Below are 55,116 nucleotides of genomic sequence, written 5' to 3'. Positions count from 1 at the left end.
CGCGATGCTGCTGGCCACGTTGTTGGTCGGTTGCGCTACGTCCGTGCCCAAGCAGGTGGAGTCCATCGTCGCCACGCAACACGACGCCGATGATGCCTATGCGCACGGCGACATGCCGCTGGCGTTGCAACGCTACCAGGCACTCACCAAGGCGATGCCGAAGGAGGCTTCCTACTGGTTTCGCCTGGGCAACGTGCAGTTCAAGCTGATGCAGCCGGACGCCGCCATCGTGTCCTACCAGCAAGCCATTGCACTCAAGCCCGGCTATACCGAAGCCTTGTACAACCTTGGCATCGTGCGTCTTCGCCTGGCACAGGCAGCATTTGCGCAAGCGTCGCAGCAAAACCGCGATCCGCTTGCGCAGCGAAGCGCGCATTTTGCCTATGGCATTGCCACCTTGACGAACCCGACGTCGGCCACCTCGCACATCGACGCACCGGCACCTGCCGCTTCCTCGGCGCGGGTACCCATTGCATCGGTTGTATCGACACCGCCGGCGCCGCAGCAGGCGGGTGCCACGCCATGAGACGCTCCGAGTTCGCGCCGATCGCCAGCGGGCGCCTGATGCGCGGGCAGAGCCTGATCGAATTCGTAGTGTGCATCGTCGTGCTGGGGCCGCTGTTGCTGGGCCTGTTCCAGGCCATTCTGCTGTATCGCGCCAAGACGGTACTGGATTACGCCGCACTGCAAGCCGCACGCAAAGGTGCCACGAATTTCGCGCAGATCAGTGCGATGTGCGATGGTTTGGCGGGAGGGCTGACGCCGCTCTACACGCATCAGGCTTCGGGCAGCGCAGTGCTTACGTCCTTTTACACGGCAAAGGCCGACGTATGCACCGGCAACGCGGCGACGATCACTATCGTCAGCCCGACCCAGGTCGCCTTCCGCGACTGGAAGGAAACCCAGTACGACGGGGTGTCGGCCATTCCCAACGACAGCCTGCCTTTTCGCGGCAGCAAGGTAGGCGCCAACAGTGGCATGACAGTGCAGGATGCCAATATCCTGAAAATCGCCGTCACCTATAAATATCCGCTGATCGTACCGGTGATCGACCGCATGATCGGCACCTTCGACGTGGTGCGTTCGGCCGCCGAAGGCCATACGGTCTACAGTCTGAGTCTGGCTTCGCAGGCGATCGTGCGCATGCAGACGCCTATTCGCGATCCCAGCCAGTTGCCGGGTGGCTGAGATGGTCAAGCTGAAGCGCTGCGCCTGGCTTTGGATGATTGTGATGGCTTGGCCGTGGGCGACCCTGGCCGCGGACTCGCCGGTGCCGGATGTGACTTTAAAAGCGATCCTGTCCGGCGCGGGTATCCAGGCGCACGGCAGCGATGCCACGGCTGCCGGCGTCATGGCTGAAACGATTCGATTGAAAGGTTCGAACGCGCGCATCGACTACGACGGTGGCCCGCAACAGCGCGGCAGTGTGTTCCGCGTGGGTAACCGCACCTGGCTGTTGCCATCGGGAAGCACGCGGCCTCTGCCGGTGAAGCACCTGCCAATCGCCTCGGTGACGCGGCTGGATACCGACAAACCCTGCTCGGAATTGGGCCTTTCCTGTTTGCAGGTAGACGACCGCTTGATCGCCGGACGCCGCGCCACCGGTTGGCGCTACGACCACGCGGGCAGGGCGGGTCCCGACGGCACCGATAGCGGCGTGCTGTGGATCGATCAGGAGACCGGTGTGTTGCTTGCCATAAAGGCGAAAGACACCAGCGAGCGTGCGTACAACATGGAGACGGTGGCGATCGACTATGCCGCGCTACCGGACAGCGCCTTCACGGTGCCTTAGGCGACGGCGCGAGTCCCGTTTCGCTGCAAGGATGGATCGAGCTTGCAGTGCATCGTGCGGGCCGGCTGAGGTTTCGATCGGCGCAAAAAAAGCAGGGCCGGCTCTTTGCGGAGCCGGCCCTGGATGCTTTCGATAACTCGATGGATCAGGACTGCGAATCGTCGCTCTGCGCTTCGGCGTCGTTCGACTCCGCTTCGCCTTCACTCTGGGCCTTCTTCTTTGCGGCCATCGATTCGAGTGCGCCCGCGCCTTCGAAGCCGGCGACGGCAGCGGCGGCTTCAGTGAGCAGGCCAGCGTTTGGATCGAGCTTCTTGGCTCCTTCGACAGCAGCCACGGCGCCTGCAACTTCGCCCAATGTATCCAGAATTCCCATGACGACCTCCGGTGGTGGTTTGATAAAGACGTGGTGCACGCTATCAACAACGGATCGAACTGAGATTAGGAAAATTCCTAAAGCGCCAACGTATCACGTGCGTGCAATCCGGGGCGGGGCAGTCAAACCGCCAATTCAGCCAACAGTGATTTGACCCGCGCGGCAATGTCATCCCGCACCGCCCGGTAGCCGTCATCGTCGAGGTGCTTAGGATCTTGCAGCGCCCAATCCAGCCGAAGGCGGGCTGGCACCCACGGACAGCTGTCGCCGCAGCCCATGGTCACCACGGCATCGAATTCGCCGGTAACCTCATCCAGGGATTTGGACGCGTGCGTGGTCAGGTCGTAACCCAGTTCCTGCATGAATTGCACCGCCCTGGGGTTGATGACACCGGAAGGACGCGAGCCTGCACTGAGCGCTTCGACCGCATCGCCGCCGTACAGGTGCGCAAAGGCCTCAGCCATTTGACTGCGGTTGGCGTTTTCGACGCAGACGAACAGGATGCGCTTTTCGGTGGGCATGGGCTTGGGTTGACGGTGGGAGCAAAGAATCATGCCTCACCAAGGGTTCGGTTGACGTTTCTTTTCCAGCCGATGCCAATAAAAAGCCCGCGAGGGGAGCTCGCGGGCTTCGGGGTCGTCCATCTGTACATTGCTTAGCCGGGAGGGGAGGCCTAGGTAAGCGGTGGGACGGGTGTCTCACGACATGGAATAACTATACCGTACGGTTTGTTAATAGAATGTAACCGGACCAGCACCAATGTGGGCTTACCCTGGTCGCGCAGCCGGCCCATCGACCCGTGATGCGGATCGTCGGTTAAGTGCCAACGCGGTCAGTTCGTAACGGTTTGGAATGGGACCGAGCAGGTAGACACCTGCGGGTAATAGCCGACGCCGGGGCAGTAGTAATAGACGTTACCGGTCGGCGGAGGCGGCGGGGCAGGCGCAACGGAGGGTTCTACCTCTTCGCCCTGATCGTCTTCGACGGGTTCCGCATACACCACCTCGGACACATAAGCGGGGTAGGGATAGACCGGTTGGTCATAGAAATACCAGGCACCGCCCGCAAACCACCACCAGCCCATGCGTCCGTCGTGAAACTCGTGGCGCCAGCCGCCGCCGCGCCACGCGACCTGATCTTCGGCCGAGAAGTGTGCGAAGTCGCGGCCTGCGAAATGGTGGAAATTTCCGGGACCGCGATACGGGCCCGGGCCCATGGGGCCATGGCCATAAGCGCCTGGACCCACGGGACCACGCGGATAAGGTGCAGCCGGCATCGGCACGTGGCCGTATTGACCAGGGGTGTACGCGGGGCGACCGGGCTGCCAGTGGCCGGGTGCCTGGCCGGGCGCTGGCGCCTGCTGCCGTTGACCGTCCTCCCGGTGCTGGGGCGGTTGATCCTGGGCCACGACCGCCGTCAACGGCAGAGCGGCCAGCACGGCCATGCAAAATAGTTTCCGCACAAAGATCCCCTGATGAATGAAAAACGGTTTGGGAGATCATTGCTTGCCAATGGCTAGCGCTGCCTGAATGCTTGATTGCCATCCGGGTGTACTTGTCCTGCGCTCTGGAAGGTTGGCGTTTGGCTGAGAGGATGCCCGCGGCATTTCTTCAACTCCCCACGAGGAACGCTATGGGATTCAGATCGTACTGCTCAGTGAATGCGCCACTGTCAGGTGGTTATTGCGATCCGGCGTCTGCGAGGGTGGCCAAAATTGAACCAAGGTCAATCAAAGTCTCATTTAAGTCATGAACATTGGCAAAGGGCGAGAAGATCATGAGAGCCGCCATTAAAGCGTGGAGTTTTCTATTTCTTATTCTGCTGGGGGTCTCAGCTCCACGTGTTCATGCCGCTGAAAAGAGTCAATGCTCGGATCTGGTTAAGTTCGAGCCAATTACGACATTGCCGCTTAATTACTTAGGATGGCTCGCGGATCCGATCTCCAGTTCGAATGCAAACGGCGGCGTTGTTTTTTGGCCATTCGATGAGGAAAGTTACCCCACAAGAGGGGAGTGGGCCTCACTTGGCATAGTGTTGGGTAATTCTGGTGACATAGGTGCCCAATCTATTGGCGGCATCATATGGGTGAAAAAGAGCATGAGGCCACATATTGACTATAAGGCGGCAGACAAGAGCTCACGTGTCACTTTTACGGTTCGGGATGAACAAGAGGAGTGCAGCCAGGAAATTACTTTTGAACTGGACAGCAATCGGAACGTAAATTTCGGAGGGAAAGTGATCGGAAAGGCTAAATCCATTGCGGAATAGGCATCCGAGCCAATTAAGCTAAATGCCGTCGATTCGCCATTCAGTGCGGTAAGCCTGCGCGGCACAATCTCTTTGTGTCTCAGATGTGGAGCGTCGTTGAACAAACACGCACGGCTCGTGCCGAAGTCACTGTCCAAGCCAGTCAAATTTGTTGAGCGACGTTGAGGGACTAACCGCCCGGTTCTCTGGGTCGGCCTCTCTACCGAGCGCGATCTCGTACGCAGCCCTAGCTACAGAGCATGATGTGCTTCCATGGCTGCCGTGCAGATGCCGGTGCAAACCTTTCGGATAGTTAAAGCCGGGACCCCAGTAGTAGAAGTTCCGAGCGCGACAGAGTGGACATATCGCTCGCTCTTCGCCGAAGTTCTCGTCTGCGCGAATTGCTGTGGCTAGATATGCGGGTACTTCAAACGCAAAACGAAAAAAAGCCAAGGTCTGTCAAGACCTTGGCTTTTTAGTTTGGTGCCGGAAATAGGAATCGAACCTACGACCTACGCATTACGAATGCGCCGCTCTACCAACTGAGCTATTCCGGCTGAGCCGCTTAGTGTACGGAGCCGGCCCCCCGACCGCAAGCCGTGTGGCTCGGTCGGGACCGGAGTGTCGGAATGCGCTGATGGCCGGCCGGAACATCCGGGCGGGGCGGCCGTCCGGCCCCGTACTCGCTGGCGAGACAGTGGCCGACTGACGTGCCGAGTTTCCCTGGGCGACATTGTTCGCCAGGATTATCGGGACAGTTGGACATGCCGCATTTGCCGTTACAACGGGGCGTCACCTTGATCGAAGTGCTGGTGGCGGTGCTGATTTTCAGCGTCGGCATCGCGGGGGCGTCGAGCTTGCTGGTGCTGGCTGCGCGCTCCAGTCATGCGGCCTATGTGCGCACCCAGGTGGTCTTCCTCGCGCAGAATATGGCGGAGCGCATGCAGGCCAATCTCATGGGGGTGTGGCAGGGGAGTTACGACGGCAGTTATCCCGACGCATCCAGGCAGGACTGCGCTGCCGGATGCACGCCCGCGCAGCTGGCCAGGCACGACCGTGGGCTCTGGAGCAGCCAATTGGTGACCTTCCTGCCGCCGCCCGTGCACGCAAGCATCGCGTGCAGCCACGCCGGCCTTGCCTATGTGCCGACATCGGGCCAGGTGGCGTTACGGCCTCCCTATGGCGGCGATTGCAAAATGGAGGTGAGCTGGAGCGAGCGAGGCAGCACGGCAACGGCTTCCGATGAACAGGCCGGTGCGCAGCAGACGTTTGCCTGGGAGTTTCAGCCATGAGCGGTTGCCTGCGGGCTCAGCGCGGCGTGTCGCTGGTCGAGTTGATGATCGCCATGGTCTTGGGTCTGCTGGTGAGTGCGGGCGTGATGGCGGCGTTTGTTTCCTCTTCCCGCGGCAACCAGGTGCGGATTCAGCTGGAGCGATTGCAGGAAGAAGGACGTTTCGCCGTCACCCAGATCCGCAACGATCTGATCATGACCGGAATGAACTACTGCGCAGGCACGGGTGGCAATGCGCACGCCACGGCAGCGGGGCCTTATCTGGATGAGCTGCGTGCGCCGACGGTGTATGCCAGCGATCCGGGTGCGCTGATCGCCGCATTGAATGACCTGACCACGCCATGGGGTGATCCTTATCCTCCGGCGCCGGCGGAGCCGTATTCCCTGCCGTCGTTTTTTGCCATGCGCGGCTACGATTGCTCGCCGAGCGATTGCAAGCCGGTCGATCCCAGCAACAAGCGAAACGCCAAAGGCATCGGCATTCCGGCGATGGGTACTGCCAAGGATGCCCGCGTGATCGGTGCATCGGTGCTCACCGTGCGCTATCTGGATACCTCCGCGGCGTGGATGTTCGCCCCTGATGGCGACGGTATCGCTGTTGGAGCCGATGGCGCGTTGTCCATCGATCTCGGCGCCGCGACCGAAAAGAGCAATACCAAGACCTTTCCTGGCGGCCATCCACTGGCGATGCTGTCCGATTGCTCCAGTGCGCAGATATTTGCCGTGTCGGGGCAGGGCACCAGCCGGCTCGTTTCATCCGGAAACAACTTCGCGCAGCCCGGCGCTTTTCGAAGTGCTCTTGCGCCTGCGCTGTTCGACCTGAGCCGCGACTGGCGCACCGTCACCTATTACCTGAAAGTGGTGGATAGCGACGATGACAGTGGGCATACGACCGGTGCGCTGGTTCGTCGCATCAATGGCGGCTCGACGACCGGTGACCGTGACGGCTCCGCCGAGGAAATCGTACGCGGCGTCGAGCGGCTCGATTTCAAATACGGCGTGCAGAAGGCGGACGGCAGCGTGCGTTACTACAGCGCCGAGCAGGTGGACAACAGCACGCGTGCCGATTGTCCCGCACCACTCTTGTCCATTCGCGGCAGCGACGATCGGGGTTGCCTGTGGCGCGCGGTCAGCCTGATCGAAATCGATCTGTTGATGGACGGCCAGCAGCCCTTGTACACCCTCACCGAGGATGAACTGACTTATCCCTACGCGACGGACGGTTTGTTCGAGCCGGCGCCTCCCACGGCCGAAGGACGCAAGGTGACGCCCGTGCAGCAAGGTTTTCCCCTGCCGATGTTGCGGCGTGAATTTACCGCCGTAGCGGCATTGCGCAACTTCAACCCCTAGCCGGATTTCTGTCGCAAGGATGCTGATGTGTCAAACCATTACCTACTTCTTTCAACGCGTCTTCGTTCACGCCCGCAGCGCGGTTTTGCGTTGCTGGTAGCGCTGATCTTTCTTTTGCTCATCACGTTCCTGGCCGTCGGTGCGGCACAGCGTTCGCTGTTGCAGCAACGCATGGCGGGAAGCTTGCGCAATGCGCAGCAGGCCAGGATGAGTGCCGAAACCGCCTTGCGCGGCGCGGAGTACCAGATATGGCTCAAGGCAGCCGGTGCGGGGTTGCATTGCCAGGAGGGGAATATTTCGAGCGACGACGGCTGTATCGTCTACCGCCCGCAAAGCAGGCCTTATGCAGCAGGCGGCAAAGTGCGTATCTTCCGCACCGCAACGGGCTGGGTAACGGGCATCGGCAAGCGCTACAGCGGTCCGCAGCGTCGTGGTTATACGCGTGACTTGGGCCAGCCTACCTCGGTGCTTGCGTACGATCCGGTTTATCTCATCGAGGATCTTGGCCGCGAGCGGCCGCCGGGAACGGGCGGCTTGCACGAATCGGGTAACACCGGCCCCAACAATGGCGATGCGGATGAGCTCGATCTGCACATTTATCGCATTACCGCACGCGGTGCAGGCGGCAATCCGAACGTGGTGAGCGTGGTGCAGAGCACCTTCGATGCGCCTTCCGGACGGTGAGCGGCACAGCATGCATACGCGTAGGCAAATAAGTGCATGGATGATTGGCGCGTGCCTGTGCGCGTTGAGCACGTCCTCGTTGCAGGCCGCGGAAAATCCGCCGGCCAACACCGTGGAATTGAGCCCATTACCCCTGGATAACACGCAAGCCGCTCCATCGCTTGCGGTGCTGGGCCTGAACGGCAGTGTGACCGGAGCGGGATTGCTTGCGTTCCAAGGCGGCTACAACCCGATGGATTGGTCCGGCGTATTGCGGGCTGCCACGGTGGATGACGATGGTGCGCCGGCCAGCGTGGTATGGGACGCGGGTGTGTTGCTCACGAACGCATCCGTCACGCCACCCGACCGCCGCACCCTGCTTACCGCCGGGATGACCGCCAACGGCATTGCCGGCATGGCATTCGAACCGGCTGCGGCTTTTGACGAAGCGGAAGTGCAAGGCCTGATGACGCCTGCACCGGAAGACGCACTGCGAGACACCTTGGCGGCACGCGTGGATTACCTGCGCGGCGTGCGCGGCAAAGAACAGGATGGCACCTTGCGTCCGCGCAGCAGCCTGCTCGGCGCCATCATCCACGCGCAAGCGGTTTATGTCGGCTATCCCGCCGGCCGGTATCGCGACCACTGGCCGACCCGCATTCACGACAAATCCGTGCGCGCGCCCGAGATGGAAGCCGGTGCGCAGACGTACGCAACGTTCGTCGCCGATCAGGCCGATCGCACGCCCACGCTCTATATCGCGGCCAATGACGGCATGCTGCACGCTTTTCTATCTCCGCAACCCGATTGCGAGCGCATTCCATGCAAGCTGCCTAGCGACGCAGGCAAAGAGCGCTGGGCTTATCTGCCGCGAGCGGCTTATGCCAATCTCGGCAACCTTACCCAGGCACTGCATTTCCAATTCCAGCCCACGGTCGATGCCACGCCTGCTACTCGCGATGTGTTCTTTGGCGAGCGAGGACGGCACGAGTGGCACACCTTGCTGACCGGAGGGCTGGGCTTGGGAGGGCGAGGCGTGTATGCGCTGGATGTCGCGCGCGCCTCCCTGGGAAGCAGTGTTTTCCCTTCCCGTACCGTGTTGTGGGAGTTCGATGCCGATGCTGCGCCGGGGTTATCCATGGCAGGCGACGCATATCGACCTGCCGATCTCGGCTACACCTATGGTCAGCCGGCCGTCGCCAGGCTCGCCAGCGGCCAATGGGCAGTGCTGGTTCCGGGCGGTTACTTTCCGGATTGCAGCAAGTCCGATCGGCCCGCGCGTTGTGAATCCGCCGCCGAGGACGCACCCGCCGATTACGCCGCGTTGTTCGTGCTGGATGCACAGACTGGCGAAGTGATCCGCGAATTGAAGACACCGACCTCGATACCGGGCGTATCGGGCTATGGTCTCGCTACACCGGTGCTAGGCGACTATGACGACGATCAGATCGACGATATCGCCTTCGCCGGCGACCTCGCCGGCAATCTTTGGCGCTTCGACCTGTCTTCGCCGCGTGCGTCGGATTGGACGGTGACGCTGGCATTCCGTCCTGCGGTGCAGGGCGACCAGCCGATCACTACCTCGCCACGCTTGTTCCCCGGTCCTGCCACCGGCCGTTTCATGGTGGTGTTCGGCACCGGCAAGTATCTCGGTGCCGGCGATCGCAGTGCGGACATCCCCGTGCAATCGTTATACGGCATACGCGACCGGCTTGACGGCCGCGGCCGTCCGCTCACGGCAACACGCACCAATCTGCGGGCCCAGGCCTTGAGCCAGACCGTCGTCGACGGTGCAACATTGCGCAATCTCAGTTCCGTCCCCTTGTCCGCCAAGGACGATGGCTGGTACGTCGATTTGAACGTGGTTCCCGGCGAGCGTGTCGTCATCACCCCCACGGCGTTGTTCAATACCGGCTCGGTACTGGTCACCACCCTCATTCCGGATGGTCCCGCGCATGCCGGGCCGCAAAGCGCCGTGATGGCTGTCGATGCAGCCACGGGTGGCGCCGGCAACGCCGTGTCGTTTCAAGGCGGATCGTATGTGGGCGGCCTGACCGACAAACCGCGCAGCAGCGGTTCCTTGCCGGTGGCTACGGCAATCGGTGGCGGCAAGCTCATTCTCCCGGGTATCAGCTTGCAGGGCGGTCGCAACAAACTGCCCGTGCCTTTGTCGTTCGACAGCCCCATCTGGCGTCGTCGATCCTGGACCCTTTTGACACCCGATGACTGAAAGGAGGCAGCGATGCATCGCGCACGGGGTTTTACTTTGCTGGAGCTGATCATCGTAACGGGCATCTTCGCCATACTCGCGGCGCTCGCTACGGCCGCCTATACGCGTTACGCGCTTCGCTCGCATCGTTCGGATGCGCATCAGGTCTTGCTAGGCATCGCCAACGACGAAGAACGCTGGTATGCCACTTACAATCGCTACACGGCGGATCTTGGCAAGTTCGGCTTCGACGATATCGCGATGTCGCCCAATGGCTACTACCAAGTGAGCCTGTCGGTCGAAGCCGATTCGGCGCAAACCTTTGTGGTCTTGGCCACGCCGGTCCGCGCCCAGGCCGGCGATGCCTGCGGAAGTCTTTCCATCGACAGCCGGGGGCGCAAGTTCCCCGCGCGCAACGACGCACAGGCCAACGCAGACGGCTTTTGCTGGTGAAGCGGCGTGTTCAAGGGGGCAGGTCCAGCCGTTCCGCCAGGCCCGAATAACGCCGGGTGCGTTGCGCGAGCGCCTGCTCGAGACTCGCCGGCGTGCCGATCAGGCTCAGCCAGCGGCGGGCACGGGTGATGCCGGTATAAAGCAGCTCGCGGGTAAGGATGGGCGAGGCTTCTTCGGGCAATACCAGGGCGGTGTGTTCGAATTCCGAGCCCTGCGACTTGTGTACCGTCATCGCATAGACGGTTTCCACCTCGCCGAGCCGCGATGGAAGCACGCAGCGCACGACGTCTTCGCTCGCTTCATCCGCCCTGGACGATGCGCCGCGGGTCAATGGGAAAGCCGCATAAAGGCGAAGCGTGCCGTCGGTCGCTGGCATGCGCAGCGTGATGCCCACGTCGCCGTTCATCAGGCCAAGGCTGTAATCGTTGTGCGTCATCATCACCGGCCGGCCTTCGTACCAGCCGCGGTCGGTTTCGATCAGGCCGGATGCGTACAGCTTGGCGGCGATCTCCCGATTCAGCTGCTCCGTGCCGGCCGGCCCTTGGCGCACGGCGCAAAGCAACTGGAAGTGATTGAAGGCGTCGAGCACCTGATGTGCCCAGTGCTGGTAAATCGCGTGGTCGGCCTGCGCCAAGGGGCGTAGCTGTTGCAGGCGATCGAGATAGAAGCGAAATCCGCGCGGCGCATCGCCGGACGGTGCCGAAGCGAAGCGATCGGCATCGCCCTCTGTGGCGATGACGGCAAGCGGCGTATCGGCAGCGCCGTCAGGCAGCCATGCAATATCGGTAGAGCGAGACGCGAGCAGGGCGTGCACGCCACGTGCGTCGCCTGCGTTTACCGCAGCGGCGAGCCGGCCGATACCGCTGGCCGCGTCGAAGCGGTGACTGTCGCGAAGCATGGCTACGTGCTGGTCCAGGGGCGTGGCATCGTCGCGCACAAAAGCGCTGACATCATCGCCGCTGGTGTCGCGTAGCCAGGCGGCGGTCGATGCGCCGTAGTGGGCTTGCTCCGCACGGCGGCCGAGATCGCCGAGTACCGCGCCGGCTTCCACCGATGACAGCTGGTCCTTGTCGCCGAGCAGAATCAGGCGTGCTCGCGGCGGCAGTGCATCCAATACGGCGGCCATCATTTCAAGGTCGATCATCGAGGCTTCATCGACCACCAGTACATCCAGGTGCAGCGGGTGTCGCTGGTTGTACGCGTAGTGGCGACTGTCGGGACGGGCGCCGAGCAGTCGATGCAGCGTTTCCACTTCCATCGGAATGGCGGCGCGCACGGATTCGTCGACATCCAATTGCGCAATCTGCCGCGCGATGGACGTGTTGAGCCGCGCGGCCGCCTTGCCGGTGGGGGCAGCTAAACGGATGCGCAAGGGCTTGGATTGCTCGCGCAGATGCAGTGTTTGCAGCAGGCCGAGCAGGCGGACTACGGTGGTGGTCTTGCCGGTGCCCGGGCCGCCGGTGATGACACTGAACGCACCGCGCGCGGCCAGCGCGCAGGCGACGCGCGGCCAGTCCACGGCATCGTCCGGTGTCGCCGCAAACAGGCGCTGCAGTTCGCCGCGCAAACCTTCGACCGGCGTTTCATCAGTGTGCAAGCGCGTGAGAATGCCCCGCGCCACGTTGCACTCGTAGCGCCAGTAGCGGCGCAGATACAGGCGGTGTCGATCCAGCACCAGTGGTGCAGGCGCGGGCAGTCCGTCGGGTCCTGCCAGCAACGGCGATGGCGTTGGCGTACCTCTCGCCAGTTCGATCCATGCCGTTGGCCAATCGTATTCGGCCCCGAGCACGTCGAGCGCTTGCAGATCCAGGCAGGGATGGCCGTCGCCCAGCAATCGGCTGGCCAGTGCCGCCATCACCAGCAAGCGCGGCTCGACCTGCGCATCGCGCTCGGCAAGGAAGCGTGCGAACGCGGCATCCAGCGGACGCAACCGATGTTGCTCGACGCCATCGTCAAGCAGGGCAAGCGTAGCCTCAAGCGACATCGTTGCGCGCTCCTCGTGCAAACAGGCGGTCCATCGCGTCGATCAAGGCAAACGGCAAGCGCTCCACGTGCACGCCGTGGCCGGATGGATCCACGCCGCGCAGGTAAAGATAGATCGCACCGCCAATGTGGCGCTCATAGTCGTAGCCGGGCAGGCGCGCGCGAAGCTGGCGGTGCAGGGCGAGCGTGTAGATGGCATACTGCAAATCGTAGCGGGCGTGCAACGTAGCCTCGCGCATCGCTGCCGGCGTATAGGCGGCCGTCGTCTCGCCCAGCCAGTTGGATTTGTAGTCGATCACGTAATAGCGGCCATCCTGCTCGACGATCAGATCGATAAAACCTTTCAGCATGCCGTTGATGCGGCCATGCGGCAGCGCGGGACGCGGGGCGCCCTGCAGCGTGTGTTGGCTGACCAGTTGATCGAGACGATGCGTGTCGACGTGGTTGGCCTCGAACCAGAACTCCAGTTCGGCCTGATAGCGCCACCGGTTGTCGATATCGGCCAGTGCCAAGGTGCCGCCATCGGGCAGGGGCAGCGGCGTGCTCAGCAGCGTAGGCAGCCACTGAGCCAACGGTTCGCTCCACGTACTCCATCCGCGGCGCTGGCAGCGGCGAGTCACCTCTTGGCCCAGCAGGGGAAGATCGTCGACAGCCGTCGAGAAGCCGACCTCGGCGGTCCATTCCAGCAAGTCATGTAGGAAGGTGCCCGGCTCGGCACCGCGCGGGAAGGCGTGGATACCCGTGTCCTGCTCGATGGCCGTCCATTCCACTGCTTCGCGCGCCGTTTCGGTCAGCACGTCCTGGGTGGCGGTCTCTGGCGCCGACGGGCGCAAGGTCTCGCCGGCACCATGTGTGAGCGAGCTGTAGCTGGCGATCCACCAGGGTTCCGGCTGCGGTTGCTGATAGCTGCGCGCAGCGCGTTGCATCGGTGCGCGCTCCTGCGGATGGTAGCGATGGATGCCGGCAGGCTCGGTGGCGACGTGGATGTGGATGCCGTCTTCCTCGCCGCGGAGGGCGTGCAGCCGCGCAAGCAAGCTCGACGGCTCAATCGCCTCGCCGCCCGCCAGCACATAGCCGAATGCAGAGCGCGACAACGTGGACGCTTTGCTGCGGCCATCGACGGTGCAGGCCACGCCAAGCCAGCAGGCGTGCTCGGCGCGGGTCAATGCGACATAGAGCAGGCGCAGGTCTTCTTGCAAACGTTCTCGCTCGATGCGAGCCAGGGCGTCGTCGCCCGGTTGCAGGTCGATCCAGGCCTGGCCCTGGTCGTCGTGCCACGGTTGCGGGCTGTTTCTGGGCGAATCCTGGAATCGGCATACGAACGGCAACATCACCACCGGATATTGCAGGCCCTTGGACTTGTGGATGGTGATGATCTTCACCAGGTCGGCTTCGCTTTCCAGCCGCACGATCTGGTCTTCGGTAGTTTCCGTATCGCGCTCGCCGGCACGTGCAATCTGCACGGCGAGGTAGCGGATCAATGCGTGTTCGCCGTCCAGCCGGGTGGCCGCGTGTTGCAGCAGCTCCGCCAGGTGTTGCAGGTTAGTGAGCGCGCGTTCGCCGTTCGGCTTGGCCAGCAGGCGGGCGGGCAGGTCGAAGGCGTGCAGTAGATTGTGCAGGGTGGCGAGCACGCCGTGTCTTTGCCAGGTGGCCTGCAACTGGCGGAAGCATTCGCCGCAGGCTTCCCAATACGCTTCATCGTGATTGAGCCGGTCGAGCTCGCCGAGGTTGCGATCCATGCTCACGCTGGCGAGCGCCGTGCGCATGGCTCGGTCGGACGAAGGCTCGGCGCATGCCTGGAGCCAAAGCAAGACATCGGCCGCTTCCAGCGAGGCATACACCGAATCGCGTTCGGAGAGATACACGCTGGCCACGTTCCGCTGTCGCAGCGCCGCGCGCATCGCAGATGCCTCGCTGCCGCTGCGAACCAGCACGGCGATGTCGCGCGGACGCAATGCCGTTGCCTGGTGTTCGTTGCCATCTTCGAAAAAAGCGCATTGCCCCGCCTGGGCGGCATCGAGCAGGTCGACGATGCGTGCGGCGGCATGCGCCGCGGCCGTTTCGATGTAGGTGCCGCCGGCCATGACCTCGCCGCCGGCCAATACCTGCAACTGGATCGATGGCACGGGCTGCCCGTCATGCAGCAGGCTGCGCTTTCCTCCACTGCTGCGCACGGGTATGAAGGGCAGGCCGCGTTCGCCGTGGCCGAAGGCGAATGCGCCCCAGGGCTGGCTTTCCGCATGCTGGTAGATGCGATTGACTGCGTTGACCAGGGTGGAGGTGGAGCGGAAATTGGTGGTCAGTGTCCAGGTCGGCGATTGCGCTTCCCCGCGTGCGGCCAGGTAGGTGTGGATATCGGCGCCGCGGAAGGCGTAGATGGCCTGCTTGGGATCGCCGATCAACAACAGCGCCGTATCCGCACGCTCCGCATAGATGCGCTGGAAAATACGCCATTGCAACGGATCGGTATCCTGGAATTCGTCGATCAGCGCCAACGGATATTGGGTGGCCAGGGTATCGGCCAGCAAGGCGCCGCCAGGGCCGCTCAGGGCAGCATCGAGTTGGCGCAGCATGTCGTCGAAGCCGGGTGTGGCCTGCCGTTCGCGAATCTGATCGATGCGCACGTGGATCCAGGGCAGGGCATGCGCCAGCAGCAGCGCGGCGACCGGCGCTTCCGCATCGAGAATGTCGACCAGCTTTTCGACTGCGGCGAAGGCCGCGTGCGCCGGTGGCGTGCCGTTCTTGCTGGTGGCACTGTTCAGCTTGCTTTGCGTGTAGCGCTCCAGCAATTTCTTGTCGGCTTGCGCGCCATCCAGCCACGCGCGCAACGCCACGCTCTCGCGCTCCACAGTTTCCAGCCGGAAGATGTTGTTCTTGAGCGTTTTGCTCAACACCGCTTCGCGCAGCATCTGTTCGATCGCATCGGCATCCGCCGACCAGGCTTCGCGCGCTGCGTGCTCGGCTTGCCTTCGCGGTGCTTCGTGTCGATGCAGTGCATGTACCAGGTCGTCGACGGCCGGCAAGGGTTGGCCGTCGATGCGCAGATGCTGGGCAGGCAGGCGAAGCAGCGGCTTGATGGCGCGTTGAAGTGCGGGTGGTTCGCTCCATTGCCGGGCGATGCAGGCGGCGTCGGCCTGATCCAGCACGGCATAGAAGCGGCGCCAGTAGTCGCGTACGGCTTCGGCCAGCCGCGCGTTTTCGTCGGCGACTTCCTCGACCGACTCGCCGCCCTCGAACGCGTGTTGCGCCAGCATGCGCTGGCACCAGCCGTGAATGGTGTAGACAGCTGCTTCGTCCATCCATTGCGCCGCCAGTTCGAGCTGGCGCGCTGCGGCGGCTCGCGCATGGGCATCGGGATAGGCATCGATCAACTGCCGCAGAAAATCATCGGCCTGCTGCTGCCCGCGGAACGCGGCGGCGGCCGAGGCCAGGCGCTCGCGGATGCGTTCGCGCAATTCGGCCGTGGCGGCGCGCGTAAAGGTCACCACCAGGATCTGCGCCGGCAATCGCGGCGCTTGTCCGCCGTGCCCAAGCACCAGGCGCAGATAGAGGGCGGCAAGCGTCCAGGTCTTGCCCGTACCGGCACTGGCTTCGATCAGCTGGATGCCGTGCAGCGGCAGTTGCAACGGGGCCAGTGGTGCCATGCCGTTCACGATGCGCGCTCCACGGTGGCTGCATCGAGCAACGGGCGATAGAGCGCCAGCCAGTGTTCGAAACCGTCTGCGTACAGCGCCGCGAAATTCGGCCAGCTGCGGGCCAGGCAAGGCTCGTAGTCCACTTCGCCGCGCGAGTCGTTGTAGGCGCTGCCTTCATAGCGCGCCTGCGCGGCGTCGTACGGGTTCTTTTTCTCGCTGTGCTCGGCAAGCAGCCAGGCATAAGCCGTGCGGCGGCCGATTGCCGCGGGAGCATGCATGCCTTCGTACCAGCCGCGCAGCAGTTGATCCAGATGGGCGCTTGCTTCGTCGATGGGGCGGGCTTTGAGCAAGATCGAGGCATCCGCGGCAAACACGTGTGTGGAGACATCCACGCCGTTGGCGTTGGCAAGAAGCTGCAGGACCCAGGCATGCAGCATCCGGTCGAAGCGGATGGCGCCGTCTTGCAGCATGGAGCCCGTCATCGGCAGCAGGCGTACCGGTTTACCGTCGTCGCCAGCGCGCAGGTCGTCGAGCCAGCCTTGTATCTGGATATGCCTGCCTTCGGCGAGGGCGGCGTCGTAGCCGAGTTCCAACGCATCCCACGGTGTGTACCAATGCGCCACCGCGGCGTGCCAGCGCTTGAGGATGCGTCGCACGTCGTCGCCGATGTCATCCATGATCAGCGCGCCGAACCCGCCGGATGGCAGCACGCCGCATTGGCGCAGATGCAGTGCGGCCTGCGCAAACGCGTCGTGGCTTTCGTCGGCCAGCGTGGTTTGCAGCAACGCATCCGTCGCGGCGTGGCTTTCCAGCCGGTCCAGCGCAAAAGGCTCGTCGTCTTCGGGGCCGGTGTCGGTTTCACCGAAGCGAACTTTCAGGCGTTCGGCATAAAAGCTAGCCGCGGGCCGGGCAAGAAAGCGCTGCAAGACGGCGATGTCCAGCACCGGTGCTGCCTGCCAGGCATTCAGCGGAGCAGCCTCCACGGCGGCTGTGCGGCGATGGGCATGCGCCCATTCGGCGGCATAGGTGAACAGCGGCGAGGATGCATCGTCGCTGAAATAGCGCGGGCTGAAGGCTTGCAGCGGATGCGTGGTGATCAGCGCGGCCAGCAGGCGTTTGCGCGCCGGGTCATCGTCGGCGTGGTCATCGGGCAGGCGCCAGCCGGCGGCCAGGCAGTCGCGCAACTGGGCCACCAGCACCGACGGCGGCAGTTCGCTGTTGTCGCGCGCACTGTGACCAACCCAGCTTACGTGCAGCACATCGCGCGCGGAGAGCAGCGCTTCCAGAAACATGTAGCGATCGTCTTCGCGCCGCGACCGATCGCCTGGGCGATGCTGGCGCACGCCGGCCATCAGGTCGAAATCGGGCGGGGAAATGCGCCGCGGATAATCGCCATCGTTCATGCCCAGCAGGCACACCACCCGAAACGGAATGGCGCGCATCGGCAGCAAGGTGCCGAAGTTCACCGCGCCGCCCATGAAGCGCTGCGACAGGTGTTTCTGATCGATGGCCTGCAACCAGTCCTCCGCGACGATGGCGATCGGAATGGCCTGTTGGAAGCCGGCTTCGTTGCACGCGTCCAGCCAACCGTCCAGGGCTTCGATCAGTCTGTCGATGCGCAGGGTGTCGGCTTCGTCGCCGCGCGCATCGAAGCAATCGTGCAGCAAGCGACGCAGGCGCTCGCTCCATTGCGCCGGCGTGGCCGTAGTGGCGAGCAGTCGCCAGTAATGTTCCAAGGTATCCAGCAACTGGTTCAGCGGGCCCAGCAGGGCGGCGTCGAGTCCGCCGATTTCCGCATACGGCGCGATGTCGTCCAGCGCCGCACCGTCGCCGCTCGCATAACCGAGCAGCATGCGGCGCAGGCCGAAGCGCCAGCTGTTCTGTTCGTCGGCCGGCAAGCCCAGGGTTTGCTTCTGCCGTCCGTCAAGGCCCCAGCGGATGCCCGATTCGGTGATCCAGCGGCGCAGGGTTGGCAGGTCGTCGTCGCCGATGCGGAAGCGCCGGCGCAGCGCGGGCACGTCGAGCAGGTCGAGTACGTTGCTGGCAGTGAAGCGCGACTCGGCAAGCGACAGCAGCGACTCCAGCGCCACCAGTAATGGCGAGGCGCCGCGGCCGGGCTGATCGGCGATGCTGTAGGGCAGGTGGCGCGGATCGTCCGCTGCGATGCGTCCAAATACGGCCTGGATGTGCGGGGCGTAGGTGCGGATGTCCGGCACCATCACCATCACGTCGCGCGGTGCCAGGGGATCTCCATCGCGGGCGGCGCGTTCGAACAGATCAAGCAGCCGGTCGTGCAGAATCTCCACCTCGCGCTGCGGGCTGTGCGCCACGTGGAATTGCAGCGATTGGCGTTCGGCCGGCAACGGCTTGCGCCTGGCGGCATCGGCGGGCACCGGTTCCAGGTCGAGCACGGCTTGTTGCACCTGGTGCAGCAGGGAATCGCGGCCCACGTCCTGAAACACGTCGATGCTGCGCTTGATCTCGGCGAAGCGGTCGCGGTAGCGCTCCGGCTGGTCGAAAGCATCGAGCTGGCGGATGAAATCCCGTCCTTGCTTGCCCCAGGCGGCCAGCAGGGGATTGGCGTGCAGGTGTAGATCTTCGTAGCGCGGTTCCGGAGGCAGTCCCGGCTTGCCGACGTGACGGCGCTGTGCAGCCAGCAGCAGTTCGCGATCCTCGATGATGTCGGCCCAGTAATGCCGGCACGGGTTGGTGACCAGCAGCAGTACCTGGCAATGGCGCGAAAGCGCGGTCAGTGCTTCCAGTACCTGTTGCGGTAGCGACGTGATGCCGAACACCACGATGCGCCGCGGCAGCTCTCCGGGAGGGATATCGCCCGCCTGCATTTGCTGCATGAAACGGCGGTGCACGGTGGCGCGGTGGCTGTGCCGCTGTTCGGCGGGAACGTCGTCCAGCAGCAGCCGCCAGAGTTTGGGCTGCCAGCGCTGCGCAGCGGGCAGTTCGATCGCGTGCTGGCGGTTATCGCGCAGCACGTCGTTGCGGTGTTCCCAGTCTTCCAGCCAGTCGGCGCGGAACACCTGGTATTGATCGAACAGATCGGCCACTTGCGCGGCGAGCTGGTGCAGGCGCTGCCAATCCTGGACGTTGCCGAGCAGGCTGCGCAGGGGCGCAAAGGCCGCATCCCCCAGGTGCTGCGGCAACAGGCGCAGCAGGCGCCACACCAGCCGGCTCTTGTCGAACGGCGAGGTGGCCGGCACCGCCGCCGCGCCCAGCGCCGCGCGGTAGGCCTGCCACAGGAACCTGCCCGGCAATTGCATGTCCACCGCCGCGCTGATGCCGAGGCCGCCCGCGTCCAACGGCCGGGCCAGCGCCAGCTTCAGCCACTGCGCGATGCCGTTGCTCTGCACCAGCATCACTTCGTTTTCCAGCGGTTGCAGCGGCGCGCGCTGCAACCAGGCCACCAGCAGATCGCGCAGATCCTCCTGGCGATTGCCGTGGATCACCATCAGGCCGGATTCGATGGGGTTGTCCTGTGCCGTGCGCGCGGAGGCACTCACGGTTGGCGGCGCCTGGCGAGGTTCATCGGGCGCGGGGTCCGGTCGGGCGGTTCGCTGGCTTCATTCGGTCAAGGGTCTTGGGCTGGATCGGTTGGCGGCGCGGCAAAGGGCTTCGGCGATTTTAGCCTTAATCAGGGTTATCAAGGCTTTGTCCCGCGTCGCTCGGGGATTGCCCCAGATTGGACCATCCATGTCGAGATGCCGTGTTCGAGAAGAACCCGTGAGGACGGCGAGGTCTTCGCGTGATGCCGTTCGCAGGCCGCCAGTTGCGGCGAACACGTTTTTTTCGCAGCGATGAATCAACGCTTTGTGATGGCTGCGTGTTTCACTGTGGTTTCACGCCGTGAAACGAATCATCAAGCCGTTTGGACGGCCACACGTGCGCATAAACAGATGTCAGACCGCCGGTCAAAAAAATACACGGGGTGATCGATGGTGAAGGATCTTTGGGCGCGCCCGTGGGCGCGGGACATTGCCATCTTCATGGCATACGGGCTCTTGTCGTTTGTCTTTCGAGAGCTTTCCGTTAGAGAGTGGGAAATCCTGGCTGGACTTCGCCTCGCTGCTCTCTTGTTGTGCCCTTATCGCTATTGGCCGGCGCTCGTGTTGGGCGAAAGTTTCTACTACGTCTATCTGGCAGTTGATTGCGCCAGCAAGTGGGGGGTGATGTGGAGCCTATGCGTGGCGCCGCCCCCCATTGTTTATGTCATTCCGTTCGTATATTGGGCTAAAGAGAAGTGGAGCCCCGTCGAGCGGCAGACGGTCCATGCTGGAAGGTTGCTTAGCTGCGCACTAATTGTGTCCTTCGTGCTGATGTTGCGTAGCATGGGTCTTCTTTCGATCATGCGTCTTCCTGCAGGATTCGTCGTTGATTACCCCACGTTGGCTACGGAGTACACGCTTGGCAGCTATTTGGGGATTTTGACCGTCACACCGCTTGCTTTATCTGTCCATCAAATGATGGAAGGAATGAGCTGGCGCCAGCTGTGTAGCAGGGTTGCCGGAAGTCGCCTTCTGTTTGAAAGCACGTGCATGGTTGTTCCGTTGCTGGTGTTCATGTTTTGGGTTGCGACAATCGCATCACCTGAAACTCAGGTGCGCCAAATAATACAAATAGCCATGTTTTTGCCAGTGTTGTGGCTCGCATTGCGCCATGGTTGGCAAGGTGCCGCCGTGGGCGGTGCCTTGGCGAGCTGCGTCGTGATGATGCTTACGCCCGTGCATCACGATTACGATACCTTCCGTGCAGAAGCCATCGTTGCTTTTGCGATATCCACCATGTTGTTGATGGGCGGGCGCATCGCGGCATTGGATCGCAGTGCCAGCAAAGAGCGGACGGATTTTCAGATGGCGCTCGCACTCGCGCAGCGCAATGTCTATGTTGGCGAGATGCAATTACGCATGACGTCGCAGGCATTGGAACAAGTCCGCGAAGCGGTTCAAGCCGGGTTTTCATTGATGATGGGGCGTCTTCGTCTTCTACAGCCAGCTGTCGATGAGCGAGGTTATCAGCGCCAAATTTCCTTTGCCCAGGATCAGCTATTCAGGCTGGCAGACGGTTTGTATCCTCTCGCTTTGCGAGAAAGGGGGCTGCCCAACGCGCTACGTGAGGGTACCTTGGCGAGGACGCTTGGCGAAGGAGGGGTGAAATACGAATGCGAGCTTCAGGGGCCGGTGAGCGAGCTTTCCAATGCGCTTCGGATGACGATTTATCGAGTTATCTGGGAAGCTGTTACCCATGGCTGTTCGAAGAAAGACATTAGCGCCGTTCGAATCCGGATTCGAGGCTTGGAGCGTGGTTCGCGCCGTGGCGTCTTCGTTAGTGTCTATTTTTTCGTGGATGTCGCCGGTTCTAAATTTATTTTGTGGGACGAAATGCTTTCAAATTTGATTAGAGCTAGTAGTGGTTTTAGTCTTCAAGTGATTCAAGATCGTGCCGCTGTTTTCGAGGGTTATGTCAAGAATCGCGCTTTTTCATCAGCGCGAGTCATGGGTGTTTATATGCTCGATCCGCGAGAATCCGGCGGTGAGTGACGCCGCCGGGAGAGTTGGTCGCTGGTATGGGTGACCGCTGGCAATTTAAGGCGTGTTAGCGACGTGATCGCACTCGGTTGGGTCGTCGCACGTTTCTTGGCTGTTTATGGCGGAAAATGTTGTCGTGCCGTCGCTCTGTGGCGTGGCGGTGATCAAGATCGAATTATCTTTGTAAATGGTAGTGGTTGCGGCGACGGGGTGGCCATTTGAATGCGCAGTTGCCGCCAGTTGCGGCGTCGACACATACTGCGAGAATCGACCGATCGGAAGCGTAATGAACTGGCCGCCGACGGCTCCAATGGCGCCCAGCACATTGCCGTTGAGGTCATTGACCTGCACGTATTTCACTCCATTCAACACAAACACATAAACGTGCCAATTCGGGCTTGCGCTCACATCGGTCGCATTCGGCCAAGCCTGTCCTAACCCCGTAGATGATGGGGTGGCGGCCATGGCAAAACCCGATACGCCCATGGCTAGCAGGGTGGCGAGTGCGGCGCGAGTTAATTTCTGCATAAATCTTCCCCTCAGTGTGGATGATGGTGTCAGGTGGCCGGCGCCCATCCCATTTCGAGGTGGCGCCAGGCAGGCGGTTTTCGACCAGGAAAGAGCGTTATTCAGGAGGCCACAGTAGTGCGTGACAGGCCTGTGAAAATGCGGTTTATTGGATCGATCTACTGCCAATGATGGATGCCCCATTACCCTGGCATTTCGTTATGTGCTTTTTTTACGCGGCGAATGTATTGGCGCGTTTTATGGTTATCGATGCCTGGTCGGCCTGGTGCACAGCGAGCGATGCGGTTATGCCGGGGTGTTCGGTTCCGTGGCGGGGTAGGCCAGCACCCCGGGGCCAGCCGGTATGGCTGCGGAGGTCATACGTGCGGGTTCGACGTGCCCCGGCCGCATCAAATGGATGACTTCCTCGCTGGCGGCCATCAGGTAATCGGCGATGATGCGCCGGTGGCAGCGCCACCAGACGGCTTCGGCACACATAATGGCGCAGCGCTGGTCGTGGCCCAGTTCCAGTAGTTGGGCCAGCCCTGCGTGGAATGTTTCGTCCATCGCATAGTCGGCGTAATTGTGGAAGCTTTCGTTTTCCCAGAATGCATTTACATCGCGCGCCACGGTGCGATTTTTGCTGCGCAGTCCGCCGAGGGTTGCAATGCGCCGATAACCGATGCCATAGGGTGCCAGTGACGCCGGCAGCGTATCTTCGTTGTACTGCGGATTGGTGCGCGACCGCGGCACTCTTCGAACGTCGATCACCAGGGTGACGTTTCCATCCTGCAACATGCTGACGAATTCGGGGATCGGGTGCGTGGAATGGCCGATCGTATAGAAAGGAGCGCTTTTCACGGCGTGCTCGTCAATGCGGGAGCTTTTTCAATGCACGGCCCTTGTGCATGGCGACGTGATCGGTCTTGTCGCTCTGGATCTCGTATTGCGGATCGTCCTCGCTGGCGTGATGCGTATAGCCTTTGTAATCGACGTCGCGGGTATGCACGCGCACGATGTGCCCGCTGACTTGGCCGGCCTCGGAATTCCAGCTGACGTGGTCGCCTACTTTGAACGGCATGGCTGCTCCCCCGGCTGTCGTCGGAAACGCGAGTCACCATTATAGGCGACGCTCGGAGCCGGCCTGGTATCGCCGGCTTCGCGCAACGTCGCATTCACTCGCCGGCGGGTACCGGCGACTGCACGGTATAGCCGTCTTTCTCCAGCGTTTTCAGGTAGCCGTCATCCACCAGCAGGTGACGCATAGGCAGCAGGGCAACCGACTGCGTGTCCTTGTCCAGGGCCGCCCTGGCGGCCTTGACCCAGGCCTGTTCGACGCGGCTGGGCAGGTCGGTCATGCCTATCGACTTGGCAAATCCGGTGCTGCTGATGGCGGTCAGGCATTCATCTTGCTGCTTGGTCGAGAGAATCTTGCCCAAGGTTTGCAAGTCGCCGGTGGCCCAGGCGTTGGCCCGCTCGGTGGTTTGCGCAAAATTCTGGTCGATGGTGTCGAGTATGGCGCTGAGGCATTGCTGGTCATTCATCGTGGTTTGCTTGAACTGCTTCGCCGCACCGCGCGGGTCGTCGAGCACCAGGGTGTAGGCGGTGGTGGTGAGGGTCACCTTGTCATGGTTGGCGGCCGAGTAGACAGCATTCACCACGCCGCTGTTGTCCGTCAGCCCCGATTGACTGAGCGCTGCGGCGTACAGTTTTTCTCCTGCGAACGTCGGGCGGAGCCGATCGACTCCCCAACTGTGTGGCAGGTATTTGTTTTGTTGCACGAGCCAGCGCTTGTAGAGATCGGGCGGCAGCACTTGCTTCAAGGTTTGTCCGTCGGGAAGCTTCTTCAACCCGATCATGGAGGGCATCAGCGCAAGCTGTCCCCAAAAACCGAGGTTGGCACCGATTTCCATGCCCGGCGGCTTCAGCACCTCCTGCGAGGAAGCAATCAGTTGCTCAATCTTCGACGACTCCCATTGCGCGTGACTGGGCAGTGGCGAGGTAAGGCCGAGCACCCACATCACGTGGTTGCCCTTGCTGATCTTCCACAGTGCGGGGCCGGGCAGCGATCCGGAAACGGCCACTGGCGCCAGGGTGACGGCGGAGCTGGGCGAGGGTGGGGACGACTGGGCGGATGCGCCGAGGCTGGTGAAGGCCGATAAGCAAAACGCAGCAAAGCGTTTAACGCGACGTGCTGTGCGCATGAGTTCCCCTGTGAGATCCATCTGACGTGTTTGGTTGATGTCTGATGCCTGTTGCCGGCGAAAGTTCAGCGATGCACGTGGTGATAGGCGAACTCGGCTTGACGATGGGCTGACGCCGCTTTAGCTTGAACGGGTCGCTGCCAATTCAGCGACCGGGTGTCAGAACCCGTCACCTCTAAGGCGCGCGCGCCGTCAGGCGCGTTTTCTTTGCGCTAACACCCCCGCTTACCTATGGCGGGCGTGCCGGGCAGGCTTTGGCCTGGCCGGGTTCTTAGAGGACCGGTTTCTGACCTCGGCACGTCCGCCACCCGCGCTCGTGCGGGTGGCGCTTTCCCGTATCGCAAGGAGCGAACGATGAACGCGAAAGCCCCCGGAGCCTGGATCACCCTCAACGCCAGCTACTACCTTCCCCCGGTCTGCGATCCTCTAAAGCTGTTGGATGACGCCACCCTGTTGCTGGACGGCGCCCAAGGCATGGCCAGAGTGTTGAGCGACGTGCTTCCCCAGGTGGAAGACCTCAACCAGGTCGATCTGGCTAACGCCATGTTCGGCATAGCGACATTGATCGAGATGGGGCAGAGCAGTGCGCAGGAGGCCAATCGGCGCTTGTCCAGATTGCGGGAGAAGGTTTGGCGCAAGGAAAAGGCGGAACAAGCCGGATGATGCAAACTGGCGCCTGCTACCTGTGCGGAGTCACGACCATGCGAACGCTCTGCTCGTTCCTATGAGTGGCCTGTGCTGGCCTGTTGCCGACGATGGCGACAGGCCAGGAGCAGGACCCGGCCACGTTCAAGCTGGCCAGTGATCCTGGTTTTGCGCAATACAAAGGTCCGCTGCTGGATTACCTGCGCAGCGTCAACGCCGTAGGCCCTGCGCAGGTGTGCATCTTCGCGGACCGACTTAATTCAAGCGTAAGGCCAATAGATGGAACTTCCTGAAGACCAGTGGGACCAGACCCCTCTGGCTGCGCCCGGCGCAAATGCTCTTCGGCTTCTTAGCGAGGGACAGTTCGAATTTTGACCCGAGACGGACATAAGAATAGGCTCTGGGTGATAGCGCACGTGAGGCAGGGGGAATGATATACGCAGAGAGATGGCAGTGGTTGCGGAACTGGACGTATGCTTCGTGGGCAATTTTCATCGCAGGTATTCCTGTCGCATTTCTGCTTTCGTTTCCTTCGTTCGGGAAAGTTGACAACTACTTTGTTCCGTCTTGGTTTGGTGCGTGGGTCGTTTTGAGCGGCGTCGTCTCGTCATTTAGGTGTCCGCGATGCAATAAGCCGTTCTTCAAGCCCAGCTTCCTCGCCATCAACCGAAGCGCGGAGAAATGTGTGCATTGCGGTTTGCCCAAGTGGGCGATTGATGGTCATTCGCACGCAAAGACCTAGAGCATCCTTACATGCTGTCTACAATAGGCCCGTTGTCGACCTATAGCGGTCGCTTAGGAACAAGCTGGATATTCCAAATTGTTTTGATCTTAGGGGAGTTGGTATGGATGTCGACGCAACTGTCCGGCACATCCTGATTGAACTGCGGGCGATGGTGTCCTCTACGGGAATCGCACCATGGCGCTTCATGACATCGATGTGCTCCTGGTCGACCTATCACTAAATCAGGTTAGGTTGTTACTCGCGCCAACGGCCAATCTTCAAGAGATCTCGATCGAGCATGGATGGGGGAGTGAGTTCAATAAACTCGCCGCCGAACTTGAAAGGCTACTGGGTATTACTTAAACCGCTCAACGCGTCGCCAGCGGCAGCCAATTGATGGCGTCTGATAAGCTCCGCTTCCGACTCCGAAGCGGACAGAGCTAAAGTAGACAAAAAAAGGGAGTTGAATTGGCGTATACGATTCAGGCGGTGATCGGACACAAAGATGTGCTCGGTGCCCCGCGATTGCCACTGACTACCGTCGAGTTGGCTCAGGGCTATGTGCTAGTCCCACTAACGATCAAGGTAAGGGAGGAATTCAAGATTCCGTTTTGTCCTCTTACGGATGGCGACGGCATTTTCCCTGTTGAATTGATTGCTTTTTGTGCGGAGCTAAGCTCAGGAGGGGCCTTGGCGTACATTGAGGCAGAATTCTTTGGGGGTGAGGGCACGCAAGCTGCTGCCGTTTTCAGGGAAGGTGTGCAATGAGCCGCATTAGCTTCAGTCGATGCCATAAATGAGGCGCTTGCTGATGTTGGTGTTCAGAAGCTCGACTGCCGAGACGAGTTCGAAGCTTTGTCACTAGCAAGGAGTCGTGATACTGAAAAGTGGTTAGCATGATTCCGTTTGTGTGGCATCCCCTTCCGACCCACAGCGGACATAATGAGGCCAGACGGATACCTGGGAACTAGGGGTTATAAGTGTCAATCGATATCTTTGTAATTCTCGCGCTGCAGCGAGCTCCCAATCTTGAAACGTGGCAGAAATCTTTGAGGGATAGCCACGTGCCCGTCGAGTTTGCGGCACAAGTTGACTTGAACCGGGATTCCGGCTTCTTGCCGCTAAAGCTGTCCGGCCGAAAAACGGGATTTGAGTTTTATCGCGAACCCTATTCGAATGTCGCCAAGGACTATCCCCAAGTTGCCGCACGTAAGCTTCGTGGAGTGGTCGTCTATCACTTTGTATATGGCGATAGCGCTGATGAGTGTATAGCCGTCTTTGAAACCGCAAAGGTGTTGGTAACGAACTTTGGTGGTTTGGCATTTGATCCTCAAGGCAATCAGTTCTTGAGCATGCATCAATTGGAAGCTGATTCTACGTATTGCGGGCTTCTCCGATCCGCCTTGCCCTGACGGCCGCGCCCGCCACCCTAAGCAGACACTCAAAAGGGAGTCCAGCTGGGTGGAGCTGTTGCGAAATCATGGGGATTGCGTTGAGGTCCATGCAGCGTGTCGCAACGTGTATAACCGGATGTTGAAGTCCGTATATTCAGTAGTTAGGGAGCACTGATGCACTATCTCACTATCCAAGTTCAGCCGGGCCTGCTCGGCGCGTTCAGCGAGTCAGCAATCGACGCTCTTCAGGCTCCTGATGTGCCGGAAGGCTCTGTTCTAGGCGTCGAGGTCAATCGAGGCGACGATGATGGTCCATATGTAAACGTCACCTTCGCGACCCCAAACCCTCAAGTTCTGTGGCCTGCCATTCGCGAGGTGGTAGTTCTCCATGGTTTGCAACGCGCTTCCATCATCACTTGCACAGGCTCTCGTGGCTGGGACAATTATCTTCTTCTCCATCACTTTGGCCGCGAGGCGCCCACGGAGCGGTTCGGTGCTCGCTAGCTATTCGTTCAAGGCAGACGGCTTCGCTGCCGCTTAAGCCAAGCGTTGACCTCGTCCGCTTGGGAAGTGACAGCTTTTTTTCGCGTGGCACAAGTGGCCAAGCCGCTCAGCAATATCGATCTGGCAGTCTTCAGCGCAGCTCTATACACGACCGAGGTTGTCATTGGCGTATGGGGAGTCGTTGTCTTTTTGATTGCCGTCAAGAACATTGTTGCAGCAAAGAACGTAGCGTAGTGTTCGTGGGCCTTCGGCTTTCAGGTGCTAGTTATGCTTTCGATCCATGACGGACATGGCATCATCGGGCCTCCGACCTCGTCAGCTCAGAAAGGGCGACTCCTTTGGAAATCTCAGGTATCCCGTTTGGAACAACCGACTGGTCGTCCGTGGACGCGATCCAACACAAGGGTGAATCGGGCTTCGCCTATTGGCGCACCCGACAATTCGGTGGCATGAGGGTGCGGATGATCGAATACACGCCTGGCTATCTTGCAGATCACTGGTGCACCAAAGGACACATCCTGCTGTGCGTAGAAGGGGAGCTTCACACAGATCTCGAAGATGGTCGCACGTTCACGTTGAGACCTGGCATGAGTTATCAGGTCAGTGATGGCGCGGAGCCGCATCGCTCGTATACGAAGATTGGTGCCAAGTTGTTTGTCGTCGACTAGTTGATCATGTTGGTAGCGTCCGCTTTCGACTGCGACTTCAACCGAAAGGAATTATTACGTGCCCAACTTGCCTTATTCCATTATCGAACAACTCCGGGCATGCCTTCTCGGTAAGTACTACATTGGTTTCTGTGTTGCGACCAGCTTTGGATTGAACTTCGACGGTTTTGAGCTCTCAGCCCAGGAAGTGCAGAGCGGTGACGCGGAACTCGTCAGCAGTCCCTTCGTTAGGTCTTACGCCCAGGCTGTAAGAACGTTCGATCCCCAATTAGTTGGCCAGTGTGCGCTCTTGGCTGCGTGCGTCGGCGCAATAGTCTCAGATGTAAAAGTGGCGGAAGATGCTTCCATAACCCTTTTCTTTGAGAACGGCATTGCATTGAATTTTCCAACGAATACCGGAGTCGTTGATTGGCACTGGGCAATCACCGAAGACGGCCGAGACCCATACTTAGGCTGCATCATGGGATGTTTCTCACCAGGCGAGATCCGGGGACACCTGCCTGACAGCTTGCCGAAGGCGGGCGATTTCAGCAATGTGTTGCGTTGACCGGCTGAGGTAGCAACCCACAGCGGATGGCGTCTCTATTGCGCAACCGAAGTGGCCGAGCGCATAGTTAGCGCCGTTATACCGAAAACCTCTGCAATAAACGATTCAACTCTGAACTGGAAGCACTGCTAGTCCCCATTGAAAATCTATCCCTAACCCAAACGCTAAAGGAAAATGGACTTATGAAGCGTGCAGCCTTGTGTGTGGTTTTAGTGCTCAGCGGATGTGCCAGTGGATACCAACAGTTCTACCATCCGCTCCCCGGGGCTCACCCCGCTCCTGTCGAAGCTACGACGATTGGCCCTAGTCCGGGCACGCCACTCGTGGATCACATTAGAACCTATACGCCGGAAACTCTTTCGATGTATGAGGCCAAGGGTTATGCCCCGATTGGTTATTCCGCCTTTACCGCGCCAAGCCAGCAGAGCGAAAGCGGTGCGATAACACAGGGTAAAAACGTGGGCGCTGATCTTGTTGTGGTCGTTAGCCCTGAATACGTCGCCTCAAAGCCCGTAGTGGCTCCAGTCGTTTCGCCAGGCGGCAGCGACTCCGCTATGACTGGCCATGCAGATGTCCCGGTCACCATTAAATGGTTTAAGTACGGCGCTTTGTACTTCGTCAAGGATGAGTCGGGGAAAGGCACGCCTCCCGCTTAAGGGTCGCAAACGAAGCGCGAATGATAGTGAGGATGCAAATGCAGCTTTACTCGCACATTGTCGATCTACGTATTTCGCATCCTGAGCTCGACCCGAGCGTGGTTGCTCGCACACTGGGTATGGAGCCCCAACATGCATGGCGGGCGGGTGAACCACGCAAAACCCCTAAGGGCACCCTGCTCGCAGGCACCCGTGTAACCGGCTATTGGTCGGCTAATCCGTTTTCCTATGGTTGGCGCGACTCCACCGACACACTGGTTGAGGATGCATTGGACGAGCTGCTTACCTTCTTGGAGCCACATCAAGACTTTCTCATTGAGCTCAGCAGAGGTGGCAATGTACGCATATGGGTGAGTACATCAAGCAACCGTAATTATGCGCTCGACTTGGCGCCAAGCATGCTGAGTCGTATTGCCTCACTCGGTGCCTCGTTCGTTCATGATGTGTATTAGGGAACAGGATTGGATGGAAGAGCTGGGGAATCGCGAGGTCTGCTTTCGACCCTATGCAAACACTCAAAGGGGAGTCCCGCTGGGTGGAGCTGTTGCGAAATTATGGGGATCGCGTTGCGGTCCATGCAGCGCGTCGCAACGCGTATGACCGGATGCCGGAGTCCGCATATTCAGGGGTCAGGCGGCACAAATGTTACTTCTGCGCAATCCAGCAAGACACTTTCTGGAGACAACGAATGTTTAGCCACGTGATGGTCGGGACGAGTGACATAGAGCGCTCAAAGAAGTTCTATGACGCAGTCCTTGGCACACTAGGTGTCGGAGAGCCCATACGGAATAATGCGAAGACTGGCCATGCTCGACTTTTTTACCGATTCAATGGAGGGACTTTCGTCGTGGGCGAGCCGATCAACGGCGAATGTGCAAGTTTTGCGAACGGGGGCACCATCGGCTTTAACTGTGACTCTCCTGAGCGTGTACACCAGTTCCACGATGTCGCTGTGGTACATGGCGGAAAATCGATTGAGAACCCTCCGGGCCTTCGCGAAACCGCTATGGGTACTCTGTACCTCGCATATGTCCGAGATCCCGATGGAAATAAGCTCTGTGCGCTTCACCGCCCTGAGGCCTGATACCGAACAATGGGTCCACCGTAATACGCCATCGCTTGCACCCGCCTAACTATTCGTTCAAGCCGGCGCCACTTTGTGGCTCGGTTTAACTCTGGTGTGAGGCCAATAGATGGAACTCACTCAAGACCAGTGGGGCCGGGCCAATCTGGCTGCGCTTGGTGCAAACGCTGCTCAGCTTCTTAGCGCCGGATAGTTCGCAGCTCTGGCGAGCTGCTGCGGCTACGCCCTGGTCACGGGGCGAGCGCACGACATCCGATGGCGGGGCCCGGGAGATCTGGTCGTAGGCTATGTATAGACGACCGGCTGAATCCGCCGCACAAACGGGACATTGCTGCAACAGAAGTACGGCTATCGCTGTACATAGGTCACTGCTCTTTCTTGAACAGATCCTGGAAGATCAGGGGCGCCCAGATCCCGTTTCGTCCCTGCACGAGCAGACCGCCTTCCGCGATCTTGCCGAGATTCACCGACGCATAGCCGAGCTGCTCGACCAGGGCGGCGATCCTCGTAGTCGCGCTTTCATCATCGCTCGACAGAAATACAACGCGTCGTCCGCCGTTGATGGCCGGGTCTTCCGCGAGGACGCGGGCTGGCAGGTGGTTAAACGCCTTGACCAGTTGAGCACCGGGCAGGGCTTGGGCTACTACCGAAGAGGAGGGGAGGCCGCCCAGGTCTTCGAGAGTGTTCGTCACGTCGATCACGATCTTGCCCTTCCAGCTTGCTCGCGCCTTCGCAACCTCTTGGTGTTGTTCGTACGGGACAGCCAGTAGAACGATGTCGGCCTCGAGCGCGTCCTTCAAGGTCTTGGGAACGATCGTTGGACCGATCGCGTTTGCCTGTGGCGCGAGCGCTTCAGGCGGATGCCTGCTTGCTACAGCCACTTCGATATCCTTGCGGGCAAACATGCGCGCTAGCGCTTGGCCGATCGCGCCGAAACCTACGATTGCGTAATTCACTTTGGTATTCCCATTCGTGTTGAGGTTGGCTGCCCCGAATAATCCAGGCGTGACGAGCGTCTTCCCGGAGCGCCAGGCACCACACCTTTTAGGTGCGATTTTCAGATGGCCGAGAAGCCGCCGTCGACAGACAGCTCCACGCCATTCACGAAGCTCGAATCGTCTGACGCGAGAAACACCGCAGCCGTCGCAATTTCCTCAGGGCGCCCCATCTTTCCTCGCGGGATGAGGGATTCGAACATCCGCTTCGCCGCTTCATCCAGAACCTGGTCCTGCATCGGTGTGGCGATCGGCCCCGGGCTAAGCACATTCACACGGATATTCCTGCCCTTCAGTTCGTTGAGCCAAGTACGTGCGAAAGAGCGCAACGCCGCCTTGCTCGCCGCATATACGCCGTAGCCGGGAAAACCTTTCACCGAAGCAACCGACCCGGTCATAAAGATCGATCCGCCATCGTTGAACAGCGGCAACGCCTTCTGAACCGTAAACAGCGTGCCACGCGTATTCAGGCCGAAGGTCGCATCGAAGTGCTGCTCGGTGATCTCTCCCAGTGGGACGGACGTGCCCGTGCCGGCGCTTGCGAACAGGACATCGATCTTGCCCTTTTCACGCTTGACCGTATCGAACAGGCGGTCGAGGTCGTCGAGGTTGGCGGAGTCGCCGCGCACGCCGGTCACGTTGCGGCCGATGAGCTTGACCGCCTCATCGAGCGCGTTCTGCCTGCGGCCCGTTATGAAAACGTAGGCGCCTTCTTCCACAAACCGTTTGGCGCTGGCTAGCGCCATACCGCTCGATCCGCCCGTAATGACTGCAACCTTACCTTCAAGCTTTCCCATGACTTTTCACCTTCATCGCGTCGGACAGCGTCTCTGTTCCTATCGATACAAGGGCGCTGTATCTTGTGGATCACCGATCCAGATCCTTACTCAAGCATCCGGATCACTGATCCAAATATATGGATCAGTGATCCATTTGTCAAGACAGCCCATGCGAGCCGACGCCAAAAAAAATTACGACCACCTGCTTGCCGTCGCGCGCGACGTCGTCACCGAGGACGGCGTCGATGCGTCCATGCGAGATATCGCGCGCCGGGCCGACGTCGGCTTGGCCACGTTGCTTCGTCATTTCCCGACGCGAGAAGCGTTGTTCGAAGCGTTGATGTGTTCGAATCTCGACGCACTGACGCAGAAGGCGGACGAACTCGAAACGTCGAAGTCACCCGACGAAGCGCTCGTGTCCTGGTTCCGCGAAGGGGTGACATTCGTCCAAAGCTATCGCGGCGTGGTCGACTTGATCGCGAGCGCTCACGCGGATCCGGACTCCGCGCTTTACACTTCATGCGCAGCGGTGCACACAGTGGGCGCGCGACTGCTGCTGCGCGCTCAGGCCGAAGGTACGGCACGCGCCGATGTGAATGGAGATGACCTGTTCGCTCTGATGTCGGCGCTCGGTTGGCTCGCCGACCAATCCGCATTCACGCCGCGGGCCGATCACCTTTTTCACGTAATCGCCAGCGCCATTTTCATCAGTCCGTCGAGCAACGATGCCAAGAAGGCAAGGGGGCGATTGGATCGGTGAACGGATGCTTGAACGCGATCCGATAAGTGATCTGGCAGCGTCACGCAATCAAGGTCTACTTTGGTTCGACAGGGGACACAGTAAAAGGGGGGAGCTAATTGAGCACAGCTAATTACCCGCCCTTTTACAGGCCATCGACCTTGCTTCTGGTTACGAAATGACGTCATGGAAGGTCAGCGAAAGGCTGAATGGTCGGAATAGTGTGGAGTATTGATTCCGAGTACGAACGGACCCGTTACTTGAATACACCATTGCCACCGACATTCAGGGATTTCATTGATGACTACCGAATCGTCTGCCGACGAAGAGCTTGTTTTCTCCAAGACCGATCGAAACCGCATTCGTCGGGAACCGCATCGCGGCAGTTACCTACACTCTGATGTCTATTCAGTCGTGGACGCCAGCCCCTTCTGCCACGTTGGGTACGTCATTGACAGACAACCGTTCGTTACCCCAACGATCCACTGGCGCATGGGCAATCGTCTTTATTGGCATGGCTCGATCGGCAGCCGCTTTCTGAGACAGGTAGAGGGCGCGCGAATCTGCGTCACCTGCAGTCTGGTGGACGGTTACGTGCTGGCGAGGTCGGCGTTCAACCACACCGTGAACTATCGCTCCGCCATGATGTTTGGTGTGGCCCACATCGTGGAAGGTCTGCAAGAAAAGGAGCATGCCCTCCGGGACTTCATGGATAACCTATTCCCGGAACGTTGGGATTCGCTGCGCCCAGTGCAGGAAAAGGAACTGAAGGCAACGTCGGTCCTCTGGATGAACATAGAAGAGGCTTCGGTCAAGAGCCGAACGGGCGACCCTTCGGATGCTGATGAAGCGCACATACCTGTATGGGCTGGTGTCATCCCAATGGAAACGGCCTTGGTGGAAAGCCGCGCCGCACCTGAAGTCCCAGACTGCATCGAGTTGCCAGGCCCCTTGGCCGACTTGATTGCCTCTGGGCGGCTCCGATAGGCGATGGAATAGCCAAATTTAAGGTCTTCTTTCGATTCGAAGCAGACGTCATCAGGGCTGGCCTTCACTAGCCGCTGAGAATGCTCATGAGAACATTCTCGGGCCAATGAGTGGTTCCATCGCGATGCCCTCCTTATCAGAAAACGAGTTCAAAATTCTTCGAACATTTAAAGCTGCCTGTTCCGCAGGTCAGGGAGCCCCTACTTTACCCACTGAGCAAATCAGGGCTGACTGGCCTGCAGATGCGCGTGACCAGGTAAACGCCGCGATGCTTTCGCTAATGGCTCGCGATCTGATTACCGTATATAAGCCGGGAATTTTGTGCTTGACCGCGGAAGGCGAAGTATTGGTAAGTTCGCTTAAAGAGTAGGCCCTTGTTTGCGCTGTCCAAGGGGGAACGAATGAGCTCAGGAGCTGTGGCGTTTCTCAGCAGTCTGCTAGAAGCAAAAAATTCAGGCGGGTTGCAGCGAGTGCTGTATCCCGGCAAACAAAAAGCCCCGTGCCATAGGCCGGGGCTTCTTGCCATCAAGTTCGTTTCGCCAACTTTACTTGGGAGATGAAGCGTTCTGCTTCGAATTCGAAGAGGAGGCATCCACCTTGTGATTGCTCTTCATCGAGGACGCGCCACCAAGCACGGTTCCTTGCGGGGCTTTCCCCTGGCAGCCTATCTCAACGAGATGGCAAGCTTCTTGATTGCCTTGGTCGCACTCTATGCGAAGCTGATTGCAACCATCAATTTCTGCGCTGGCGGGTGCCGACTGCATGATGGCACTGGCACCAAGAAGCAACGCGGCCAAGGTGGCCGTGGAAAAGATCTTCATGAAAAAATCCCCTCACTCGTGGTCTATTACCACTGGCGTTTTTTAGTGAAGAATGAGTGAAGTTGTCGTGAAAGCATTTCGGCGAGCTGCTTCAATCCATGGATGGATGTGATCGGTGGTTGCTACGTGGTTCTGGCGTTTCTCAACGGCGTGAAAAGCCCTGCGCAGCGCGCAGGGCTTTTTTATTAGCGAAAAATTACACGGCGAGAGCGGCCTGGTGTGGATTTACCCAGGCGATATTGATTTTTACGTCGTGTTTCATCGGCGGCGTGCGGCTGCCGATGCTATCGCCGATGCAATGCGTGCAAAGGTTATTATACAGGTTGCACGATGCTGCTTCATGCAGTTGAGTGCACTCTTGATTCCAGGTGGGACAGAGCTGCGGGCAGGTCGGCATGGCGGCGCAGGAAGCGCTTGAGACGAGCAGCGCCCCGGCGCCAAACAGAGCGACAGCCATCGATGATGTTGAAACGAGTTTCATGGATTCCTCCCTTCAGTGTGTATCACCCCGGGTGGCTGTGTAACGTAGTGAAGGGTGAAGGTCTCGTGAAATTGCGGTCGGCCGGCGCGTCCGGCGCTTACCTTGATCAAAATGCGAGCTGTCGCCACAACGACGGTGCTGGCGTTCGTATGCGGTCTTCACCTTAGTTGGGCATTGCCTGCGGTCTTTGCGATCTGGAAATGCGAGTAGGAAAGGCGAGCTTTGGCTCGTATTTTATCCGGATGCACAACTCAAGCGGTGGGCAACCAATGGCATCAACGGCGAACGTGGAGCCTCGTATCCACTACGGCATCGATGCTCCCGGCGTTTTTCGCGCAAACATCATCCTTGGCGTGCTTTTCGCCTCGGCCGCAGCGGCAGGCCTGCTGTGGCTGGGGCCAACTGCTGTTTCCGTCTGGTTGTGCGCCGGTGCTGCACTCCTAGCCACGCTCCTGTTCTATCTGGCCGGGGTCATGCTGTGGTCGAGCCTGGTGGGCAAAATGCGGGTGCGCGATCGCCTGGTCTCGGCAATGGCGCTAGCGGGGCACGAGCGCGTGCTGGACGCCGGGTGCGGCAACGGATTGGCGCTGATCGCCTGCGCAAAAAAGCTGACCACGGGGCAGGCGGTCGGCGTCGATGTCTGGACGACGAAGGATTTGTCGAATAACACGCCCGCCGCGACACTCGCCAACGCCGCCGCCGCGGGCGTGGCGGACCGGGTTGACGTGAAAACGGGCGACATCACCCGGCTGCCGTTTCCCGATGCTTCATTCGATGTGGTCGTTTCGATGACAGTGATCCACAATATTTCCTCGCAGGCGCTGCGAGATCAGGCACTATGCGAGCTGGTGCGGGTGCTGAAGCCTGGCGGGCGAATCGCGGTTTTCGACCTGCGGCACGGGGAACGCTACGCGGAGGTACTTCAACGTGCAGGCTTGACGGTTCGAGATATCAGTCACGATCGCCTGTGGCTTCTATCCGGACGTTCGCTGCTCGCCCAAAAGACCAGGTTCGATTCGAAGAAGTTCAATCCATCCACTTAGTCGAAAAAGGAACGCCGATGAAGCCCGTGGGCCAGCGCTTTTTGATGATCTATGCCGGTGTGTTGACTGCCGTATTTGCCGTAACGGTGCTGAGCGGTTTCGTGGCCTCTCCGCGTTCGATGAAGCTGGATCAATTGGATGTGCAGCGCATCAACCTGCGCGAACCCGACGGCACGCTTCGGCTGGTGATTTCCAACGCGGCCGAGGAGCCCGGCATCCTCATCAAGGGCAAGGAATACCCACACCCCAACCGCAAGGCGGCGGGCATGCTCTTCTACAACGACGAAGGCACCGAAAACGGCGGATTGATGTTCGGCGGCGAAAAGAGCAAAGACGGCAGCAAGCGCTCGTACGGTCATCTTTCCTTCGATGCCTACGAGCAGGATCAAGCCTTGGCGATGGATGCCGAGCAAAACGGCGCCCAGCGCGAAACGTCGATACGATTCAATGACTATCCGGATTACTCGCTACTCGACGAAATACAGCTGATGGAAAGTGCCAAGAATCTTCCGAAAGATCAGCAGCAAGCCAAACTGAAGGCCTTTCTCGATGAGCACGGCAGGGCGACCACGCGTATGAGGCTGAGCCGCAACGACGACAACAGTGTCGCGTTGGCCCTCAGCGACGCACAGGGTCATCCGCGCATTCAGATGATGGTTGCCCCGGACGGCACACCTTCGATTCAACTGCTCGATGCTTCGGGCAAGGTGATGAGCGAGCTGGTGCCCAAGCACTGAGGCGCAGACTGATGTTCTGCGCCCTGTTGGCGCCAGGCAGGAGCTGGTGGCCGGTATTGCCCTATGAAATGAGCCGGCTGCCACTCCATTTCGTATCGGCCGGCGCGGCAGTGCTGCTGCTCGGCCAGGCGGCAACGCTTGCGTCAGCCTTGCGCGCTTCGCGCGTGCCGCCGGTGGAGGCGACGCGCTCCGTTTGATCGGCGCGCCCCTGGCACTTCCAAGGCACCCTGGTGAGGGTGCTTCGAGCTTGGCTATACTGGCTCGACGCGGGTGGCCATGGGGAACAATCGGGTCGCACCGCTGACACTGGATGTGCAAACAGGGGAAGGAAAATATGATGAAGGGATACGCGCGCGCCTTGGCGGCCGCGCTGTGTTTGCTGTTGCCTGTCGTCGCCACAGCCGGCGACCGAGTGCCGGTAGAGGCTTTCGCGCATGGAGGCGGTTATTCGATGCCCAGGATCTCGCCCGACGGGAAGTATCTGGCGGTAGCTGCCGCGATGGGCGAAGACCATGCCGTGTTGGTCTACGCGCTCGACGACATGACCCATCCGAAAAGTTACCTGCGATTGCCTTGGCACCAGCTTCCGTACGATATCCAATGGACGGGATCGCAGCGCCTGATAGTCGAATTGGCTAATTTCTTCGGCTCGCTCGATCGCCCGGAACGGCTGGGCGAAATCATCTCCACCGACGTGAATGGCAAGCGGATCCTGGCCATGTTCGACCGCGATTTCGGCGCGGGCGGGCGCGGCGGTACGGTGCGACCCTCCGACGAAGGCTATGCCACCATCGCCGGCTTGCCCTCCAAGGCCAACGGTCACTTCTACATGCAGACATACATGTGGAACGACGAAAAAAATACGTGGCTGTACGACGTGGATGCCGATACCGGCGTGCGTCACATGATCGGTCAGATCAACGCAGGAAGCATGGACTTTACCGTCGACTCGGACGGCAATGTGCGCTATGCGCAAGGCGTGGACATATCCAATAACTACGTCGTCTATCGCATGCAGCGCGGCTTGTGGTCGCAACTGACCAACGACGCTCAAGGCGAACGCTTCGAGCCCGTGGCCTTCTCGCAGGACAAGCAGCATCTGTATGCGGAGATCAGCCTGAAGAGCGGCCCACTCTCGCTGGTGCAAACAAATGCAGACGGCACTCAATCGCAGCAGTTGGCCAAAGACGACTTCGGCAACATCGGCCACATCCAGTGGACGCCGCAAGACGTACCTGTCGCCGCGGCACCGGTGACGGGTATCCCAACGCCGATCATCATCAACGGCGACCAGCCGCTAGCGCAGATTTACAAAGGGCTGAGCAGCAAGTTTCCGAACCAGTTCGTCGATTTCTCCAGTTTCAGCGAAGACGGAAGTATGCTGATTTTCAAGGTCAGCAGTGACCGCGATCCTGGCACGTATTACTTGTTCGACATGAAGGCAAAACACATAGGGAAGCTGTTCTCCGAGAGCGACAGCATCGATCCCGACAAAATGGGTTCGCGTATCCCCATGCGCTTTACCGCCAGCGATGGCACGCAGCTGGAAGCGATTCTTACGGTACCCAAGGGTGCCAGCATGAACAACCTGCCCATGGTGCTGCTGCCGCACGGCGGTCCGATCGACGTCGACGACAACTGGTTTTTCGATACCGATTCGCAGTTCCTGGCCAGCCGCGGCTATCTGGTACTACAGATCAACTACCGCGGATCAAGTGGTCGCGGACCTGGTTTTGAAGGCGACGGGTATGGCAAGTGGGGCACGCGCATTCAGCAGGATCTGATCGACGGCGTGAAGTGGGCCGAAGCGCAACACTATGCCGATGCCAAGCGCGTGTGCGTTTTTGGCGGCAGCTTCGGCGGCTATTCGGCGATGATGACGGTGATCCGTGCACCTGGCTTGTTCAAGTGTGCGATCGGCGAAGCCGGTATCTACGATCTGGCCATGATGTACGACAAGGGCGACATCAAGGACACGAAGTTCGGGAAAAACTACCTGGAGCAGGCCATCGGCAAGGATCCGGCCGAACTGGCAGCCAATTCGCCCGACAAGCTTGCCGACAAGATCGACGTGCCGGTGCTATTGATTCACGGTGAGGCGGACGAACGCGCTCCCTTTGCACAAGCCAAGGCGATGCGCGCTGCGTTGGAGGCAGCGCACAAGCCGTACGAATGGCTGACCAAACCCAACGAGGGACACGGCTTCTACAAGGAAGAGAACGTCGTTGACATGTACAACCACGTGCAGGCCTTTCTCGAAAAGAACATCGGGGCAGGGGTACAAACGAACTAGTCGCAGGAAAACGGCGCGGAGGCGGTTGAAAGGGCTTTAACCGCTTCCGTGCCGGCCTGGCCTTCACAGGGAATTTCGCGTTCAGGAGGAACCGCATGATCAAGCGGCTAGCCGTATCTGCCACGTTCGCCCTGCTCATGCCGGCGGGTTCTTTTGCGCAGTCAGGGACAACCTATTTCAGATTGTCGAGCAACTCGCACTACGACCAATACCGATCGCGACTGGTGGAATATCTGCGCAGCCGGCATGACCGTCATGCCACGCGGTTCTGCCTGTTCGGCAGCAAGGACGAGACCGGCGCGATCGCCACGATCATCTGGCCCGATGGGCAGGAGATCATCGACTGGGGCGGCAATCGCGAGGCGCTGATTCAATCCATCTCCATCCTGCATCTGAAGACCGACGTGGTGCCCACCGAAGCCGACATACACGGCAGCACTTACTTGGTGACTCGCCAGTGGGTGAAAGACCAGGAGGCACTCTGCGAGCAGTATGGCGAGACGGTGCGGATCAGTGCGGCGGATCTAAAGCCGTGATCCAGGAGCCCCATTCATCCGCAGCCGTGGGCTAAATCCGCGCCAGCTTGCGTTAGCGATGCGGCAACGCGCGGTGCTGGGTCGTTCTGAATATGCAGGGTTCCGAGAATCACGGTGCCTGTTATGTCGAATCTCGATGCGTTGAAGCAACGGAGTTCAGTAACGATCCAACAGTTGTGCCCGCGGGAGGGGCCGAACATGCGACATCCTCCCTTTTGCGGGCGAGCCACGTGGACCGCCGTGGCTTTGTTAGTGGAGGAAGAAGAGACCAGGACGCGGCGCGGCTTGAACCGCGCAAGGCGCTTTCAAAACCAGTGGATCACCAGACTGTAAATGAAGAGCGCTAACCCACCGATGACATTGAGCACACCTTGCCACACAGCGTCGGCGCCCTCGTAATTTTTCTGTGGCCCGAAGCGGCCCACATCAGAGATGTTTTTGTTGATGATCCCGATGATGCCTCGACCGATGAGCACGATCCCCACGAGGCCAAGCAGCAGTCCAAGCTTTGCACTACGCATCGATCCCCCCTAAGGCCGCGCAATACGGTCGCACGGCCAAGATCATACAAAACAGGTGTCGGTGCCAGTGACGGGAACTGTGCCTGGCGAGCAGAGCGTCCCAGTGGGCGGATTACGCTGGGACGGCACCGGTGCGGGTGACTTACTGGTGGGTGATGCCAGCAGTAAGCGCGCGCGGACTGGATTTCAGCGCAACCAGCCATGCAAATCACCCGACGGGCGTGTCCGGCGTGAGCGACGGGTCAACCGATTGAACGCGGGCAATGATTGCGGCGACCGTGGCGTTGATGGTTGCTGTCATTGCAGCAGAATGGCCGACGCGGGAGCGCGCCGAAATGCGTGTGATGATCGCGGGGTATCGTTGGGGTGCTATGCACCACAAAACGCCCCCAAGTGACCCCAAAACACCCCGTGCGTAGCCCACGGATTATAAGAAAAACAGGCAAGAAAAAAGGCCGAAAGCCAGAGGCTTACGACCTGTTCTTGGTGGAGCGGAGGAGGATCGAACTCCCGACCTCTGCATTGCGAACGCAGCGCTCTCCCAGCTGAGCTACCGCCCCACACGAGCCGCAAATGTTAGCAGCGGACCAGGACCGAGCCAAGCCCTGTGGGTCAGGCGTCGGGCAGCTGGCTGCTCAGCCGTTCGTGGAGCACGCCGCGGCGCCAGCCTTCGAGGGCCTCGGGCCATTCGGCGGTAACCACGTATTCCTCCAGCACCTTGCGCGAGCAGAGCAGGCCGGGGGGCAGGTCCAGTTCGGCGGCCAGGGTGTCGACGGTTTCTTTCATGGCGCTCAAGGCTTGCTTGGCCTTGCCCTGTGGAAAGCCGGGGATGGCGCGGGTGGCGGCCATTTCCTCGTCGCTGATGGGCATGGCGAGCAGTTCGAACAGCTCGGCGCGTTGCTGGGAGCGCAATGCGCGTTGGCCGCTGCTGCGTTTTTCCAGCTCGTCCAGGCGCGCGGGCGGTTGTTGGGCCAGGCTCAAGCTCAGTGCGTCTTCGGCCAGCCAGGGGCGGGGGCGGTCGAGCTGGCGCGCAGTGTGGTCGCGCCACAACAGAATGCGGCGCAGCAGTGCCTGCTGTTGGTGCGGCCATTCGGCCGCGCCGCGCAGGGCCAGTTGCGGTTGCGTGTCGCCGGAGCGTTGGCAGCTTTTGCGCTTCTGGCGTTCGCAGTCTTCGGCGTGCCACGAGGTGCGGTCGCGTTGCGCCAGGCGCTCGGCGAGTTGCTGGTGGATGGTGTGCAGATAGACCACGTCGAGGGTGGCGTAGGCGCTTTGCGAAGGGGTGAGCGGGCGCTGCATCCAGTCCGAGCGGGTTTCGCCTTTGTCGAGTTCCGCGCCGGCCAGTTCGGCGACGAGTGCGCGGTAGCTGATGCCCAGGCCCATGCCGGCGAAGGCGGCGGCAATCTGTGTATCGAACAGCACGCCGGGGCCTTGCGGCAGCCAGGGCGCCAGCGTTTCCAGGTCTTCGCTGGCGCTGTGCATCAGGGTGGTCACCTGTGCTCTTTCAAGCGGTCGCAAGGCGTCGGCGATGTCGAAGGCCAGCGGGTCGACCAGCGCATAGCGCTCGTCGGCGCCCAGCTGAAGCAAAGCCAACTGGGGATAGAAGGTATTGCGGCGCATGAACTCGGTATCGAGTGCGAGCGTGGCGCTGGACGAAAGCCCCGCCAGCCATTGTTCGAGTCCGCTGCGCTGGGTGATCCAATCGGCGTGGGGAGGCGTTACGGGCAGGGGCATGCGTGTTCCTTGAACCGACAGGACAGGCGATCGGCGATTGCCCCATCATCATTGGTGCCATATGGTAAGCGGCGAACCATAGCAGGCCAGCCACGGAACGCCCAACATGCCGAGCAAGGAAACCGTACAACGCCAACGCGCATTTGGTGGGGCGCTTGGCGTGCTCGTGCTGGCTTTTGGCCTCACTTATCACTTTTTTCCGGAAATCTTCCACGTCAGCCCGGAGGAAGTGGCCAATCCGCCTTCGCCCGTCACCGGCGGCCTGACGCACGCCACCCCGGCTCGGGCGAGCAGCGTGCCGCCTACGGCGCAGGAGGAGCTCAATGCCGGTCCGCCGCTGACCTTGGCGCCGACCGCCGTTATCGCCTCGCGCCTCAATCGCGCCCACATTCCCTTGCCCGAGCAGCTGACGGCCGATCCGCCGGAGGTGCGCGCGCTGATCGAGCGGGCCGGCAAGGCCTTCCTGGCGGGGCAGGTGGCTGGCGACAAGAACAGTGCGGCCGCTCTGTATCAGCAGGCGATCAAGCTCAAGCCGGACAGTCGCGCCGCCGTGCAGGGCCTGGACCAGGTGCGCACCCACTTGATTGCCGAGATCACCCAGGACATCGCCATCGGCGACTCCGAAGCGGCCGGTACCTTGCTGGATAACCTCAAGGCCCTGCCGAACACGGCCAGCGACGTGGCGCCGCTCGAAGCCAGCATGAAGACGCTGATCACGGTGCGCCCGATGCTGGCTCAGGCGGCCGATCTGCTGCAACAAGGGCATGGCGACAAGCCCAGCGGGGACGATGCGCTGGATCTCTATCGCCAGGTGCAGAAGCTCGATCCGGAAAACGCCGTTGCTGCGCAAGGCATTCTGCAGGTGCAACGCGTGGTGCTCGATCGCGCGTTGGCCGCGGTGGCGCAAAACGATTTTTCCGGCGCGGAAGCCGCCATCGACGAAGCGCAATCGATCCAGCCCAGCTCTCCGCAATTGCAGGATGTGCGCGGTCAGGTCGACAACATCCGCCAGCAACGCGCAACCGGCGTGCTGGCGCAGGCGCGTTCCGCACTGGATGCGGGCAATATTGCGCTGGCCAAGCAATTGGCGGGGCAGGCGCAGTCGATCAGTCCCACGTTGGCCGGCATCGAGGCTTTCGAGGAGCAGCTCACCAATGCGCGGCTATACGCCAACTACAAGCCCGGGCAGGTGTTCACCGATCGCTTCGTGGACATGACCGGGCAATCGCCCACCATGCTGGTGGTGCCCACCGGCAACTTCATGATGGGTGCGCCGGATGGAGAAGAAGGGCGTACCGATGCGCAGACGCCGCAGCATCAGGTCACCATCGACAAGGGCTTTGCGCTGTCGCAAACGGACATCACCGTTGGTCAGTTCCGCGAGTTTGTGCGGGCGAGCGGCTACAAGCCCGATTCGGTGACCGGAGGCGGCGCGAGCGTCTATGACGAACGCACGGGCGTGATGCGCGACGATTCCAGCGCCACCTGGGAAGACGATTACGCCGGCCACGCCGCCGCGAACAATCTGCCGGTGGTGAATATTTCCTGGAACGACGCCAATGCCTACGTGCAGTGGCTCAGCCAGCGCACCGGCAAGAAGTATCGGCTGCCCAGCGAGTCGGAATTCGAGTACGCGTTGCGCGCCGGCAGCACCACGCGCTACTGGTGGGGCAAAGGCGCGCCGGCCACCAAGGTGGAAAACCTCACCGGTTCGCTGGATCGCTCGCCCAGCGGGCGACGCTGGAGCCACTCGTTCCACGGCTATGGCGATGGCTATTGGGGCCCGGCGCCGGTGATGAGTTTCTCGCCCAACGCCTTCGGCTTGTTCGACATGGACGGCAACGTCTCCGAGTGGATGACCGACTGCTGGCACGACAATTACATCCGCGCACCGGTGGACGGCAGCGCCTGGGTGAACCCGGGATGTTCGGTGCGCGTGGTGCGCGGCGGTTCGTGGGGCAGCTCGCCGGAGCAGGCCAATTCCGCGTATCGGCAAGGTGCGGATGCGAGCGTTCGCAGCGGGCGCGTGGGCTTCCGCATTCTGCGCGAGCTCTGAGTTCGCCGGCCGCCGCTCTTTGCTGAAGATGCTTTGAGCATGCAAAGAATCGGACGACGCCGATTCACCGCGCAGAAAAATTGAAAGACAATTTCCGCCGGCGTGGATGCCTCACCTCGTCCATGTTTCGATGAACGACCGGCCATTTCGGCCGGTTTTTCATTCCTGTTTGCAACTCATCGATGATGGAGCATCGATTCCGATGGCGTTCGACCACCTGATTACCGACATCCTGTTCGGTTTTACCGGCCTGATCAGCATCATCAATCCGATCGGCATGGCCTTCGTTTTTCTGGAGCGCACGCAATCGCTGACCAACGCGGAGCGTGCGCAGCTGGCGAAAAAAGTCGCGACGAATATTTTCTTTGCCTTGATCGTGATCTTTTTCGCCGGCGCGCCGGTACTCAATTTCTTCGGTATCTCGATGGAGGCGCTGCGCATCGGCGGCGGCTTCGCGGTAGCCGTGGCGGGTTGGCACATGTTGAACCAGCCGGATGTACCGGCCAGCGAGACGCCGCCGCCGGGCGGCGACCTGCGCAGCCTCATGGCGAGCGCCTTCTTTCCGTTCGCCGTGCCGCTGACCGTGGGGCCCGGAACGATCGCGGCGGCCATCGCACTGCATGCCAACCGGCCAAGTGCGTGGAGCGATTACCTCGTTACAGCGGCCATTTCGTTGTCAGTGGCTGCGCTGGTGGCTGGCGTCATCTGGCAAATCTACAGCCGGGCCACGCTGCTGGCGCGCTATCTGGGCCCGGAGGGCACCAAGGTGGCCATGCGCGTATCGGCGTTGCTGTTGTTGTGCGTCGGCGTGCAAATCATGCTCACCGGCATCTCGGCGTTCCTGCAATCGATTGCGTTGCACGGTGCCTGAGGCAGGGTCGCCCCAAACGACAAACCCGGCTTTCGCCGGGTTTCGCAAGACAACAAAAAAGCCGCATCGCGCGGCTTTTAAGTGGTGCCCAGAAGAGGACTCGAACCTCCACGGTTTTACCCGCTAGTACCTGAAACTAGTGCGTCTACCAATTCCGCCACCTGGGCAGGTGTCGCTTCGACTTTCGGTCTGTGCGAGCCGCGTAGAGTAGGCATAGTCAGAGGGGTTGTCAACTATTTCTTCGCAGTTCGCATGACGAGGGTGCGATTTGAGATGGGCGTGCGTCCAAACCGTTCATCTGATGGTGCATCGAGGCGATACTTAGCGCATGACCAAAAAACACAGTCCAGGTAAGGATAAGGCGCCGCGCAAGACGGCCAAGACCACCAAGGCGCGTACGGCTGAGCCGAAAACCCCGCGCCGAAGCCGCGCGGCAGCCGCCGAAGCGTCCGCGGTGCCCCAGCGGCAGGATCCCTTTGCCAAACGGGAGGCCGAGCGCTACGAGCGGCCGATCCCCAGCCGCGAGGCGATCCTCGCCTTGCTGGAAGAACGCGGCGAGCTGCTCACCGAGGCGCGCGTCGCCGAAGCGCTGGAGCTCTACGACGAATACAGCATCACCGCGTTGTCCAAGCGTCTCAACGCCATGGTGCGCGATGGGCAACTGCTGCTCGGTCGCCGCGGCGGCTACGCGCCGGCGCGCAAGCTGGACTTGATTCCCGGTGTGGTGCTGGCCAACGCGGAAGGCTACGGCTTCCTGCGGCCGGACGAAGGTGGCGAAGACCTTTACCTGTCGCCGTATCAGATGCGCAGCGTGATGCATGGCGATCGCGTGCTGGCCAGCGTGGTGGGTGTGGATCGCCGCGGACGCCGGCAGGGGGCGATCGTCGAGGTGCTGCAACGCCGGTCGCCGCGCCTGGTGGGACGCGTGGTAATCGACAACGGCGTCACCGTGGTGGTACCGGACGACCGCCGCTTGCACCAGGACGTGATGATTCCGCCGGGCAAGGAACAAGGCGCCCGCTCCGGCCAGATCGTGGTGGTGGAGATCACCGACCCGCCCACGGCGCACCGCGGTCCGCTCGGCGCGATCCGCGCGGTGCTGGGCGAGCGACTGCAGCCGTCCCTGCTGGTAGAGATGGCGATCGCCAGCCACGACCTGCCGCACGAATGGCCGCAAGAAGTGTTGCGCGAAGCGGCGCAGATCGAACCGGAAGTGACCGCCGCCGAGCGCGAAGGCCGCACCGACCTGCGCAAGCTGCCGCTGGTCACCATCGACGGCGCCGATGCGCGCGACTTCGACGATGCCGTCTACGCCGAACCCAGGCGCGGCGGCGGCTGGCGGCTGGTGGTGGCGATTGCCGACGTGTCGCATTACGTGCGCGTGGGCACGGGGCTGGACAAGGAAGCCTACGAGCGCAGCACCTCCACGTATTTCCCAGGCTTCGTCGTGCCGATGCTGCCGGAGACCCTGTCTAACGGCATCTGCTCGCTCAACCCGAAGGTGGAACGCCTTTGCATGGTCTGCGACATGCAGGTCGGCGCCGATGGCGAGGTGGTGAAGTCGAAGTTCTATGAAGCCGTCATGCGCTCGCATGCGCGCCTGACTTACGACAAGGTGTGGCAGGCCATCGGGTTGAACGATGCCGACGCCCGTCACGAAGTGGCCGATGTCTTGCCGCAGTTGGAAAACCTGCATGCCCTGTACAAGGCGATGGCCGAGCAACGCCACCGCCGGGGCGCCATCGATTTTGAAACGCCGGAAGTGAAATTTCGCCTCGACCAGACCGGCGAGGTGCAGACGGTCGGTGCGACCGAGCGCAACGATGCGCACAAACTGATCGAGGAATGCATGATCGCCGCCAACGTACAGGCGGCGCTGTTCCTGGAAAAGCGCAAGATTCCGGCGCTCTATCGTGCGCACGAGCCTCCGCCGGCCGAGAAATATGAAGATCTGCAGCAGTTCCTGCGCGAATTCAAATTGCGCATGCCGCCGCTGGAAGACGTCACTCCCGGCGACTTTGCCGACGTGTTGCGCATGGTGCAGGATCGCCCGGAACGCGCGCTGATCCAGTCGGTGCTGTTGCGCGCGCAAAGCATGGCGGCTTACCAGCCCGACAATCGCGGCCACTTCGGTTTGGCGCTGAGTGCGTATGCGCACTTCACTTCGCCGATCCGCCGCTATCCCGATCTGCTGGTGCACCGGGCGATTCGTTACGCACTGGCGGGCGGCAAGCCATCCGCTTACACCTATACCGACGTTGCCATGGCAGCGATGGCCGTGCATTGCTCGCAACGCGAGCGCCGCGCCGAAGAGGCCGAGCGCGACGTCGACGAGCGCTTCCGCTGTGCGTGGATGGCCAAGCACGTCGGCGAGGAGTTCGACGGTACGGTGACAGGAGTGACGTCCTTCGGCTTGTTTGTCGAGCTGGACGAGTCGAAGGTTTCCGGCCTCGTGCACATCAGCCAGTTGTCCAACGACTACTACCATTTCGATCCGGTGCGCCATCTGTTGAAAGGCGAGCGCACCGGTTTGCAGTTCCGTTTGGGCGATCACGTGCGCGTGCAGGTGCTGCGCGCCAGCCTGGAAGACCGCAAGATCGACTTCCGCCTGGTGCCGCCCGGCAAGAAAAGCGCATCGGAAGCTGCGCCGACGGCCAAGCGCTACGACTACGGTGCCTCCGGCGAACGTTACTCGCTGCCGCCCGGCCAGCGTCCATTGCCGTCGCTGCCGCCGGTACCGGGGCGCGATCGCGGAGCCAAGCATGGCGATGCGGCGCCATCCCGCAAGACATCCGCGAAAGGCGCTGCCGTCGGCAAGCGCAAGAGCACGCAAGCGGCCGGCAATGCCGGTGGCAAGGCCAAGAAAGGCGCGCCTAAGGGCCGCGCACCGAAATCGAAAGGTAAACGATGAGCGAGAGTTGGATTGTCGGGATCAACCCGGTCGAAGGTGCACTGAGCAATGATGCTGAGCGCGTGCGCGAGGTGCTGGTGGAAAACGGCCAGCGCAATCCGCGCGTGCACGAATTGGCCGAGCGCGCCAAGTCGCTGAAAATTCCGGTGCATCACCGACCGCGCGAACAGCTGGAGAAGCTGGCGGGCGAGGCACGCCATCAAGGCATCGTCGCCCTGTATCAGGCGCCGCCGCTGGCCGGTGAAAACGATCTGCCGGAGCTGTTGGAAAAAGCCGGCAATGATGCGCTGGTGCTGGTGCTCGATGGCGTCACCGATCCGCACAACCTCGGCGCCTGTTTGCGCAGCGCCGCGGCGGCCAACGTGACCGCGGTGATCGTGCCCAAGGACCGTGCCGTGGGTTTGACCCCGGTCGTGCGCCGCGCGTCGGCCGGCGGTGCCGATCGCGTGCCGCTGGTGGCCGCGACCAATCTTGCGCGCGCCTTGCGTGCGCTCAAGGATGCCGGTGTATGGATCACTGGTCTGGCCGGCGATACCGAGCAATCGCTCTACGACATCGACCTGAAAGGTCCGGTGGCGCTGGTATTGGGCAGCGAAGGCGAGGGCATTCGCCGGCTGACTCGCGAAACGTGCGACTTCGTGGCAAAAATTCCCATGCCGGGCACGATGGAAAGCTTGAACGTATCGGTGGCTACCGGCATCGTTCTGTTCGAAGCCTTGCGTCAAAGGAGTGCGCGATGACTTTCTATTGGCATGACTGGGCCGGTTATATCGGCGTGGTACTGGTACTGCTGGCCTTCCTGCTGTTGCAGGCACACAAGCTGCACGGCAACGGGCTCGTTTTTCAGTTGATGAACGTATTCGGCGCGATCGGCGTGATGCTGTCGCTGCTGTTCGGTGCCTTCAATGCTGCGGCGTTCTTCATGCAACTGGCGTGGTTGCTGATCGGCGTTTACGGTATCGGGCGCGGCATGCGTCTGCGTCGCGAAGGGCGTGCCGCACCATAACCCCGCCTAAACGCGTTGTTTGGTTCACTCGCCGCGGAACCCCATCTCGGAGCAGATGGCTTTTGCTCCGCGCGTGTACGCTCGGTGATTGCCATGGCAGCAGGGACGACCCTGCATGCCTCAATCCCTCGCGGGGACGACCCTGCACATCGATGCAAGGAGTTGTCCCATGGCGTGGATCTATCTGGTATTTGCCGGCGTTTTCGAAATCGGCTGGGCCATCGGCCTGAAATACAGCGAAGGCTTTTCCCGTTTGTGGCCGAGCGTAGCCACGTTGGCGGCGATGGCGGTCAGCATCACTTTGCTGGCGTTGGCGGCCAGGCAGTTGCCGATCGGTACGGCCTACGCGGTGTGGACCGGCATCGGCGCCGTCGGTGCAGTGGTACTGGGCATGGCCTTGTTCAATGATCCGGCCACGCCCATGCGATTGCTGTGCGTGGGCTTGATCCTGGCGGGCATCATCGGCTTGAAGCTGACGGCTGGCGCGTGACGGTGGTCTGGCCGGCCATCTTGCCGTCGTGCCAGCGCTGGATGGTGTAGCTGTGCATCGTTGCGTCGGTGGCCGGTGTTACGTCGGTCACCAGCAGCAGGTCGCCGATGGAATGGGTTTTGTCGATTTCCATTCCGTCGGCAAGCGTTGCCGGTGCAGCCCACTTCTCCCCGGAAACTTGCATGAAGACGAAAGCGCTGGGCTGGGGTTTCCAGCTGAGCAGGTGCAGTTCATAAGCGACGAATTCCTGCACGGCGATACGGCGGCTTGGCAGCCCTGGTGTGCTCGCCAACTGCTCGGCGAATTGCAGTGCGCGGTCTTCGTCGTCGATACCGTGCAACGCCCACGCAACCAGCGGGCAGGCGGTTGCGCTGGTTTGGCCATCCCGTAGCGTCTGGGCGAACTGCTGCAACAGTTCGTCCGGTGCATACGCGTGCAGACGATATGTGTTCGGCAGGTAGTAGCCGTAGTAATTCCGCTGGAGCGTCTCACGCACAACCGGCAACAGCGTGCCGCCATAGTCTTCGGGCGAGGCGACTACCGGCAGCGTCGCCTGGCTGCATGAAGAAAGGCCGCGTACGTAGGCAGCCGATGCGCGCCAGGGCTCGTTGGTCGGCAGCAGGCGTCCGCGGATCAGCACGAAGAGCTGCGAGCCCACCAGCACGATCGCGGCGAGAGCCAGCCATTGGCCGAGCCGCGTTTCGGTGCGCGGCCCGGCCACGTCGTAGGCGCGCCCAATCAGGAACCAGCCAAACGGCGCGCAGACCAGCACGTTGCGGTAGGAAAACGAAGGGGTGACGAGTACGGATACGGCAATGCCGCCGACGATTACGCCCAGCAGCACGAACCAACTCAAGCCCGTGATCCAACGAATGGAATCATCCGTTCGTTCGACGGGCACCTGGGTACGCCGCGAATGGTGCAGCCAAAGCCCCAGCAACATCGCCGCGATCACGATTGCGCATTGCCGGTTGATCAGGTTGAACAGCGTGCGATGCAGTTGCGAGAGAAAGAACTTCGGTTTGTTGTTGAACCACGAGCCGGAAAAATCGTGGCTGTAGCCGGCATGCGCCATCGGCCACAGGAGGCCCACATACAAGCCGAGTATCAGCAGGCCCGATCCGATCAGGGCGATGCGCAGCGGCCAGCTGCGCGCGGTGAGGATCAGGTAAAACAGCAGCATGCCAACGGTCAGCAGCATGTAGGCATGCGTCTGGCTGCCGGCCACGCCAAGCAGGGTCAATCCCGCCCAATACCCCCAGGGAAAACCGGCGCTGCTGCGCGAGCGACGCCGCAGGCCGATGGCCGTGGCAAGCAGAGCGACGGATAGCACTTCGCAGAGCGCATAGTCGCGGGCATTCTGGGCCTGCACGAACCAGTACATCGAAGTGGTTGCCGCGGCGCAGGCAAACGCGATGGCGGCAGGTGTCAGCCGGCGGCGCGTGCAAGCGACAAACAGACCGATGGCGGCAACGGCCAGCAAGGCGCTGGGGAGTCGCACGGCGACTTCGCCGGTGCCGGCCAACTGGACCCATCCGTAGAGCAGGAAGTCATACAGCGGCGGGTGCACGTCCGACAGCATGCGCCGGAACACGCCGGCAAGACCGTCGTGATGGTCGATCAACTGCAAGGTGAACAGCTCGTCGGCCCAGAAGCTGTTATTGGAGAGGCCGATGAAGGCGAACACGCAACCCGACAATGCGATCAAGGCGTACAGCGCCCCAGGCCAAGTAATGCGGCGGTCTTGGGTGCGGTGCTCCACGGATGGACGGGTATTCAATGTACGGATTCCTGTTCGCGGCGCCCGCCTCGTATGCATCTGGCGAGATGGGCGGGAAGGGGGAACAGTACGCGACGTGCCCCGCAACGAAAAGGCCCGGACGAATCGCCCGGGCCTGGAAGAATCAACGGCGGTATCAGTTTTCGAAAGAACGCGCGGAGGCGATCATTCGTCCCGGTTGCCCAGCTTCACCGGTTCCGGGCTGGAGGTAAGGTCGCGCTTGTCGCGTTGTGCGTTGAGCGGCTCACCCTTCACCTGGAACCACACGTTCTCGGCGATGTTGGTGGCGTGGTCGCCGATGCGCTCGATGTTCTTGGCCATGAACAGCAGATGCGTGCACGGCGTGATCACGCGCGGGTCTTCCATCATGTAGGTAAGCAGTTGGCGGAAGTAGCCGGTATAGGCTTCGTCCAGCTGCACGTCGTCCTGCCACACCTTGTAGGCGAGTTCGGCGTCGCGGTCGCGGTAGGCGCGCAGTACTTCGCGTACTTCCTCGGCAGCCAGCTCGGCCAGGTGTGCCAGGCCGCCGGTCGGGGTAAGCGGTGCAGCCATGGACAGTGGGATGGAGCGCTTGGCGACGTTGGCGGCGTAGTCGCCGATGCGCTCGATGTCCGCGGCAATGCGCAGGGCGGCGAAGACGTTGCGCAGGTCGCCGGCGATCGGCGCGCGCAGTGCCAGCAGACGCACCACGTCGTGGCTGATTTCCTGTTCGAGCTGGTCGATCGCTTCGTCGTTGAGCACCACGTGCTGGGCAGCGCGTTCATCGCGACGGTCGACCACGTCGATGGCGGCTTCCAGCTGGCTCACCGCCAGCTCGCCCATGCGAACCAGCTCGCCGGTGAGGCGAATCAGCTCGTCGTCGTAGCTCTTGATGATGTGTTCCTTGCTGCTGCCGCTCATGGGTGGTGCCTCGTTGTGGTTGATGGGGGAGGGCGCTTTGCGCCGTTAGCCAAATCTGCCGGTGATGTAGTCTTCGGTCTGCTTCTTGCCGGGCTTGGTGAAGATTTTTTCGGTGTTGTCGAACTCGATCAGCTCGCCCAGGTACATGAAGGCGGTGCGATCGGAACAGCGCGCCGCCTGCTGCATATTGTGGGTGACGATTACGATGGTGTACTCGTGCTTGAGCTCTTCCACCAACTGCTCGATGCGGCCGGTGGCGATCGGATCGAGCGCGGAGGTGGGTTCGTCCAGCAGCAGCACTTCCGGACGCAGCGCGATGCCGCGTGCGATGCACAGGCGTTGCTGCTGGCCGCCGGACAGGCCCAGCGCGCTCTGCTTGAGCTTGTCTTTCACCTCATCCCACAGCGCTGCGCTGCGCAGCGCCTGCTCGACGCGGATCTCCATGTCGGCGCGCGACAGCCTCTCGTGGTGGCGGATGCCGTAGGCCACATTTTCGAAGATGGTCATCGGGAACGGCACCGGCTTCTGGAACACCATGCCGACCTTGGTGCGCAGGCGGTTCATGGAATAGCTCGGGTCGAGGATATTCTCGCCGTCGAGCTCGATCGAACCCTTGGCTTCGAGCTTGGGATAGATCGCATAGATGCGGTTGAAGATGCGCAGCAAGGTGGACTTGCCGCAGCCGGACGGCCCGATGATCGCAGTGACCTGCTTCTCCGGGATATCCATGTTGATGCCTTTCAGCGCATGGTAGCCATGATAGTAAAAGTGCACGTCGCGCACCTTGATCTTGGCTGGCGTTGCGGCGCCGGTCAGCGGGGCCGCGGCAGCGGCGGCGAGGTCATTCATAACTCACCTTTTTGCGCGAAAACATGATGCGGGTCAGCAGGCTCAGTGCCAGCACGAACAGGGTGATCAACAGCGCGCCGGCCCAGGCGATCGCATGCAGCGCCGGATTCGGATCGTTGGTGTACTGATAGATCGTCACCGGCATGCTGGCCATTTTGTCCAGGGGATGCGCGGTCATGAAGTTGTTGCCGAAAGCCGTGAAAAGCAGCGGCGCGGTTTCGCCGGCCAGGCGTGCCAGCGCCAGCAGCACGCCGGTGAGAATGCCGGAGAAGGCCGCGCGCATCAGCACCTGCATGGTGAGCTTCCACTGCGGAATGCCCAGCGAAAGGGCTGCTTCGCGCAACGTACCCGGCACCAGTTGCAGCATTTCGTCGGTGGTGCGCACGATCACCGGCAGGCCGATCAGCGCCAGTGCCACGCTGCCGGCGAAGCCGGAGAACGAAATGGCGCCGTTGGTGAGGTTGGACATGGGCAGCACGACGATCACGTACACGAACAGGCCGAGCACGATCGACGGCGCCGACAGCAGAATGTCGTTGAGGAAGCGGATCGATGCGCCCAGGCGCGTGGAGCTGGCGTATTCGGCCAGGTACGTGCCGGCCAGCACGCCGATCGGCGCGCAGATCATCAGCGCCATCAGGTCCATGATCAGGCTGCCGACAATGGCGTTGGACAGGCCGCCCTGGTCGGCATAGGCGGTGATCTTGGTGAACAGCGTCGGGGTGATCGCGGAGATGCCGTTCTCAAGAGTGATCCACAGGATCCACACCAGAAAGATCAGGCCGAGCAGGGTGGCGCAGCCACTCAGCACCAGCGCAACGATGTTGGTGATGCGGCGGCGGGCGTAGACGGCGGACATCAGCGGCCCTCCTTGCGTGCCAGCTGGCGCAGCATCAGGCGTGCGATCAGCAGCACGATGAAGGTGACCACGAACAGCAGGAAGCCGAGTGCGATCAAGGCGGAGCGATGCAACCCGACCGCTTCGTTGAATTCGTTGGCGATGCTGGAGGAGATCGACGTGCCCGGCATCAGCAGCGACGAGGTGATGTTGTAGGAGTTGCCCAGCACGAAGGTCACCGCCATGGTTTCGCCGAGCGCGCGGCCCAGCCCCAGGAAAATGCCGCCGATCACCGCCGAGCGGGTATACGGCAGCACGATGTCCCACACCACTTCCCAGGTGGTGGAACCGAGTGCGTAGGAGGATTCCTTGAGGCGCGCCGGAACCGTCTGGAACACTTCGCGCATCACCGAGGAGATGAACGGCAGGATCATCACCGCCAGCACGATGCCCGCCGTCAGCAGGCCAAGGCCAAGCGGAGGTCCGTGGAACAGGGCGCCGATGACCGGGATGTTGCCCAGCGTGTCGTTGAGCCACGGTTCGATGCCGGCCATGAACGGGACGAACACGAACAGGCCCCACATGCCGTAGATGATCGAAGGAATGCCGGCCAGCAGTTCAATGGCCGTGGCGACCGGACCGCGCATCCAGTTGGGTGCGATCTCGGTGAGAAAAAGCGCGACGCCGAAACTGACCGGAACGGCCAGCACCAAGGCGATCAGCGAAGTTACCAGCGTGCCGGCGATCGGCGCCAGCGCACCATATTGGTCTTCGACCGGGTTCCAGTCGGCGCTGAACAGGAATTTGAAGCCGTCCTTGAACAGCACGTCGCGACCGCCCCACAAGGTGGAGAGTGCGGCACCGAGCAACGCCGCCAGCACCAGCAGTGCGCAGGTGCGCAACAGGATGCGGAAGATGAAATCGTGTCGGGCATCGGCGCGCGAACGGTGTTCGGTATCACGGGCGAGCGGTTCGGCGCTTGTCGCTTGCATGCTGAGGGCGTTTCCGCGGGTGGTTTCATCAATCATGACGACGCGCGCAACGGATCGTTGCGCGCGTCGCAGGGTCTAATGCTACGGACTGTTTCGCAACAGAGCGCAGCTTACATCTTGTATTCGCTGGACCAGTACTGCTCGATCTGCTGCACCAGCGAAGCGGGGAGCGGCACATAGTTGAGCGTGCGTGCGGCATCCTGGCCGCTGCCGTAGGCGTACTTGAAGAAGTCGAAGGCGACCTTGGTGTTGGCGGCGTTCTTCGGCGTCTTGTACATGATCACCCACGAGGTG

At 61.1% G+C, this 55,116-nt stretch carries 54 protein-coding genes and 3 tRNA genes (2 of these 57 running past the window's edge); 33 read left to right on the top strand and 24 right to left on the bottom strand.

The genetic code is table 11. The features are described from left to right. The 3 genes in view from ISS99_RS18510 to ISS99_RS18500 are tightly spaced (at most 43 nt apart) and all read left to right on the top strand, a layout consistent with a single transcriptional unit that may run on beyond the window. On the top strand, positions 1-526 hold the 3' portion of the coding sequence (locus ISS99_RS18510; protein ID WP_204633082.1) for a tetratricopeptide repeat protein. The gene continues 23 nt to the left of window position 1, outside the view; only the last 526 of its 549 coding nucleotides appear in the window; its start codon lies off the left edge, out of view; it ends in the stop codon at positions 524-526. Next, on the top strand, positions 523-1,188 hold the full coding sequence (locus ISS99_RS18505) for a TadE/TadG family type IV pilus assembly protein (protein ID WP_239538175.1): 666 nt from the start codon (positions 523-525) through the stop codon (positions 1,186-1,188). Before ISS99_RS18510 ends, ISS99_RS18505 begins: the two co-directional genes overlap by 4 nt. A 43-nt stretch (positions 1,189-1,231) precedes the next feature. After that, positions 1,232-1,792 carry a hypothetical protein gene (locus ISS99_RS18500; RefSeq protein ID WP_204633081.1) on the top strand — a complete coding sequence of 187 codons (561 nt, stop codon included), beginning with the start codon at positions 1,232-1,234 and terminating at the stop codon, positions 1,790-1,792. A gap of 145 nt (positions 1,793-1,937) precedes the next feature. On the opposite strand, the gene ISS99_RS18495 is transcribed toward ISS99_RS18500, so the two are convergent. The 3 genes from ISS99_RS18495 to ISS99_RS18485 form a co-directional block, all read right to left on the bottom strand. Then, positions 1,938-2,165, bottom strand: a complete 228-nt coding sequence (locus tag ISS99_RS18495) for a hypothetical protein (RefSeq protein WP_204633080.1) — start codon at positions 2,163-2,165, stop codon at positions 1,938-1,940. 122 nt (positions 2,166-2,287) lie between these two features. Continuing rightward, positions 2,288-2,686, bottom strand: a complete 399-nt coding sequence (locus tag ISS99_RS18490; protein ID WP_204633079.1) for an arsenate reductase ArsC — start codon at positions 2,684-2,686, stop codon at positions 2,288-2,290. Between the two features lie 311 nt (positions 2,687-2,997). Beyond that, the gene (locus ISS99_RS18485) at positions 2,998-3,609 is read right to left on the bottom strand and encodes a hypothetical protein (protein ID WP_204633078.1); all 612 of its coding nucleotides are present in this window, start codon (positions 3,607-3,609) and stop codon (positions 2,998-3,000) included. Between the two features lie 332 nt (positions 3,610-3,941). Between ISS99_RS18485 and ISS99_RS18480 the strand changes: the two genes are divergently transcribed. Continuing rightward, positions 3,942-4,433: a hypothetical protein gene (locus tag ISS99_RS18480; RefSeq protein ID WP_204633077.1), complete on the top strand. Its 492-nt coding sequence runs from the start codon at positions 3,942-3,944 to the stop codon at positions 4,431-4,433. A 460-nt stretch (positions 4,434-4,893) separates the two neighbouring features. Here the strand turns inward: ISS99_RS18480 and ISS99_RS18475 are convergent. Beyond that, positions 4,894-4,969 (bottom strand) — tRNA-Thr (locus ISS99_RS18475). A 207-nt stretch (positions 4,970-5,176) separates the two neighbouring features. Between ISS99_RS18475 and pilV the strand changes: the two genes are divergently transcribed. From pilV to ISS99_RS18450, 5 genes are read left to right on the top strand one after another with little or no spacing between them, the layout of a single operon-like run. Beyond that, positions 5,177-5,704 carry a type IV pilus modification protein PilV gene (gene pilV / locus ISS99_RS18470; protein ID WP_204633076.1) on the top strand — a complete coding sequence of 176 codons (528 nt, stop codon included), beginning with the start codon at positions 5,177-5,179 and terminating at the stop codon, positions 5,702-5,704. Further along, positions 5,701-7,053 carry a PilW family protein gene (locus ISS99_RS18465; RefSeq protein ID WP_204633975.1) on the top strand — a complete coding sequence of 451 codons (1,353 nt, stop codon included), beginning with the start codon at positions 5,701-5,703 and terminating at the stop codon, positions 7,051-7,053. The genes pilV and ISS99_RS18465 overlap by 4 nt, the downstream gene beginning before the upstream one ends. 27 nt (positions 7,054-7,080) lie before the next feature. Then, entirely contained in the window at positions 7,081-7,737 is a 657-nt protein-coding gene (locus ISS99_RS18460; RefSeq protein WP_204633075.1) for a pilus assembly PilX family protein, read from the top strand. Between the two features lie 40 nt (positions 7,738-7,777). Beyond that, on the top strand, positions 7,778-9,946 hold the full coding sequence (locus ISS99_RS18455; protein WP_204633074.1) for a pilus assembly protein: 2,169 nt from the start codon (positions 7,778-7,780) through the stop codon (positions 9,944-9,946). Positions 9,947-9,958: 12 nt separating this feature from the next. Continuing rightward, entirely contained in the window at positions 9,959-10,378 is a 420-nt protein-coding gene (locus tag ISS99_RS18450) for a type IV pilin protein (protein ID WP_204633974.1), read from the top strand. 10 nt (positions 10,379-10,388) lie between these two features. On the opposite strand, the gene recD is transcribed toward ISS99_RS18450, so the two are convergent. From recD to recC, 3 genes are read right to left on the bottom strand one after another with little or no spacing between them, the layout of a single operon-like run. Continuing rightward, on the bottom strand, positions 10,389-12,362 hold the full coding sequence (gene recD, locus ISS99_RS18445) for an exodeoxyribonuclease V subunit alpha (RefSeq protein WP_204633073.1): 1,974 nt from the start codon (positions 12,360-12,362) through the stop codon (positions 10,389-10,391). Further along, positions 12,352-16,005: an exodeoxyribonuclease V subunit beta gene (recB, locus tag ISS99_RS18440; RefSeq protein WP_239538173.1), complete on the bottom strand. Its 3,654-nt coding sequence runs from the start codon at positions 16,003-16,005 to the stop codon at positions 12,352-12,354. Before recB ends, recD begins: the two co-directional genes overlap by 11 nt. Positions 16,006-16,010: 5 nt before the next feature. Beyond that, entirely contained in the window at positions 16,011-19,511 is a 3,501-nt protein-coding gene (gene recC, locus ISS99_RS18435) for an exodeoxyribonuclease V subunit gamma (protein WP_284343693.1), read from the bottom strand. 432 nt (positions 19,512-19,943) lie between these two features. Here recC and ISS99_RS18430 point away from each other — a divergent pair, with 432 nt between their 5' ends. After that, a complete protein-coding gene (locus ISS99_RS18430) occupies positions 19,944-21,545 on the top strand; it encodes an MASE1 domain-containing protein (RefSeq protein ID WP_204633071.1) in 1,602 nt (533 codons plus the stop codon). A 45-nt stretch (positions 21,546-21,590) separates the two neighbouring features. On the opposite strand, the gene ISS99_RS18425 is transcribed toward ISS99_RS18430, so the two are convergent. The 4 genes from ISS99_RS18425 to ISS99_RS18410 form a co-directional block, all read right to left on the bottom strand. Continuing rightward, a complete protein-coding gene (locus tag ISS99_RS18425) occupies positions 21,591-22,061 on the bottom strand; it encodes a hypothetical protein (protein WP_204633070.1) in 471 nt (156 codons plus the stop codon). Positions 22,062-22,346: 285 nt separating this feature from the next. Beyond that, entirely contained in the window at positions 22,347-22,901 is a 555-nt protein-coding gene (locus tag ISS99_RS18420; RefSeq protein ID WP_204633069.1) for a DUF488 domain-containing protein, read from the bottom strand. Between the two features lie 10 nt (positions 22,902-22,911). After that, positions 22,912-23,121 carry a hypervirulence associated TUDOR domain-containing protein gene (locus ISS99_RS18415; RefSeq protein ID WP_204633068.1) on the bottom strand — a complete coding sequence of 70 codons (210 nt, stop codon included), beginning with the start codon at positions 23,119-23,121 and terminating at the stop codon, positions 22,912-22,914. Positions 23,122-23,215: 94 nt separating this feature from the next. Next, positions 23,216-24,244 (bottom strand): TraB/GumN family protein, encoded by a 1,029-nt coding sequence (locus ISS99_RS18410; protein WP_204633067.1) that lies wholly within the window; start codon positions 24,242-24,244, stop codon positions 23,216-23,218. A 354-nt stretch (positions 24,245-24,598) separates the two neighbouring features. Between ISS99_RS18410 and ISS99_RS18405 the strand changes: the two genes are divergently transcribed. The 9 genes from ISS99_RS18405 (at position 24,599) to ISS99_RS18365 (ending at position 30,466) form a co-directional block, all read left to right on the top strand. After that, a complete protein-coding gene (locus ISS99_RS18405; RefSeq protein WP_204633066.1) occupies positions 24,599-24,907 on the top strand; it encodes a hypothetical protein in 309 nt (102 codons plus the stop codon). 1,174 nt (positions 24,908-26,081) lie between these two features. Beyond that, positions 26,082-26,381, top strand: a complete 300-nt coding sequence (locus ISS99_RS18400; RefSeq protein ID WP_204633065.1) for a hypothetical protein — start codon at positions 26,082-26,084, stop codon at positions 26,379-26,381. 212 nt (positions 26,382-26,593) lie between these two features. Beyond that, the gene (locus tag ISS99_RS18395) at positions 26,594-27,025 is read left to right on the top strand and encodes a hypothetical protein (protein WP_204633064.1); all 432 of its coding nucleotides are present in this window, start codon (positions 26,594-26,596) and stop codon (positions 27,023-27,025) included. 156 nt (positions 27,026-27,181) lie between these two features. Beyond that, the gene (locus ISS99_RS18390) at positions 27,182-27,511 is read left to right on the top strand and encodes a hypothetical protein (RefSeq protein ID WP_204633063.1); all 330 of its coding nucleotides are present in this window, start codon (positions 27,182-27,184) and stop codon (positions 27,509-27,511) included. A 338-nt stretch (positions 27,512-27,849) separates the two neighbouring features. Then, positions 27,850-28,179 carry a DHCW motif cupin fold protein gene (locus ISS99_RS18385; RefSeq protein WP_204633062.1) on the top strand — a complete coding sequence of 110 codons (330 nt, stop codon included), beginning with the start codon at positions 27,850-27,852 and terminating at the stop codon, positions 28,177-28,179. Between the two features lie 58 nt (positions 28,180-28,237). Beyond that, positions 28,238-28,726, top strand: a complete 489-nt coding sequence (locus ISS99_RS18380) for a hypothetical protein (RefSeq protein ID WP_204633061.1) — start codon at positions 28,238-28,240, stop codon at positions 28,724-28,726. Positions 28,727-29,088: 362 nt separating this feature from the next. After that, entirely contained in the window at positions 29,089-29,382 is a 294-nt protein-coding gene (locus tag ISS99_RS18375; RefSeq protein WP_204633060.1) for a hypothetical protein, read from the top strand. 32 nt (positions 29,383-29,414) lie between these two features. Continuing rightward, entirely contained in the window at positions 29,415-29,834 is a 420-nt protein-coding gene (locus ISS99_RS18370) for a DUF4279 domain-containing protein (protein WP_204633059.1), read from the top strand. Between the two features lie 236 nt (positions 29,835-30,070). Then, on the top strand, positions 30,071-30,466 hold the full coding sequence (locus ISS99_RS18365) for a VOC family protein (protein ID WP_204633058.1): 396 nt from the start codon (positions 30,071-30,073) through the stop codon (positions 30,464-30,466). 365 nt (positions 30,467-30,831) lie between these two features. On the opposite strand, the gene ISS99_RS18360 is transcribed toward ISS99_RS18365, so the two are convergent. After that, positions 30,832-31,422 (bottom strand): NADPH-dependent F420 reductase, encoded by a 591-nt coding sequence (locus ISS99_RS18360; protein WP_204633057.1) that lies wholly within the window; start codon positions 31,420-31,422, stop codon positions 30,832-30,834. A 101-nt stretch (positions 31,423-31,523) separates the two neighbouring features. Then, a complete protein-coding gene (locus ISS99_RS18355; RefSeq protein ID WP_204633056.1) occupies positions 31,524-32,258 on the bottom strand; it encodes an SDR family NAD(P)-dependent oxidoreductase in 735 nt (244 codons plus the stop codon). Positions 32,259-32,409: 151 nt separating this feature from the next. Between ISS99_RS18355 and ISS99_RS18350 the strand changes: the two genes are divergently transcribed. The 3 genes from ISS99_RS18350 (at position 32,410) to ISS99_RS18340 (ending at position 34,847) form a co-directional block, all read left to right on the top strand. Beyond that, positions 32,410-33,000 (top strand): TetR/AcrR family transcriptional regulator, encoded by a 591-nt coding sequence (locus tag ISS99_RS18350; protein ID WP_204633055.1) that lies wholly within the window; start codon positions 32,410-32,412, stop codon positions 32,998-33,000. Positions 33,001-33,279: 279 nt separating this feature from the next. Next, positions 33,280-33,966, top strand: a complete 687-nt coding sequence (locus ISS99_RS18345; protein ID WP_204633054.1) for a pyridoxamine 5'-phosphate oxidase family protein — start codon at positions 33,280-33,282, stop codon at positions 33,964-33,966. Between the two features lie 599 nt (positions 33,967-34,565). Further along, positions 34,566-34,847 carry a hypothetical protein gene (locus tag ISS99_RS18340; protein ID WP_204633053.1) on the top strand — a complete coding sequence of 94 codons (282 nt, stop codon included), beginning with the start codon at positions 34,566-34,568 and terminating at the stop codon, positions 34,845-34,847. 136 nt (positions 34,848-34,983) lie between these two features. Here the strand turns inward: ISS99_RS18340 and ISS99_RS18335 are convergent, their stop codons facing one another. Then, positions 34,984-35,268, bottom strand: a complete 285-nt coding sequence (locus tag ISS99_RS18335; protein WP_204633052.1) for a hypothetical protein — start codon at positions 35,266-35,268, stop codon at positions 34,984-34,986. Positions 35,269-35,468: 200 nt separating this feature from the next. Here ISS99_RS18335 and ISS99_RS18330 point away from each other — a divergent pair, with 200 nt between their 5' ends. From ISS99_RS18330 to ISS99_RS18310, 5 genes are all read left to right on the top strand, one after another. Further along, entirely contained in the window at positions 35,469-36,311 is an 843-nt protein-coding gene (locus tag ISS99_RS18330) for a class I SAM-dependent methyltransferase (RefSeq protein ID WP_204633051.1), read from the top strand. Positions 36,312-36,328: 17 nt separating this feature from the next. Then, the gene (locus ISS99_RS18325; RefSeq protein ID WP_204633050.1) at positions 36,329-37,048 is read left to right on the top strand and encodes a hypothetical protein; all 720 of its coding nucleotides are present in this window, start codon (positions 36,329-36,331) and stop codon (positions 37,046-37,048) included. An 11-nt stretch (positions 37,049-37,059) separates the two neighbouring features. Further along, complete coding sequence (locus tag ISS99_RS18320; RefSeq protein ID WP_204633049.1) at positions 37,060-37,245, top strand: hypothetical protein; 186 nt, start codon at positions 37,060-37,062, stop codon at positions 37,243-37,245. 137 nt (positions 37,246-37,382) lie between these two features. After that, positions 37,383-39,341, top strand: a complete 1,959-nt coding sequence (locus ISS99_RS18315; RefSeq protein WP_239538171.1) for an alpha/beta hydrolase family protein — start codon at positions 37,383-37,385, stop codon at positions 39,339-39,341. A gap of 95 nt (positions 39,342-39,436) precedes the next feature. After that, complete coding sequence (locus tag ISS99_RS18310) at positions 39,437-39,877, top strand: hypothetical protein (protein WP_204633048.1); 441 nt, start codon at positions 39,437-39,439, stop codon at positions 39,875-39,877. Between the two features lie 305 nt (positions 39,878-40,182). On the opposite strand, the gene ISS99_RS18305 is transcribed toward ISS99_RS18310, so the two are convergent. The 3 genes from ISS99_RS18305 to ISS99_RS18295 all read right to left on the bottom strand — a co-directional run bounded on the left by ISS99_RS18305 (position 40,183) and on the right by ISS99_RS18295 (position 42,129). Continuing rightward, entirely contained in the window at positions 40,183-40,398 is a 216-nt protein-coding gene (locus ISS99_RS18305; protein ID WP_204633047.1) for a hypothetical protein, read from the bottom strand. A 484-nt stretch (positions 40,399-40,882) separates the two neighbouring features. Further along, positions 40,883-40,958: transfer RNA gene (locus ISS99_RS18300), tRNA-Ala, on the bottom strand. A 52-nt stretch (positions 40,959-41,010) separates the two neighbouring features. Then, the gene (locus tag ISS99_RS18295) at positions 41,011-42,129 is read right to left on the bottom strand and encodes a ribonuclease D (RefSeq protein ID WP_204633046.1); all 1,119 of its coding nucleotides are present in this window, start codon (positions 42,127-42,129) and stop codon (positions 41,011-41,013) included. Positions 42,130-42,235: 106 nt separating this feature from the next. Here ISS99_RS18295 and ISS99_RS18290 point away from each other — a divergent pair, with 106 nt between their 5' ends. Beyond that, positions 42,236-44,185, top strand: a complete 1,950-nt coding sequence (locus ISS99_RS18290) for a formylglycine-generating enzyme family protein (protein WP_204633045.1) — start codon at positions 42,236-42,238, stop codon at positions 44,183-44,185. Between the two features lie 202 nt (positions 44,186-44,387). Continuing rightward, positions 44,388-45,056: a MarC family protein gene (locus ISS99_RS18285; RefSeq protein WP_204633044.1), complete on the top strand. Its 669-nt coding sequence runs from the start codon at positions 44,388-44,390 to the stop codon at positions 45,054-45,056. A gap of 82 nt (positions 45,057-45,138) precedes the next feature. Here ISS99_RS18285 and ISS99_RS18280 read toward each other — a convergent pair. Further along, positions 45,139-45,223 (bottom strand) — tRNA-Leu (locus ISS99_RS18280). A 161-nt stretch (positions 45,224-45,384) separates the two neighbouring features. On the opposite strand from ISS99_RS18280, the gene rnr reads away from it, so the two are divergent. The 4 genes from rnr (at position 45,385) to sugE (ending at position 49,463) form a co-directional block, all read left to right on the top strand. Next, complete coding sequence (rnr, locus tag ISS99_RS18275; RefSeq protein WP_204633043.1) at positions 45,385-47,967, top strand: ribonuclease R; 2,583 nt, start codon at positions 45,385-45,387, stop codon at positions 47,965-47,967. After that, positions 47,964-48,707: a 23S rRNA (guanosine(2251)-2'-O)-methyltransferase RlmB gene (rlmB, locus tag ISS99_RS18270; protein WP_204633042.1), complete on the top strand. Its 744-nt coding sequence runs from the start codon at positions 47,964-47,966 to the stop codon at positions 48,705-48,707. Before rnr ends, rlmB begins: the two co-directional genes overlap by 4 nt. Next, a complete protein-coding gene (locus ISS99_RS18265; RefSeq protein WP_204633041.1) occupies positions 48,704-48,973 on the top strand; it encodes a CBU_0592 family membrane protein in 270 nt (89 codons plus the stop codon). Before rlmB ends, ISS99_RS18265 begins: the two co-directional genes overlap by 4 nt. 169 nt (positions 48,974-49,142) lie before the next feature. Beyond that, a complete protein-coding gene (gene sugE / locus ISS99_RS18260; protein ID WP_204633040.1) occupies positions 49,143-49,463 on the top strand; it encodes a quaternary ammonium compound efflux SMR transporter SugE in 321 nt (106 codons plus the stop codon). Here the strand turns inward: sugE and ISS99_RS18255 are convergent. The 6 genes from ISS99_RS18255 to pstS form a co-directional block, all read right to left on the bottom strand. Further along, the gene (locus ISS99_RS18255) at positions 49,432-51,243 is read right to left on the bottom strand and encodes a glycosyltransferase family 39 protein (RefSeq protein WP_204633039.1); all 1,812 of its coding nucleotides are present in this window, start codon (positions 51,241-51,243) and stop codon (positions 49,432-49,434) included. The genes sugE and ISS99_RS18255 overlap by 32 nt on opposite strands. Before the next feature lie 165 nt (positions 51,244-51,408). Further along, on the bottom strand, positions 51,409-52,143 hold the full coding sequence (phoU, locus tag ISS99_RS18250; protein WP_204633038.1) for a phosphate signaling complex protein PhoU: 735 nt from the start codon (positions 52,141-52,143) through the stop codon (positions 51,409-51,411). A gap of 45 nt (positions 52,144-52,188) precedes the next feature. After that, positions 52,189-52,992 carry a phosphate ABC transporter ATP-binding protein PstB gene (gene pstB / locus ISS99_RS18245; RefSeq protein ID WP_204633037.1) on the bottom strand — a complete coding sequence of 268 codons (804 nt, stop codon included), beginning with the start codon at positions 52,990-52,992 and terminating at the stop codon, positions 52,189-52,191. Then, complete coding sequence (gene pstA, locus ISS99_RS18240) at positions 52,985-53,851, bottom strand: phosphate ABC transporter permease PstA (RefSeq protein ID WP_204633036.1); 867 nt, start codon at positions 53,849-53,851, stop codon at positions 52,985-52,987. The genes pstB and pstA overlap by 8 nt, the downstream gene beginning before the upstream one ends. Then, on the bottom strand, positions 53,851-54,822 hold the full coding sequence (gene pstC, locus ISS99_RS18235; protein ID WP_204633035.1) for a phosphate ABC transporter permease subunit PstC: 972 nt from the start codon (positions 54,820-54,822) through the stop codon (positions 53,851-53,853). Before pstC ends, pstA begins: the two co-directional genes overlap by 1 nt. 110 nt (positions 54,823-54,932) lie before the next feature. Continuing rightward, positions 54,933-55,116: the final stretch of a phosphate ABC transporter substrate-binding protein PstS gene (pstS, locus tag ISS99_RS18230; RefSeq protein WP_284343694.1), read on the bottom strand. The gene runs 851 nt beyond the window's last position; 184 of the gene's 1,035 nt are visible here — the last part of the coding sequence; its start codon lies off the right edge, out of view; the stop codon is at positions 54,933-54,935.

It is taken from the genome of Dyella mobilis (assembly GCF_016904945.1).
Lineage (GTDB): Bacteria > Pseudomonadota > Gammaproteobacteria > Xanthomonadales > Rhodanobacteraceae > Dyella_B > Dyella_B mobilis.
Note: the sequence above shows the minus strand (reverse complement) of the source record. Positions and strands in the feature narration are given on the sequence as shown.

What these genes read in the sequence shown, in the direction of transcription:
- ISS99_RS18450 (WP_204633974.1), top strand. Translation starts at nt 9,959, where the DNA reads ATGCATCGCGCACGGGGTTTTACTTTGCTGGAGCTGATCATCGTAACG.
- ISS99_RS18315 (WP_239538171.1), top strand. Translation starts at nt 37,383, where the DNA reads ATGATGAAGGGATACGCGCGCGCCTTGGCGGCCGCGCTGTGTTTGCTG.
- ISS99_RS18430 (WP_204633071.1), top strand. Translation starts at nt 19,944, where the DNA reads ATGGTGAAGGATCTTTGGGCGCGCCCGTGGGCGCGGGACATTGCCATC.
- ISS99_RS18290 (WP_204633045.1), top strand. Translation starts at nt 42,236, where the DNA reads ATGCCGAGCAAGGAAACCGTACAACGCCAACGCGCATTTGGTGGGGCG.
- pstA (WP_204633036.1), bottom strand. Translation starts at nt 53,851, where the DNA reads ATGTCCGCCGTCTACGCCCGCCGCCGCATCACCAACATCGTTGCGCTG.
- ISS99_RS18350 (WP_204633055.1), top strand. Translation starts at nt 32,410, where the DNA reads ATGCGAGCCGACGCCAAAAAAAATTACGACCACCTGCTTGCCGTCGCG.
- ISS99_RS18310 (WP_204633048.1), top strand. Translation starts at nt 39,437, where the DNA reads ATGATCAAGCGGCTAGCCGTATCTGCCACGTTCGCCCTGCTCATGCCG.
- rnr (WP_204633043.1), top strand. Translation starts at nt 45,385, where the DNA reads ATGACCAAAAAACACAGTCCAGGTAAGGATAAGGCGCCGCGCAAGACG.
- ISS99_RS18330 (WP_204633051.1), top strand. Translation starts at nt 35,469, where the DNA reads ATGCGAGTAGGAAAGGCGAGCTTTGGCTCGTATTTTATCCGGATGCAC.
- ISS99_RS18415 (WP_204633068.1), bottom strand. Translation starts at nt 23,121, where the DNA reads ATGCCGTTCAAAGTAGGCGACCACGTCAGCTGGAATTCCGAGGCCGGC.
- ISS99_RS18335 (WP_204633052.1), bottom strand. Translation starts at nt 35,268, where the DNA reads ATGAAACTCGTTTCAACATCATCGATGGCTGTCGCTCTGTTTGGCGCC.
- pstC (WP_204633035.1), bottom strand. Translation starts at nt 54,822, where the DNA reads ATGCAAGCGACAAGCGCCGAACCGCTCGCCCGTGATACCGAACACCGT.
- ISS99_RS18410 (WP_204633067.1), bottom strand. Translation starts at nt 24,244, where the DNA reads ATGCGCACAGCACGTCGCGTTAAACGCTTTGCTGCGTTTTGCTTATCG.
- ISS99_RS18365 (WP_204633058.1), top strand. Translation starts at nt 30,071, where the DNA reads ATGTTTAGCCACGTGATGGTCGGGACGAGTGACATAGAGCGCTCAAAG.
- recD (WP_204633073.1), bottom strand. Translation starts at nt 12,362, where the DNA reads ATGTCGCTTGAGGCTACGCTTGCCCTGCTTGACGATGGCGTCGAGCAA.
- rlmB (WP_204633042.1), top strand. Translation starts at nt 47,964, where the DNA reads ATGAGCGAGAGTTGGATTGTCGGGATCAACCCGGTCGAAGGTGCACTG.
- ISS99_RS18355 (WP_204633056.1), bottom strand. Translation starts at nt 32,258, where the DNA reads ATGGGAAAGCTTGAAGGTAAGGTTGCAGTCATTACGGGCGGATCGAGC.
- ISS99_RS18370 (WP_204633059.1), top strand. Translation starts at nt 29,415, where the DNA reads ATGCAAATGCAGCTTTACTCGCACATTGTCGATCTACGTATTTCGCAT.
- ISS99_RS18500 (WP_204633081.1), top strand. Translation starts at nt 1,232, where the DNA reads ATGGCTTGGCCGTGGGCGACCCTGGCCGCGGACTCGCCGGTGCCGGAT.
- ISS99_RS18455 (WP_204633074.1), top strand. Translation starts at nt 7,778, where the DNA reads ATGATTGGCGCGTGCCTGTGCGCGTTGAGCACGTCCTCGTTGCAGGCC.
- ISS99_RS18375 (WP_204633060.1), top strand. Translation starts at nt 29,089, where the DNA reads ATGTATGAGGCCAAGGGTTATGCCCCGATTGGTTATTCCGCCTTTACC.
- pstB (WP_204633037.1), bottom strand. Translation starts at nt 52,992, where the DNA reads ATGAATGACCTCGCCGCCGCTGCCGCGGCCCCGCTGACCGGCGCCGCA.
- ISS99_RS18305 (WP_204633047.1), bottom strand. Translation starts at nt 40,398, where the DNA reads ATGCGTAGTGCAAAGCTTGGACTGCTGCTTGGCCTCGTGGGGATCGTG.
- ISS99_RS18325 (WP_204633050.1), top strand. Translation starts at nt 36,329, where the DNA reads ATGAAGCCCGTGGGCCAGCGCTTTTTGATGATCTATGCCGGTGTGTTG.
- ISS99_RS18480 (WP_204633077.1), top strand. Translation starts at nt 3,942, where the DNA reads ATGAGAGCCGCCATTAAAGCGTGGAGTTTTCTATTTCTTATTCTGCTG.
- ISS99_RS18485 (WP_204633078.1), bottom strand. Translation starts at nt 3,609, where the DNA reads ATGGCCGTGCTGGCCGCTCTGCCGTTGACGGCGGTCGTGGCCCAGGAT.
- ISS99_RS18465 (WP_204633975.1), top strand. Translation starts at nt 5,701, where the DNA reads ATGAGCGGTTGCCTGCGGGCTCAGCGCGGCGTGTCGCTGGTCGAGTTG.
- ISS99_RS18405 (WP_204633066.1), top strand. Translation starts at nt 24,599, where the DNA reads ATGAACGCGAAAGCCCCCGGAGCCTGGATCACCCTCAACGCCAGCTAC.
- ISS99_RS18320 (WP_204633049.1), top strand. Translation starts at nt 37,060, where the DNA reads ATGTTCTGCGCCCTGTTGGCGCCAGGCAGGAGCTGGTGGCCGGTATTG.
- pilV (WP_204633076.1), top strand. Translation starts at nt 5,177, where the DNA reads ATGCCGCATTTGCCGTTACAACGGGGCGTCACCTTGATCGAAGTGCTG.
- ISS99_RS18285 (WP_204633044.1), top strand. Translation starts at nt 44,388, where the DNA reads ATGGCGTTCGACCACCTGATTACCGACATCCTGTTCGGTTTTACCGGC.
- phoU (WP_204633038.1), bottom strand. Translation starts at nt 52,143, where the DNA reads ATGAGCGGCAGCAGCAAGGAACACATCATCAAGAGCTACGACGACGAG.
- ISS99_RS18490 (WP_204633079.1), bottom strand. Translation starts at nt 2,686, where the DNA reads ATGCCCACCGAAAAGCGCATCCTGTTCGTCTGCGTCGAAAACGCCAAC.
- recB (WP_239538173.1), bottom strand. Translation starts at nt 16,005, where the DNA reads ATGGCACCACTGGCCCCGTTGCAACTGCCGCTGCACGGCATCCAGCTG.
- ISS99_RS18505 (WP_239538175.1), top strand. Translation starts at nt 523, where the DNA reads ATGAGACGCTCCGAGTTCGCGCCGATCGCCAGCGGGCGCCTGATGCGC.
- sugE (WP_204633040.1), top strand. Translation starts at nt 49,143, where the DNA reads ATGGCGTGGATCTATCTGGTATTTGCCGGCGTTTTCGAAATCGGCTGG.
- ISS99_RS18495 (WP_204633080.1), bottom strand. Translation starts at nt 2,165, where the DNA reads ATGGGAATTCTGGATACATTGGGCGAAGTTGCAGGCGCCGTGGCTGCT.
- ISS99_RS18295 (WP_204633046.1), bottom strand. Translation starts at nt 42,129, where the DNA reads ATGCCCCTGCCCGTAACGCCTCCCCACGCCGATTGGATCACCCAGCGC.
- ISS99_RS18425 (WP_204633070.1), bottom strand. Translation starts at nt 22,061, where the DNA reads ATGCAGAAATTAACTCGCGCCGCACTCGCCACCCTGCTAGCCATGGGC.
- ISS99_RS18345 (WP_204633054.1), top strand. Translation starts at nt 33,280, where the DNA reads ATGACTACCGAATCGTCTGCCGACGAAGAGCTTGTTTTCTCCAAGACC.
- ISS99_RS18390 (WP_204633063.1), top strand. Translation starts at nt 27,182, where the DNA reads ATGCACTATCTCACTATCCAAGTTCAGCCGGGCCTGCTCGGCGCGTTC.
- ISS99_RS18265 (WP_204633041.1), top strand. Translation starts at nt 48,704, where the DNA reads ATGACTTTCTATTGGCATGACTGGGCCGGTTATATCGGCGTGGTACTG.